Consider the following 56,701-nt stretch of genomic DNA (forward strand, 5'->3'; position numbering starts at 1 on the left):
CCGTTTTAGCGCCCCTCTGGCGCTAAAACATCTTGCGAGGGATCGCTGCCCCCGCCAAGGACGGTCATATCATCTGGTTCTTCGCCGGATCAGACCGCGGTGCAGATCGTGCGGCCTTCATGGCCGCACTGATTATGACAACAAAGCTCAACGACATCGATCCGCAGGTATGGCTGGCCGACGTTCTCGCCCGCATCGCTGAACCTTTGCCGACTTTCATTCGGAATATTCGAATGGCGTTGCCGGCAAGGGCGCAAGCGCGTCTTGCTCGATCTCCTCGAAGAGCTGCCGGCGGGATTTGCCAACCCGGCGCATCGGCCGGCTATTGAGACCGTCGAGAAGCTGGCTGATCCGCACGTTGAGATCGACAAGGCTGAAGAAACGGTCGTTTCTCAGCCGCGCCAGGATCCAGCGCTCGACGATGAGAACGCTGCCTTCGACCTTGGCCTTGTCCTTCGGCCGTTTCGGACGGGTCGGCAGGATCGTCGTGTCGTAATGCTCGGCGAATGCCGCAAAAGTGGCGTTGATGGTCGGCTCGAACCACAAGGGCTTGGCAACGCCGGCCTTGAGGTTGTCGCAGACGATGGCTTTCGTCACGCCACCGAAGAAACCCAGCGCCAGCTGCTGACCCTCGATCCAGTCCGGCAACCGTTGAGTGAAGCTTGCATAGGCGAAGGTGTACAAGGAGGCTGGCAGAACCGCGACGAAAATCTGCGCCAGCCGGATTTCGCCCGTCACCGGATCGATCACCGGGACGGTTTGGCCGGCGTAGTCGGTCTGCATCGCCGCGCCGGCAGTGTGGCGATTGCGGAAGGTGGCGCTGGCGCGCTGCTCGAAAGCGGCAAACCGCTCGCAGAACCACGTGTATCCGTAACCGTTGGGTGCCGTTCGCGATATTCCTGCCACAACAGCGTCAGTGTCACGCCCTTCCGCTTCAATTCACTGGCGATCTTGCCCCAGTCGGGTTCGTGCATGTCCTGGGGCGGACGGCCGCGACGATGGAACAGGCGGCGCTGCAGAATGCCATCATCGTCCAGCCCAGGCGGTAACGGCCAGCCCGTCAGCCCGGCCTCACGCGCCCGCGGCAGGTAGGTCGAAATGGTCGTTTTGCTGATCTTCAGCCGTTCCGATATCGCACGAACCGAAAGCCCCTGTTCGTGCGTCAGTCGCAATATCGATCGAATGTCCTTCACGTCAGTAAGTCTCACCTGCTTCCGTCTCGCCATTCATCAGCCCCTCGTTCAAATCGAGGTCCAGAATGGCAAAACGGCGCGTGCGAAAGTCGATCTTTTTGCCGAAAGACTGTCCGGGATTTACCGGACTCGCTGTCCGGGAATTAGCGGAAATGCTGTCCCGGATTTAGTGAAATCGCTGGAGTGCACCCCCAGGGTGAGACAAGGAAAATCGCGGACAGTTTCCCCACACCGAGAGGAAACCGTGCATGGCCCTACGACAAAACAACATTGATGAAGACCAAAAGCTCGCGCTTCTTAAGCGCATGGAAGCCGGCGAGAATGTCAGCAAGCTGGCGAACGAGGCCAGCGTTAGCCGCCAACGGCTCTACGAGTGGCGAGATCATCTCAGGCTCTACGGCGATCTGAGTTCACGACGGCGAGGTCGACCCCCGAGCGTGGTGTCAATTGTTGACGGTGCTTCGCCATTGCAGACCGCTATGATCGCGCCTTCCCCTCAAGAACAATCGCTGACCAAGGCTAGACGCAGGGTTAGGGAATTGGAGCAGAAAATCGGCCAGCAGCAATTGGACATCGATTTTTTTCGCGAAGCCTTGCGGCACTTCGAGGAAGCTCGTCGTCGGAGCAGCGCTCCTGGCGGAACGGCGTCTTCCAAGTCATCGAAAAAATGATGGCTGATCTGCCGCAGGGCAAACTTAACATCGATAGAATGTGCTGGCTCGCCGGCGTCAGCCGCGCGAGTTATTATCGCCATTGGCTCGATTCCGCCCCTCGTAGGGCCGAGACCGGATTGCGCGATCTCATTCAAAAGCTGGTTCTGGGCAATGCTCATTATGGATATCGGCGGATCGCTGCGTTGCTGCGGCGGGAGGGATGGCAAGTCAATCACAAATGCGTTTTGCGGATCATGCGCGAGGATAATCTGCTGTGTTTGCGCTCTCGTCCATTCGTTCCGAGAACCACCCATTCGAAACATGGGTGGAGGGTTGTGCCGAACCTTGCCAAGGGAATGATCCTGAATGGCGTCGACCAGCTCTGGGTTGCCGACATCACTTTCCTGCATCTGGCTGAGGAATTTGCTTTCCTTGCTGTTGTGCTAGACGCATTCAGCCGGAAAGTGGTCGGGTGGTCACTGGACACGCATCTGAGGGCAAGCCTCGCCATCGAGGCGCTCGAGATGGCAATTACTGATCGTCAACCCGAGTTGGGCAGCTTGGTTCACCATTCCGACCGGGGAGTCCAATACGCTTGTGGGGCTTACTCGGAGCTTTTGCATCGTCACGGCATCCAGCCGAGCATGAGCCGCGTCGGAAACCCCTATGATAACGCAAAAGCGGAGAGCTTCATGAAGACCCTTAAGCAAGAGGAGGTGCAAGGTCTCGCCTATAGGGACGTAGATGATGCACGCAAGCGGATCGGCGTCTTCATCGACACTGTTTACAACACCCAGCGCCTACATTCGGCGCTCGACTATCTTACTCCCGAGGAATACGAACTGAAGCATTCTTGTCGCGCCAACATTGGAAATGCGGCATAGAAGAGGGGAAACTGTCCGCGATTTTCCTTGTCTCACCCTGGGGGTGCACTCCATCGCTGTCCGGGATTTAATGGAATCCCTGTCCGCGAATTACCGAAACCCGCAGTCATAACGTCTATTAGAGCATATTTTGCTACGGTTTTCCTGTCCTTTCAGGCGGTTGATTCACTTTGCCGCAGGCATTTACCCAACAATCTCCGGCGGCTTCACCGCCACCGAACGCACCCGTTTTCAGTCCATGCCGTCAACGAGCGCCATGAGCTGGGCATGGTTGAGCTGGACTCGGTTGTGGCCTATCCGCGGCCAGCAAAACTGCGCCTTCTCCAGCCGCTTGGCGTAAAGGCAAATCCCGGATCCATCCCACCAGACGATCTTGATCCGGTCGGCCCGTTTGGCTCGGAAGACATAAAGCGAGCCGTTGAACGGATCACTGCCAGCGTCCCGCACCAGCGACAGCAGGCTGTCCGGCCCTTTGCGGAAGTCGATGGGATGGCTGGCCGGGAAGACCTTTACACCTGCGGGGATCATGCTGAGCGAACCGCTCGGATGACACGCTGCAGATGCGCTTCTTCAACATGCCCGCCGACCCGCACGACGATACCGTCAATGTCGATTTCGACGACGGGGTCGGGGTCAGGTGCGACGCTCTGCGGATCAACTGGTGCTGCTAGTCCAGACTCATCACTGCCCAACAGTTCTCTACGCCAGCGGTAGAGTTGAGACGGCAAGATACCGATCTGCCGCGCCACTGCCGACATGTTCACATCGGGCTGACAGGCCTGCTCAACCGCTGTGACCTTGAATTCGTCGGACCAGAACCGCCGCAACTGTCGCGGCGACCCGTCGAGGCGATCGGGCACCGCCTCGATCATTCGCATCAATCCAAGGCTAGCCGCAGGTCTAGACATAGATCATCACATTCAAAGAACTCGTATGCCCGAAATACCTTACTCAGCATCAGACCCGCCAGATGGAGTACCCTTGCCGCTTACCCTCCAGCTTCTTCACTTCCGAATTGCCGACAACCGGCTCGTCAGAATCCACGGCTGCAGCACCTCCCTCGCTCAAGAGCCTGCGCCACCGATAAAGCAAATTGGGCGCGACGCCATGACGGCGAGCGGTCGAAGATACCGTCTCGCTGGGTTCGAAACTCTGCTCAATAATTGTCAGCTTTTGCGCGGTTGTCCACCGCCTGCGGCGAACATCACCCGTCAGCAGTTCAACGTGTCGATAATCGTTAGACATAAGCCTATACCCAAGCCTGTGCTTGAGCCTTTTTGCTTATGCCGCTGTACGGTCGAAATGGGGGCAGTTCACTCCCCCTCGGCAGTTCATCAGGCTAAACCAATCTGGCCGAGATGTCAGGCGAAACGGGGCACTCCACAACCTACGCTGATGCCCCGACGGTCTCGAGTTCACTTGCTGCATTGGAGAAGTCGTCTGACCTTCATTATCGATACCTCCGACCGCGAGCTTATTTTTCGGACGGCAGACGCTCGAAAATGGGGCCCGTGAGAGTTCATCAGGTCAAAATTAGTAGCCTTCTCGTCGGGCAATACGAGGTGCGCTCGACATCCTACGTCACTTTTGACTCACTTGGTGGAAAACGTAAAGTACTTATGCAGAACGTAACTCGTCGCGACCGGGCTTAGCACACCAATCACATGCGCCACCGCCTCTGGATGAAAACTGAACCCAGCGAGTGGGAACAGCCATTTGGCCAATCCAACGCTCACGAGCCAGACTTGGGCCAACGCAACGATATTCACTAAACCAAAGCGCAGATACTCCGCCTCAGGTCGACGACCTGACTCCTCGAAAACGAATAATTTCATGAGGCCATAGGCCGTTGTCATGCCGATGAGGTAGGCTATCACGATTGCAGCAGAATAGCTGGTGATTGTGGATAGCGCTGCGCGCGAAAGAACATTAACGCCAGCGGCTATACCGCCTGACAATACGAAGCGAACGAAAGGTGATGAGATCATTCCGGAAATCGATCTCATTTCGGCACGGCTTCAGCCATTGCTCTGCCAAGCCTCACGCTTTCCGCAATGCCCCGATCCTCGGGATAATAATAGGAAGTGTCGGCAATCTGAAGCCCCGAAATGGGAGTCTGAACAGGCGGCAATTTATCGTAGAAATTTGGCTCGCAAACTGGCTGCGCATAGGCGAGCCGGCCAACTTTGGCTTCGATAAGATCGTTGTCACTTACATCGGGATTTACTTTTTTAATGTATGCCAAAGCCTCATCAATAAACTGCTGGTCGCTCCAACTCCATTTGCGATTCGTCTTCGGCATGTAATACGGCACATAAACGACAGTGTCGCGCACAGGGCGAAGATTGGAAAACTCAATCAGCCCGGGTATCTCGATGGTATCATCAACGATATTGATCCAGAAATGGCGGCTGATGGACTTCTTCAGTTTGAAGAGAAGGCAAACCACGCCGATATTGCGAATATCATCGTATTTCTTTTTCGACGCTTCGGGGAGATCAGGCACTAAGCGGGAGACCAATGGCGTCGGCAGGGTGGAAATGACAGCATCGGCGGGAAAGAACCGCTCCTTCGTCCGTACGCCTGCCACCTTGCCATCCGCGCATTCTATTCGTTCGGCGGCAGCGCCGAGATGCAGGCGTCCCCCTTTTTCCGTATAGGCTTCGACAAGCGCATCGACCAAGACTTGGCTTCCACCGTCAATATATCCAAGTTCTTCCTGAAATATCGAGCGCCGGGAGTTGCCTATACGACGCACGCGCGTTGCGATCCAGGAGGCGGAAATATCGTCGGCAAGCTCGTAGAACTTCAATTCCATCAAACGCTTCCAAAGTGTGGCATACACTTCTTTGCCGGAACCCTGTTCAAGCCACTGCCGCGCAGTCGTGTGTTCAATCTTGGAGAAGTCGCGCGCTTTCGTCGTCAGGAACATTTGAAGCCCCGTCCGGAATTTTGCGATCAAGCTGAGATGCGGGAACCGTAACAGGGAGATAGGATCGCCCCAGGGATGAATTTTCCCTTTCATGAAGTAACCCATTGACGTTCCACGCCACTTCATCCGGTTGGCGATGCCGAGTTCCCGCATCAGCGCAAAGGTCGGCTCGTCGGATTTACAGACAAAATGATAAAAACGTTCGATCGACAATCCGCCAAAATCAAAATGGGCGGCCATTCCACCGGTTACCGCGTCGCTCTCGATCAAATCGACCTCGTGCCCCAAATTTACGGCGCGATGTGCTGCGGCAAGCCCCATGGCCCCCGCCCCGATCACCACAATGCGGCTCATTGGTACTGTCTCCTAAAAATCCAACACAATCTTGCTGTATGTCGGGTGCAGATAGGTCTCGGTGATTGCGTTACGCAATGGAGTGGCCTCCACCCCAAAGACCGTCGGCCAATCAATGACTGGAAATGTTTCGGGTATCGCGAGTGCCTCAAGTTGGCTCGTTGTGAAAGGTGGCTTGGAACTCAACTTTCCGTACACGAAAAGAAGCCACCAAAACAACGTGTAAGGGATATGAATGATCCGGGCCTTCGGCTTCACCGTCGTATGGATCAGATTAATCAGATCGCCATAATACACCTGCTCCAGCCCAGAAATATCGTAGGTACCTGTGGGCATTTTCTCCATGGAAGAGATGATGATCGCCGCAAAATCCCCGACATATAAAGGCTGCCTGATGAACTTGCCGTCACCAGGAATCGGGAAGACCGGCACGCGATCCATGAAGCGGCGAAGCCAACCTAGGTGCTTACGGTCAAACCAGCCGAACATCAGTGTAGGCCGCAAAATCACGTGCGGAATGTCCGTCACTGTATCGATGAACTGTTCCTGCGCCGTCTTTGATCGCGTGTAGAAATCATCGGCTTTTGAGTTCACAACCGAAGATGAGATATGCACGAAATAAGGCGTTTTGTGCTTCCGCATCGCCGCTACGATGTTTTCCGTCGCGGTAACGTTGTTCTCTATGAACTCGCGTTCGTCCAAACCACCGATCTGCGCTTGATTGAGCAGAACGACGTCGACACCCCGGAACGCCTCTTGCCATTCCCCAGGCTCGGCCAGATCAGCTTGTATGACTTCAATTTCAGGGTTCAACTGGCGCAGCAAAGCTGTGTTGCTGGGATGTTTGTCAATGCCGACGATCTTAAGCCCTTCGACACCCTTAAGGCGCGCAATTATATTTTGGCCGACCAGACCCGCAGCGCCCGTTACAAGAATCTTTCTCATTAGATCTCCATCCGATTGAAGATGCGGCTGGGGATATTGCGGATAATCAGCATGATGTAGCGCCAAAATCCGGGCGCATAAGCGATTGCCCCCCCGCGAAGCGCGCTGGCATGAACCACCGCCGCAATCTGCTCCGGTCGCGCCCAAAGAAGGCCGTTCCTGTTCATGCCCTCTGTCATTGGCGTTATCGTCGGACCAGGTTTCACCAAGACAGCACGCGGCCCTTTGTTGGCGAAACGGTGTGCAATCCCTTGCACAAGCACGGCCAGTCCAGACTTTGCTGCGCCATAAACATAGTTGGCGCGCCGCCCGCGATCTCCCGCAACCGATCCAATAACTACCAACGTGCCCCTCGCCTGACGCTCGAGCAAATCTGCAGACGCCAGGCACCAGGCGGCAGCGGAATTGAAATTTACCCTTAATATCTCTTCCGCAATTCCTGCGTCGCGCTCAGCGTCATATTGATCACCCAGAATGCCATAGGCCAGGACAATGTGATCGACTCCGCCGATCTGGTCAGCGAAAGCCCGCAGTTGACCAGCAGCGTCATGCGGTGTTGCGAGATCACAGGTAGCAATCTCGATCCGCCCTGCACCTCGGCTACTCAAGTCGGCCGACGTTTGTTCCAGACGGCCCCTATCGCGACCGACAAGCACAATGGATGCGCCTTCGGCGGCATAAATACGCGCTGTCGCCATAGCGATCGAGGAAGTGGCTCCCAAGAAAATAATTCGCAATTTCTTTCCTTTAATCCTGACTCACGCGCGTCCAAAAACCTGAACGAAAAACCGGATCGATATGTTTTGAGAAGAGACGCCAGTTCGGATAGCCTGCCTGGAATACCCTGGCCGGCATTCTTCCGTCCTTGGCAGGATAAAGCCGTCCTTCAGCTTCCATTACAATAGCATCCAGCCGATCCATCAACTTCAGCGTCGTCTCTCCCCGATTCGGAAAATCCAACGCCAGAGTTGTCCCCTCGCGCGGGAACGAAAGAAGTCCGGGCGACTGGATTGAACCGAATGTCTTAAGGACAGCAAGAAACGAGCCCTGTCCACTCGCGGCAATCGTTTTCAACATCTCATTCGTCGCGTCTTCCTGCACAGATGGGGGGACGACGGACTGGTATTGATACATGCCCCTCCTACCGTACATGCGGTTCCAGCGGCCGATCGAGTCCAGCGGATAAAAGAAAGGATAAATACCAGCCCTGCTTTTCCCGCTTTTATTGCTGCCCCGATAGAAGTAAGCGGCATTGAAGGCACGAATAGAATAGCTATTCATCGCCACAGCCGGCAAACTAACGGGCATGGTGAAGGCTGTATTGCCGCTGTCCAGCAGACGGGAACCAAGTTTTGCGTGATTTCCACGCGTAAATATTCCTCGCCCCAGCCTGTCTCCGCCAGAAAGGCAGTCAATCCAGGAGACGCTATATTCGAAATCTGCCTCGCTTTCCTCGGCAAGGTGAAAAAACTCCTTTGTATTGCCAAATGGAATGTTTTCAACGTCGATGATAGCGCTCTGGATGGGTATCACTTCCAACTCGACCCATGTTATCAGCCCTGTCAGCCCCAATCCGCCGACGGTAGCGGCGAACAGCCCGGTCGAGTCGTCCGGAGCCAACTCGATTTCTTCTCCATCGGATCGCAACAAGCCGAGGCGCCTTACCCAACGGCCTATTGTGCCGGTTCTGTGATGGTTTTTACCATGCACGTCGTTTGCGATAGCGCCGGCTATCGTTACAAAACGGGTGCCGGGGGTGACAGGTATAAAATACCCCCGATGAACAATGATCCTGAGGATGGTGTCGATGGACAAACCTGCCTCTGCACGCAGGAGCCTTGTTTCGGGATCGAAGTGAACCACCCTGTCAAGGGAAGTCATGTCGATCAACCCTCCGTTCGGGTTTAGTCCGCTATCGCCATAGGAACGACGCAGACCACACGCTAACAAGGGAATATCCAGCTTAAGAGCCTCATTCATCAATGACGGCAATTCGTCTCGCCAGGTCGGCCGCGACAGCATATGCCGGGCCCTGAGCACGCCGCCCCACGAACTAACTCCAAAAGCGGACGCAAAACGGCTCATAACGCCACCAGAAAAACAATCGCAATGGCCGCGCCGAGACCGATACTTACATTGTCCCTGATGGCGAAACTGACGGGATCGTCGTTCATCCTCCCCCTGTGAGCCAATATCCAAATACGGCCTAGCCATATCGACAACAGGACAGGAATGGCGGATAGAAATTCTGGACGCGCATAGTCATTGCCCGCCAGCATTTCCATCAGCATAAAAATAACCAGAACGACAAGCGACGCCATCGCCGCACTCACGCCGAGTGAAAGTGTGAGCGGCGCATCCCCTACCTCATAACCTCTGCTCTTAAGGCTCGCGGCGCCGCTGGTGGACGCACGAATAATCTCGGTATGGCGTTTCGCAACGGCGAGGGAAAAGAAAAAGAAAACAGCAAATGTCAGAAGCCAAGCCGGACGCGAATGCTCTAACAGAACAGCGCCCATCACCACACGTGATGTAAAGAGGAGGCCGATTATCAGCGTATCGAGCAGAGGAATACGCTTAAGCCCAAGTGAATAGGCGCCTGTGACAACAAAGTAACCCAAAAGCACTGAAGCGAATTGCAACGAAAGCAGACCTGCTGCAAGAAAGCCCGCGAAAATAAGTGCTACTGCAAGCGCGAAGCCAGATCTGAGCGACAAGCGGCCGCTGGCCATAGCTCGGCTGCGTTTCGACCAATGCTGTCGATCTGCATGCAGATCGGCAATATCGTTCAAGAGATACGTACCAGAGGTCACCGCCAGCAGACAGACAAATGCGAGAAGCGTTTCGACAATCAAAGATGCGTTTGACCATTGGTGAGCGAGAATTAGCGGAACAAAGATCAAAACGTTTTTTGTCCAGTGATGGACACGAATGGCCTTCAAAAACTCTTTTACACCGAGGGGCGCGGTGGAAAACTCGGCAATCACGGGCTTGTTCAGCTTCCTGGCCTTTGCAGCAACGACGCTACTCGCCCCAGCCAACACTATCGCATCCGCCGCATCCCAAACCGACAAATCCGCATTGCTATCGCCGACATAGATGAACCCTTCTGGAAAACGGGAGGCCAGATAGCTCGCTTTAGCAGGGCCTTTCAGGTTGCTCTGGCTGGATCCAACTGCGGATTCAAATATTCCAACCTTTGCGGCAACAACATCAACGATCGACTGGTCCGCAGCAGAACACAAATGCAGAGCGTGCCCCTCACCTGCTTTCTGGCGCAGCCAATTCACCAGATCTTCCCTGAAGGGCAAAACAAGCGAAGTGAGATCCAAGTGTTTAGCAATGGAGGCTTTAAGGACATGGCGGCCACGTGAAAGGGTTGGCAGCGCCGACAGCAGTGCGAAAGGCTTTCGGAACAATGAGAGTGCCGCAGCCTCATAAAGCGTATCCGATAAAAGAAGCGTTCCATCCAAATCAACGACGATGGGTAAAGCGGACCGGGCCTCGTCAGCTGTCGAACTCTGTCTTTCTGGTGAAAGGTTTAAACTCATAATGCCCTTGCTCTCTCGCGTCGCGTCGCTACAGCCTATACGAAAATAACCATCCGATTGCTATCCGCTCATTTGCAGAATTGGAAATGCGCCAGCAGGCCCTTTCCAAGTAACGCTGCGGGCGTGGATATGACATCGCCAACCCATAACCGACCGGTATGCAACCAGCTTGACAATTTTCGGCCCAAACGGGATAGCTCAGCGAGTTTGAAGCAGAGGCAGAAGTTTTATAATGAAAATCATCGATCAACGTCTGGTGCTAATAGCACTTGCGACACTGTGTATATCTGCCTTTTTTCGCTTTATTACTTAACTCAACAGCCGCTCGATATGTATGCGTTTTGAATAGCCCCAAGATTTGTAGACGCCTTCTTTCCTAATTTTGAGGCAAGAAGAGCATCATGAGTAAATCGAATTTCAGCGAAGAGTTTAAGCGCGACGCGGTGCGTCAGATCACGGCACGGGTCTATCCGCTTGCGGAAGTTTCGCAGCGGTTGGGTGTCAGCCAGCACTCGCTCTACGAATGGAAGAAGAAGTTTTCCTCTTCGTCTGGCAATCAGGCCAGCGACCAATCCGAAGAGATCAGGCAACTCAAAAAGGAACTGGCGCGGGTCACCGAGGAGCGCGACGTATTAAAAAAAGCGACCGCGTATTTCGCCAGGGATGCAAAGTGAAGTACGCGTTCGTTGCCCAGCATCAACAGCGCTTTTTGGGTGCGAATGATGTGCCGCCTGTTGCGCATCCATCCCAGCGGGTTTTATGCCTGGCTTCGGATGCCGTTGAGCAAGCGTGCCTGCGAGGACAAGCGACAAATCGATCTGCTCCAGACGGCTTGGGAAGAGAGCGGCAAGGTCTACGGGTATCGCAAGCTTCATGACGATCTGCTCGATCAGGGCGAGACATGCTGCCCTAACCGGGTTGCGCGTCTGACGCGAATTGCCGGGATAAAGGCTCAGATCGGCTACAAGCGCCGTCCCGGAGTTTACGGCGGCAGGCCTTCCATTCTCATCGATAACACGCTCGACAGGCAGTTCGACGTGGCGGCTCCAGACAAGGCTTGGGTCACCGACATCACCTACATCCGAACCTGCGAGGGTTTCGCCTATCTCGCGGTGGTGATCGATCTCTATTCCCGCCGCGTCATTGGCTGGTCGATGCAGAGCCGTCAGACAACGGATGTTGTGCTGCAGGCGTTGCTGATGGCTGTCTGGAGGCGAAAGTCAAAGGAAAAGGTTCTGGTGCATTCGGATCAGGGATCGCAATTCACCAGTATGGACTGGGCATCGTTCCTGAAGCATCACAATCTGGTTCATTCGATGAGCCGACGGGGCAACTGCCACGACAATGCCGTGGCTGAGAGTTTCTTCAATCTGTTGAAGCGGGAGCGGATACGCCGAAAGGTCTATCGTTCAAGAGACGAAGCCAGGCAAGACGTGTTCGACTACATCGAGATGTTCTACAACCCGAAGCGCAAACATGTCAGAAACGACATGCTGTCGCCCGTCGAGTTCGAAAAGCAGCAGAAAACCTAACCTGAGGGTGTCTACAAAACGCGGGGCGATTCAGATCGGCGTCTCCTGAGCGGGATCATATTCGTGAACTGCAACGGTCTCAGGTGGCGCGATGCGCCGAAGGAATACGGCCCCTCCAAGACGCTTTATACCCGGTGGAAACGCTGGGGTGATAAGGGCATCTTTCTCAAGATGATGGAAGGCTTGGCTGTGCCTGAAGCACCGGAGCGAAAGACTATTATGATCGACGCGACCTATCTCAAGACTCACCGTACGGTTTCCAGCCTGAGTGTAAAAAAGGGGCGCGGGCCGCCTGATTGGACGCACCAAAGGCGGCATGAACACCAAGCTTCATGCCGTAACGGATGCGATCGGTCGCCGGATCAGTTGTTTCATAACGGCAGGCCAGGTCAGCGATTATACCGGTGCTGCCGCCTTGCTTGACGAACTTCCCAAAGCCAAATGGCTACTGGCCGACCGTGGATACGATGCCAACTGGGTTCGTGACGCTTTACAGGCGAACGGATCGCGCCCTGCATTCCGGGTAGGAAGTCCCTGAACAAGACGGTCAAATACGACAAGCGCTGCTACACACAGCGCAACCCGATGAAGATCATGTTCGGGCGTCTCAAAGACTGGCGGCGTTTAGCTACGCGCAACGACAGGTGCCAATGGCCTTCTCCTTGGCCATCGCTCTCGCTGCAACCGCTATCTTTAGGCTCTGATCACCGAGGCCTGACCGTAACCTAACCAAACACGGAAGGATGATCGCGCACGGGGCCAAAGCGCTGATATTGACAGACAGAATGAGGAAGACTATTTCCTACGCACCAATGGGGGCCGCGCGTAGCTTGGAAGGGACTTTGGTCCCCCTGTATGCATGTCGTTGCCGAACTATCTTGATCCGAGTTCCGTAAATCTCCGTGCAGCGCGGATGGATGATGCAACAAGGTGAATACGAGTGACATGCTGACTAGGTGACACTACAATTACCTTTGCCATGGGGTGGTGAGCAGGTCTTGCTTCGGAACGATATTTATCTTGAATTCGCAAGGATATTGCAGTGATCGGATCATTTTTGTCGCCAGACGACAAAAAGCTGTTAACGCGGCTATTTAAGGAAAACTTCAAAAAACACGTCGGCTGGTATTCTGCGGCGATCGCGGCGATGCTCGTTGTCGCTGGCATGACATCTCTTAGCGCGTGGATAATGCGTGATATTGTCAACAGCGTCTACCTGAAACAAGGTTTCGATGTCGTCCTCGAGATTGCATTTGCAGTTGCAGCCATCTTCATAGTCAAGGGTCTTGCTACCTTTGTTCAGAGCTACTACCTCAGCAAGGCGGGAAATAGCATCGTCGCCGAGCAGCAGCGCAAAATCTACGATAGGCTCCTCAAGCAAGGCGTATCTTTTTTCCAAAATTTGCCATCTTCGGAACTTCTGGTCCGCGTGACCTACAACGCCCAAGCTGCCCGCAGCGTCATCGACACAATCGTCACGTCGTTCGTTCGCGACCTCTTCTCCCTCCTCGGCTTGATCATCGTGATGTTCGCCCAGAATTTCCTTCTGAGCGCGATTTCCATGATTATCGGTCCTTTGGCAATCTTCAGCGTTCGTCTCGTGCTGCGGCGCGTCCGAAAGATCATGGAGGCGGAACTTGCTTCATTGGGCGAAATCGTCAATGTCGTCCAGGAAACCAGCATCGGCGTGAGAGTCATCAAGGCTTTTTCCTTAGAGAAGCTGATGGCGCAACGCATGAACAAAGCGGTTTCCGATGTCGAACATCGAGCCAATGGCATAGCCAGACTGGAGGCCGCGACCAGCCCGATCATGGAAACCCTGTCTGGCCTCGCCATTGCAGTGGTAATTGCTGTCTCCGGCTACACTGTGCTCGAAAAAGGCGGTTCCCCCGGCGATCTGATGGCCTTTATCACGGCTCTTCTCCTTGCTTACGAGCCTGCCAAACGGCTTGCTCGGATGCGCGTGCAGATCGAGGGCGGGATGATAGGCGTGCGCATGATGTTTCAGGTGCTGGACGCGCCTCTAACGCTGACCGAAAAGAAGGACGCAGTCCCGCTTCCCAAAGCAAGCGGCAATGTCGAGCTTAAGAACGTCAGCTTCGAGTATGTGCCGGGCCAGCCTGTTCTTAACGACGTCAGCGTCCTATTCGAAGGCGGCAAGATGACGGCGCTGGTCGGCCCCTCTGGCAGCGGCAAGTCGACGATCATCAACCTCATGATGCGTCTTTACGATCCGCAGAACGGCTCCGTTGAAATCAACGGCATGGATCTGCGCGATGTTTCCTTTGCCAGCCTGCGCGAACACGTTTCTTATGTCGGTCAGGAAACATTCCTGTTCTCCGGAACGATCAAGCACAACATTTCCGTCGGCCGCGACAATGCGACAGAGGAAGAGATCATAGCGGCAGCAAAGGCTGCGAATGCGCATGATTTCATCATGAAGATGCAGAACGGATACAACACCAGGCTGGGCGAAAACGGCTCCGGCCTGTCTGGCGGCCAGCGACAGCGTGTGGCGATTGCTCGCGCGATGCTCCGAGACGCGGATATCCTGATTCTCGATGAAGCGACAAGTGCACTGGACTCCGAGTCCGAGGCTCTCGTGCGTGATGCCCTAGAGCGGCTAACGCTCAACAAGACATCCATCGTCATCGCCCACCGGCTTTCCACCATCAACCGGGCCGACAAGATTGTCGTCATGGATAATGGTGAAGTGGCCGAACAGGGCAGCCGGCGTGAATTGTTGGCGAACGATGGTCTTTACAAGCGGCTCCACAGCATCCAGTTCGACGCCGACGTTGCTTGAGACCAAAATAAAATCGGGCGGCTCTGCCGCCCGAATTTGCTTTTCGGCTATCTTAAGCTTGGGTCCAAAGAGCCGAATTAGCTACCAGGCGATTTCCATGTCACTCGCAGCCCTTGCCAGAAGCGGCAATATCTCCGCCACACGCTCATCCGTAAGACGAGTCAGCGGCGCCGCCACGCTCATGGTTCCCACGACTTCTTTCCCCTGGCGAATGGCGACAGCAATTGCCCCCACTCCCTCTTCGGCTTCGCCAACTGCTCGGCCGTAACCAAGACCTGCAACGGCATCGAGTTCCTGGTTCAGCGCTTCGATGGTATTGATGGCGTTGGCAGCCTGCTGGCCGGGTTGGCCGAGCCCGGCTTCAAGGGCGATCCTCAGCGCCCTCTCCCGCTCCAGGCTCGCCAGCCATATTTTACCGTTCGCCGTCGCATAGGGTACGATGCCTGCGCTCATATCGGGTTCAAACACCAGCCCTGAGCGGCGACCGCGAGCGGAGCCGACCCAGACAAGCGTATTATTCTGCACAGCCGTCAAACGAACGAGTTCGCGGGTCCGTTCGGCGAGCGCATTCAGGATCGGCTGACGTAAATCCGAGACCTGCAGCCGCGCCAGTTGTTTCTGGCCCACCAGCGCCATACGCATGGTCAGCGCGTAGCAATCGCTCTCGGGGCTCTGCCAAGCCCAGCCATTCTCGATCAGGGACGTGAGGATGCGATGACATGCGCTCTTCGGAATATCGAGTTGATGAGCGACATCGGATAGTTTGAGCGGTTCCTCGGCCAAGGCGAGGAGCTCCAGCATGGCGATCGTTCGCTCGACGCCGCCGCTTGGTACATTGATCGTCCTGTCCATTTCATTCTCCGGTCGCATATGCGTCGCGATTTTCAATCAAAAGACAACGCTTCATCAGGAAGATGCATGCCTTTCGCGTCTTCCTCTTTGGATACGTGAAAGGTCCGTTCGTTTCAGGCATGGCGTTGCAAAATGCCGCGCGAAAGGAAAATATCGGTAATCTCCTCGGATTTCTCGATGAATTCCGGCTCCCGCCGCGCCGCCAGCCCACGCGGCCGAGGCATGTCGATATCCAATATCCTCTCTATTCTCCCAGGTCTCGGGGTCATGACGATGACGCGATCCGCAAGAAGAACCGCTTCATCGATGGAGTGTGTGATGAAGACGACCGTCATTCGATTCTTAAGCCAGAGCGCTTCCAAATCGATACGCATCTGTTCGCGTGTCAGCGCATCCAATGCCCCGAAGGGCTCATCCATCAACAACAGACGCGGTTGCAGGAGCAAAGCGCGGGCGATCGATGCGCGCTGCTTCATTCCGCCGGAAAGTTCATGCGGATACCTATCGGCGAAATCCTTCAAACCGACGGATTCGAGAAGCGCAAGTGCATGCGGCCGCAATTCTTCGCGGTTCCGCCCGGTCATTTCGGCTGGGAACAGCACATTGTCGATTATCGTTCGCCAAGCGAGAAGTACGTGATTCTGAAAAACGATGCTCATACCGGGCGGCGGTTCCTTGGAAACGTCGCCGAAAACGGAGATCTCCCCCGTGCTGGCGTGCGAAAGCCGGGAGATCAGCCGCATCATCGTCGATTTGCCGCAGCCGGATGGGCCGACAATCGCGACAAACTCCCCGTCACCAATCGTCAGGTCGAGTTTTTCCAATGCCACGACAGGCGCGTCTGCATGCCCGAAATATTTGCTGACGCCCTTTAGCAAGACGCCGGGTTCATAACCGGTCCTTTCGTTTTTCTTCTGCAACATACGTTCCTCCCGCTGCGTTTCATTCTTTCACTACCTCCGAAATAGCACTTGACGAAACATCAGTCCATATGGAACATTGTTCCAATAATATAAAATTGTCCGACAACGAGCGGGCAATTCGGGAGGAAGCATGTTTTCGAAAGTCATTGGTGCCGTCAAAGGACAGGCCCACACCGTAGGCAGCCTCGTGGGCGCAGGCATTGTCTGGGAAATCGCGGTGCGTCTCTTGAATGTTCCGGAATATATCCTGCCGGCGCCCAGCAAGGTCTTTGCGGACCTCTATAACAATGTGCCTATTGTCTTCACCGCATCGCTCTACACGCTGCAGCCCATGGTGCTCGGCTTCCTCGTGGCCGTCGTTATGGGAACGTTGCTTGCCCTGCTGGTCGTTTATTCACGTGCATTCGAGGCGATCTTTTATCCGCTGCTGGTGATCCTGCAGATCATCCCCAAGATCGCCATCGCACCGCTTTTCATCATCTGGGTCGGCTTCGGCCTGCCGTCGAAAATCCTGCTGGTCTTCCTGCTTTCCTTTTTTCCGATTGTGGTCAATTCCATCGTCGCGTTTAAGTCCATCGAACCTGACGTCTACGATCTCGCCAAGAGCTATCGCGCCGGACGACTGAAGATTTTCTGGAAGGTGGAACTGCCAGGCGCCCTGCCCTCGCTTTTTGCCGGCTTCAAGGTGGCCGCGGCACTGTCTGCGACGGCGGCCGTGGTGGCGGAATTCGTTGCCTCCGACAACGGGCTTGGATACCTGCTGCTGAACTATAACGGCAACATGAATACCAGCATGACCTTCGCCGTCATCATCGTGCTCAGCCTTCTCGGCCTTCTTCTCTACGGCATCGTGGAAATGATCGAACGCTTCGCGATCCCCTGGCACGTTTCGCAGCGCCGTGACGACTTCACTGTCGGGAAAAGCGCGACCTGAATTCGGACTTCAATTAAAAACGGGAGGATAAAATGTTCAATATTATGAAAAAAACGCTTGCGGGCGGCGCGATTGCGCTTGCCGTTGGTCTGGCAGGAATTCAGTCAGCTGCGGCTGAAGACAAGGTCACACTCCGCCTCAATTTCCTTTTGAGCGGTGTCCACACCATCTTTTATTACGGTGCAGAAAAGGGTTTCTACAAGGAGGCGGGCATCGATCTTCAGATCGGCGAAGGCCAGGGCTCGGCGCGCACGGTCCAGTCGGTCGCAACTGGTGGCGATATGTTCGGCATCGCCGATGGCGGCAGCGTCATTGCCGGCGCTTCGAAAGGCGCACCGGTCAAATCCGTGCTCGGTCTGCTTAACACCTCACCCTACGCCATGACGTTTCGCGCGGATTCCGGCGTAAAATCCATCAAGGATGTGGAGGGCAAGACGGTCGCGGCCAGCGCCGGCGAAGCTTCACTCGCCCTCCTGCCCGCTATCTGGAAAAAGAACGGCGTTGATGCGTCGAAGGTCAATATTCTGAATGTGGATGGACCCGGCAAGATCATCGCCATCATGCAGGACCGCGCCGCGGGCATTCTCGGCGGGCTTGAAAACCAGGTCGTGGTTCTCAATTCAAAGGGTCTGGAGCAGAAGGTATTTTCTTTTGCGGAGCTGGGCGTGAACACGCAGGGCCTGACGATTGTTACCAACACCAAGTTGATCGACAGCAATCAGGACCTGGTCAAGCGCTTCGTGGCGGCGTCGCTGAAATCCATAGAGGCAGCGAAAGCAGATCCTGACGCGGCAGTTGCTGCAGCCGTCAACGAAAAGCCGACCGGCGATCACAAGCTTCTGAAAGAGCAGCTGGAAGTCTCGCTCAAACTTCTGCCGTCGCCCTCTGCCCCATCTGCGCCGCTCGGCGAAATGGCCGCCGCAGACTGGCAGCAGACACTCGATCTGATGAAGGAATATCAGGACATCAAGACCGATATGTCGGCAGATGCCTTCTTCACCAACAGCCTGATAGCAAAATAACTGCAGACGCCGAGAGCCCGGCAGATCTGCCGGGCTTGATGCGGAACAATGGTTTCAAACATGTCCAAACACTATGATCTTGAAGGCCGGGTGGCGGTCGTTACAGGTGCTGCCGGCGGCTTCGGTGCCGCGATCAGCCGGAGGTTACAGGACTGCGGCGTCACAGTGGTTCACTGGGATCTGCCGACAGCTGTGAAAAGCGGTTACGTTGCCAACCTGCCGCATGCCGGCGTCGATATCACAGATGCACAAAGCATCGAAACCGCCACCAATGATCTGCAACAACGGTTCGGCAAGCTTGACATTCTCGTCAACAATGCCGGCATTGTCGGCAATGTCGCGCCCTTGTGGGAAATTCCGGTCGAGGAGTTTCGCAGGATCATCGACGTCAATCTGTTCGGGTCGTTTCTTGTCTGCCGCGCGTTGGTGCCGCTGATGATCGAAACGGCGAAAGAAAGCCATTTCGGCCGCATCGTCAACGTCGCCTCCATCCAGGCCAAGGAAGGCATGCATCAGGCAGCCGCCTACAGCGCCGCCAAGGCGGGGCTGGTGGCGATGACCAAAAGCCTCGGCAAGGAACTGGCGACAGCGGGTATTCTCGTTAACGCCATTACGCCTGCAGCCTCCATGACGGCAATGAGTGTTGATGCCCCGAGGGAACGACTGGACGATATTCTCTCCCGCATTCCCATGCGGCGTTTTCTCGACCCCGCCGAAGTCGCCAATATGGTGGCCTGGCTCTCTTCTTCCGAATGCAGCTTCTCGACCGGCGCGGTTTTCGACCTGTCCGGCGGTCGCGCAACATATTGAGGTAACCAATGTCTCTCTTGGGAAAGGCCGTCGTCGCCATCTGGAACGATATCTTGCCGGAAGGCCGCGATAATTTCATCGAATGGCACAATCGCGAACACATTCCCGAACGGGTATCGATACCAGGTTTCCTGCGCGGACGCCGTTATATCGCCGAGCAGGGAGTACCTGAGTATTTCACGCTCTATGAGGCGGCGGATGCGCAGGTGCTGGTCGGCCAGCCCTATCTTGATCGGCTGAACAATCCCACCCCCTGGACAAAGCGTTCCACCGCAGACTTTCGCAACACGACACGCGGTGTCTGCAACACCGACTATTCCCATGGGTGCGGCGACGGCGGCTTCATCGCCACTTTTCGTTTTGACGTCGCCGACAACGACAGGGCGACAATCCGATCCATGCTGACTGACGCTCTCTGCAAAACAGGCAAGCTGAACGGCATCAGCGGCGCCCATCTGTGCATTGCAGACAGTGGCGCAAGCAGCCTCGAAACCGCCGAACGCAAGGGCCGTCAAGTTGGCGTGCCCAACTGGATCATCATGACCGAAGGCGGCTCGGCCTCCTCCGTGTCCGATGCCGCAGACGACCTGGCACGAAAACTCTCAAGCGCCGACCTTGTCGGACCCGTGGAGGTCGGACTTTATCGCCTTGAATTTGCGCTTGGCGAAAATGCTCTTCAGCAATCAGCCGCATAGGAAAACAGAATGAAACTTCTTCGTTACGGTCCCATCGGCCTAGAAAAGCCGGCAGCGCTCGACGCCGAGGGCATTATCCGCGATCTTTCTTCGATCGTCACCGACATAGCCGGGACAACCCTCTCGCGCAATTCCCTTGCAAAACTGACAAAAATCGATCTTTCTTCGCTCCCGGCCGTACCATCTGATGTGCGGATCGGTCCCTGCGTCGGTTCTGTCGGCAATTTTGTGGCGGTTGGCCTCAATTACATCGACCATGCGCTGGAAACGAATACGCCGACCCCTGAAGAGCCTGTGCTTTTCAACAAACACACGTCATGCATTTCCGGCCCGAATGATCCGATCTGTCTTCTGAAGGATTCGGAAAAAACCGATTGGGAAGTCGAGATCGCCTTCGTTATCGGTGAGCCGGCCTATCATGTGCGGGAAGAGGATGCACTCTCCGTAATTGCGGGTTTCTGCGTCTGCCATGATGTCTCCGAACGCGCCTTCCAGATCGAACGCGGCGGCCAATGGACGAAAGGCAAAAGCGGACCGACATTCGGTCCTCTCGGACCATGGCTGGTGACGCCGGATGAAATCGGCGACGTGCAAAATCTCGACCTATGGCTGGACGTTAACGGCCAGCGCATGCAGACAGGCTCGACGTCCAAGATGATTTTCCCGATCGCAACGCTGGTTTCCTATATCAGCCGCTTCATGCGTCTGATGCCAGGCGATGTGATCACCACCGGCACGCCGCCCGGTGTGGGCCTCGGAATGAAACCGCCCGTCTTCCTTAAAGCCGGCGACGTGGTCGAACTCGGCATTGATGGCCTTGGCAGACAGCGCCAAATCGTGACAGCGTTCGGCGCGCGAGATTATCAGGAGACATGAGCGGAATGACGGCGATCGAAAAACTGGCGGAGCGTTTCGCAAAGGCAAGCCGGGAGGGTGATAGAATTGCTTTAGCTGAGCTGGAGGCGGAGGGCCTCGTTCCGGGCACGCTTGCAGAGGCGATGGCGGTTCAGCGAGACTTTGCAGGATATTTGGGAAAACCTATCGGCGGCTGGAAGCTGGCGATCCGCCCGGATGGCGAGGCGGTCGCGGCTCCCATGTTCGATTGCTGCCGGGTGAACGATGCCAATCTCGCTTCCTTCCCGTTAGATGGAACGGACGGAATTGAAGTCGAGATATGCTTTACGCTCGCTGCCGATATTCCCGCCGCCGCTGAAAGGCAGCTCACCAAGGCGGATATGATGCAGTATATCGACAAGGTGCATCTTGGTGTCGAGCTTCTCCGATACAGGCTGGTAGAGAAAAATCAGGTTCCGTTTCCGCTCTTTCTGGCAGATCGCCTCGCCAACCACGGTTTCGCCCTCGGGCCGGAAGTGGACAAGCGCATCGTGGATGTTTTTGCGGCTAATAGCGATGACCTGCCGCTGCTCATCGTCACCGAAGGTCCAGTGCAGATCTTCAATGCCAAGGTAAACCACCCGAATATTGATCCGTTGGCGCCGCTTCTCGCCTTCGCCAACGCCGCACTCAACACAGGACATATGCTGAGAGCAGGCCAAGTGGTGACGACGGGCAGCCTCTGCGGTGCGTTGACGAGTGCACTTTCTGGCGAGACCGGCATTATTCTGGAGTCAGTTGGTGCTTTCACATTGTCAGGTCCGAAAGATTAAGCCGCCAGCCTAACGGATACAATCACACGCGCCCGATCCGCAGCCATGAGAAGCCAACGGGCGCCGTATCCAACCGTTATCTGTTTGCGTCGTTTTATTTCACCCGCCCGTATTCACCCAGAAAATCGAGCAGCGCCCGGATGCGTGAGGGAAGCGGCGCGCGTTGGCCGACATAGACGGCATGAAACATCTCCGTTTCGCCCGTATCGAGATGATCGAGCACCGGGACCAGCTGGCCGGCGGCGATATCGTCTATCACGGTGAAAGAGGCAAGACGCACTAGCCCGACACCGGCAAGAGCAAGACGGCGAAGACCCTCGCCATCGCTTACCTGCACGCGTCCCGTTGCCGGGATCACGACGGTCTTGCCGTCGTCCCGCAACGGCCATCCGTCGACTGACCGGGCATAACCAAACCCTAGACGATTGTGATCTTCCAGATCGGTGATTGTTTGCGGCACACCGCAGCGCTCCAGATAGTCAGGGGCGGCGGCGATGATCATCCTTGTCTCGCCGAGTTTGCGGGCAACGAGGCTGGAGCTTTTCAGCGGCCCCGCCCTGACCGCGACATCCATACGCTCCGCAAGAAGATCGACCACGAGATCCGTCTGGACGATATCGAGCGTGATATTGGGATAAAGCGCGAGAAAGCGTGGCAGGATAGGCGCGAGAACATGCGTTGCATAGGATGCGCTGGTGTTGATCCGAACGCGGCCGACAGGCTGCTCGCCCAAGCTGGCGGCGCGTTCGGCCTCCTCGAGATCGGCGAGGATGCGAGTGGCCCTTTCATAGAAAGCGCAGCCCTCCGGCGTTATCTGAAGCTGCCGGGTGGACCGGATGAGCAGACGCGCGCCCAGCCGACTTTCCAACCGAGCGATGAGCTTGCTCACCGCCGAAGGCGTCATGTTCGCAGCCGCAGCCGCGCGGGAAAAGCCGCCGAGTTCAACAACCCGTACGAAGATTTCCATCTCCCCTGCCCGGTTAATCTCCAGTCGCGCCATGATGACTTCACCTCACAAGTGATAGTATTTTCGGCATTCTATTTCATTGAAGAGTAAGCGTCTATCTTCGGGGGCGTCGCAACCCACCACGGAATGGATAAGCTCAACGCGGCAACATGCCTCGCTCGCCACCATCCCGAAGCAAGAAAGCAATACCCCAATGGAATATCGCTATCTCGGCAAATCCGGACTGAAAGTGCCTGTCCTGAGTTTCGGCACCGGAACCTTTGGCGGCTCCGGCCCGCTCTTCAGCAACTGGGGCACCTCTGATGCCACGGAGGCCCGTCGCCTTGTCGATATCTGCCTCGAGGCGGGCGTCAACCTGTTCGATACGGCTGATGTCTATTCCAATGGGGCATCGGAAGAGGTACTCGGCGAGGCTCTCAAAGGTAGGCGCGATGGCGCGCTGATTTCAACCAAGACCAGCCTGCCGATGGATGGTGGGCCAAACGAGGCCGGCTCCTCCCGCTTCAGGCTGCTGCGCGCGGTGGATGATGCCTTGCGCCGTCTCCAGACCGACTATATCGATATCCTTCAACTCCACGCCTTCGACGCCTTTACGCCGATCGAGGAAGTGCTGTCGACGCTCGATACGCTCGTCCGGTCCGGCAAGGTCCGCTATACCGGCGTGTCGAATTTTTCAGGTTGGCAGATCATGAAATCGCTTGCCATCGCGGATCGATATGGCTGGCCGCGTTATGTGGTTAATCAGATCTATTATTCCCTGATCGGCCGGGATTACGAGTGGGATCTGATGCCGCTCGGCGCGGATCAGGGTCTTGGCGCAATGGTCTGGAGCCCGCTTGGCTGGGGGCGGTTGACGGGAAAAATCCGTCGCGCCGCGCCGCTGCCCGAAGGCAGCCGCCTGCATGAGACAGCCAGCTTTGGCCCGCCGGTGGATGTTGAACGTCTCTACCGCGTGATCGATGCGCTCGACGCTGTCGCGGAAGAAACCGGCAGGACGGTGCCACAGGTCGCCCTCAACTGGCTGCTCAGACGCCCGACTGTTTCCACGGTCATTGTCGGCGCGCGCAATGAGGAACAGCTTCGCCAGAACCTCGACGCCGCGGGATGGGAGCTGACATCGGCGCAGGTAGCGACGCTGGATGAAGCCAGCGAGACGACAGCGCCTTATCCGCATTTCCCGTATCAACGCCAGGAGGGCTTTGCCCGGCTTAATCCACCTGCCGTGGCACGTCAGACTATGCCGTTCTAAGGCTGGGTCAGGCCGCCTGAACGACGGGCGGCTGACAAATGCGAAGCTTTAGACGGCTTTGTTGGTGGAGCCTGCGTCCACCCGGCCCGAAAACCAGTTCGCCAGGATTGCGCCGGATATATTGTGCCAGACGCTGAAAATGGCACTCGGAACGGCAGCGAGAGGCGAGAAATAGGCCGTGGCAAGTGCCGCACCAAGCCCGGAATTCTGCATGCCCACCTCAATCGCAATGGCCTTGCGCTTGGCAAGCGACAGGCCCGTTGCCTTTGCCGCGAGGTAGCCGAGGAGATAGCCAAGGCCGTTGTGCAGCAAGACGACGGCAAAAATCATCAGGCCGGACTGCGCGATGGACGCCTTCGATCCTCCCACCACCGCCGCGACGATGAGGACGATGCCAATGACGCTGACGAGTGGCAACGCCGGTACGGCGGTTTTGACAAGGCCGGGCAGCAGCTTTTGCAGGGCGGCACCCAGCGCCAGCGGAACCAGAACGACCTTGACGATGCTGAGGAACATGGCCCAACCGTCGACGGGCAGGAACTGGCTTGCGAACAGCCAGACGAGGAATGGTGTCACCAGCGGCGCCGCGAGCGTGGTGACCGAAGTGCAGGCAACGGACAGCGCGACATCGCCCTTGGAGAGGTAAGTCATGACGTTGGAAGACGTGCCGCCCGGGCAGCAGCCGACCAGAATGACGCCAGCCGCGACTTCCGGCGGCATGGGAATGATAAGCGTCAGCAGGACGGCCAGAAGCGGCATGATGAGAAACTGGCCGAGTACGCCGATCGTCACATCGAATGGCCTTTTTACGACCTCCCTGAAATCATCGACCGAAAGTGTGAGCCCCATTCCGAACATGATGATAGACAGAAGCGTGACGATCCAGGGCGCGATTTGCTTGAAAGTGTCAGGAAAGAAAAAGCCGAGTACGGCAAATAGGATTACCCAGATGGCAAAAGTCTTCCCCACGAAAGCCGAAACGGCTGCCAGCGTCTTCATTTTCATACTCCCAAGATGATCATGAAACCCCTCTAGACTCCTGTGGTGCCCTGTCAAGGTCATTACCGCGTTGCTAGACCTCGCGGTCGAAAACGATCCCCCCGCCGCGATACCACCGTCGCCACAGGACTGCAATTTGGACGAAGGCTCATCTATCCGCTTCCCGTTGCGCCGAAGAGAGCCCAAGGGCCGCGTACACAAGGTCTCAAATGCTGGACTGCCTTTTCGTCGTGCATCCGTTAGACTGCGTCAAACATCTCCCTGAACTCCGGATCAACAAAATAGACAAGCTTCTCAGCGAAACTTGGTCGTTGCCCGGCCAGGAACAGCAATTGTCCGTGCCCCGGCAGATTGCGAACCTCATCAGGGGTGAGTAGCGGCCGGCCGGTATGCTGTTGGCTATAGGAAATCCCGGTCTTATCGGAATCGAGCGCTCTCGCCATCGTCTGGAACACGACCGTTTCCTATCCGAGCAAATCAGAGATGAGGCGGGCGCTGTGATGATCATTGACGCCAAAAACCTGCAGCACGCCGGCGTTCGACAGGAAGGTTCCGGCGCGGTGACCATATGCGGCCCGCAGCTGATGCAGCTCGCGACGCAGCCAGTCACCGAGTTGCCTGCTGAACTCTTGATCATCCGAGGTCTCCAGGTGATGCATAACGAGCGAGCCGATCAGGACCTTGCGGCGCATATCGTTGTTGCGCTCGGTTTTCGAGAGACGGGCCTTGAGGGCAGACCGTTGCGCATCCAGTTCAGCCAGGCACTGTTTTATGGTTTTCCTTGCCACGATTGTTCCTTTCGATTGCGGTCGCACCGGAACTGCCGCTGTTGACCACGGCTTCGCTCCTGGAATGCAGACCAGTTTCTACGGGGAGATCGACATAGCGATTGTAAGAGGAGGTTTGACCATAGGGTTCATAACGCTGCGGTGGCTGCTACCTGAGATCAGGATTGGTCTGCCACCGGTGAAGCTCAGTCGCTGGAATTTGCGGCTTGTCCCGCGGCCTGTTTAAGCTTTTCAATGTGCTCACGGCAGACCGTGTTGACGAGCTCGTAGAGGACTGACGTTCTTGCAGTCAGCCAGGTCAGAGCCTCCTCGGTGATTTCGTAATGGTCGGAGTAGCGGGCCTTCACATAGGCTTCGTTCAGCGTGTTGAACCACGACTGAAACCGATGGTGGTCCCGCGGCCAGGCCTCGGCGAGACGGATATCCTGCCCTTCAGCCAGGCCTCGCAAAAACTTCAGATTATGGCTCGCAGGGCTGTAGTTGGTGAGGGTCAAAAGCAGAGTGGAATAGGCCTGCTCTATGGATTGATGCAGCATGAAAGCTGCGCTCTTTGCATTGTGCTTCTGCAGGGCAAAAAGCGTGTGATCTATGAAACTGTCAACGATACCGAGGCGGCTGGCATAATGTCTTTTTGCCAGGTCATAAGCCTGTTGCCCCGTAAGGGTTTTGGGCTCGGCGAGTTCTCTGTCATCAAGTTCGTAAAGCGCAATGCCATCCCGTCGGATGTCGCTGAAGAAATATTGCCCTTCCTGCAGGAAATTGCTGATTTCGCGAGCACCATGGACAATGAGGCTCACGGGCGTCTCGATCTCCTTGTCCCACATCAGCCGGTCTGTTGTCTTGTCCCAGTATTTGGGATCGGCAAGTTCCTTGTTGCTGACGATGACGAGGATATCGAAATCCGAGCGATAGCCTTTCGACGTATGCGGTTCATCCACCCAGGTGCCACGCGCGTAAGAACCGAACAGAATGATTTTGAAAATCCGTCCATCCTTCTTGGCGTCAGACTTGGAGCGCTCGACCAGATCAGCAAACTCTTCCTGGATAATCCCGACGACGCGCGCGAGCTCGCGTTGCTTTCGTTCCGGCAAATGTTCAAGGCTGGTCTTCATGTCTGCTCCGTTTCTGACGGTATCCTGTATGGTCCATTGTAAACTTCTTTGAAACTCCGATTTTTGGCAGCCGCCAATCGATTGCCTGCGCCTGCTTCTTTTTGTCGAGCCGCGCCTGCAATATCTCCTTCCACCCGTTCGGCTCCCTTTGGCGCCTATCCCTCCTCCGGCGTGCGATTGGCCTGCACCTATCGCCCTACCCGCATTGACGCGATTGTGTCCCTATTCAAACACGAGCAATTGCCGCTTGGCGACTACTACTTTTAGTAGTCGAAATGCCTGTTCGATGTTGCTAACCTCGCCACCGGTAAACAGACAAGGGCGCACTTACGACTTGCCATGCAGTTGAGCGCTGAATTTCCCCGTTTGCGGATCGGAGATTTCGGTTGGCGATTTATCATCTCAGCACCAAACCTGTCTCGCGCTCATCCGGCCGCAGTGCTGTGGCTTCTGCCGCCTACCGGTGCGCGGTTCTCCTCACCAATCAGCGCGATGGGCTCGTGCATGATTTTACTCGGAAAGAGGGCGTGGAGCATAAAGAGATTGTGCTGCCTGAAGGTCTTTCTGCCGAGTGGGCCTTGGATCGTTCGGCTTTGTGGAATGCTGCCGAGTTCGCAGAAAAGCGAAAAGATGCCCGCGTCGCCCGCGAATTCGAAATCGCGCTTCCGCATGAGCTGTCGCCAGAGGGGCGGCTGAAGGCTGCACGCGCCTTTGCCCAGGATCTTGCAAACCGCTATGGCGCGGCCGTGGATTTTGCCATCCATTCGCCCAGTGAGCATGGTGATACCAGGAACTACCATGCGCATGTGCTGATGACGACGCGACAGGTAGGCAGAACCCGTCTTGGCGAGAAAACGTATCTCGAGCACAAGAACGCAAGGCTGCTGGCAAATGGCATGGCGACAACCGACATGCAGCTTCGCGATATCCGGCAGGCATGGGAAGGCATCGCCAACCGTCAGCTTCAGCACGAAGGTCTTGATGTTCGCATCGATCATCGATCGCATGTGGAGCGCGGTCTTGAACTGTCGCCAACCGGGCATATGGGCGTGCATGCCTCGCAGATGCAGCAGCAGGGAATGGCCGTCGAGCGCGGGAGGCTGGATGACGAGGCGGCACGGCAAAATGCCGAACTGATCCGGCAAAAACCGGAACAGGTTTTGACACTGATCAGCAACGAGAAGAGCGTGTTTGATCGGCACGATATTGCCAAAACCCTGCATCGCTATATCAACGATGACGCCCACACGTTCCGGAACGCCTTTGCCGCTGTTTTGGCGTCGCCAGCGCTCGTGAAACTCCAGGCTGAGCGCATCGATCCTGAGACAGGCGACGTTTCCAGCGCGCGCTATTCGACGCGAGAGATGATCGATCTGGAGTTTGCCATGGCGCATCGCCGTGCCGATGTGCGCGCCCTCAATGCCGCCATCCGTTCCGAACTTCAGAACAGACAAAGGCTGGAGCGCAGCCACGGGCGGAGCGCTGGCGCGAACCGTGGGGATGGTGAGGACCGTGGGAAAAGTGAGGACGGTGGAGAACTCACGTTCCAGACCAATAACGGCAAGCGCGCCTTTGCCGCCGGTGACCGGATCATCTTCCTCGAAAACAACCGCGACCTCGCTGTGAAAAACGGCATGCTTGGCACGGTCGAGCATGTCGAGCCGAATAAGATCATCGCCCGGCTCGATGGCCGAAGTGGCGACAGTGTGAGCATTCTGACGGACAGCTATCAGGCGATCGACCATGGTTATGCGACGACGATCCATAAAAACCAGGGAGCGACGGTCGATCGCGCCTTTGTGCTGGCGTCCGGGACGATGGATCGGCATCTGACCTATGTCGCCATGACCCGGCATCGCGACAGCGTGCAGCTTTACGCTGACATTAAGGAGTTCACCAAGGCGGGCCAGCTGGTTGATCAGGGCGTTGCGCCCTACGAGCATAATCCAAAATCACGCGAGAGCTATTTTGTGACACTGGAGAATGACAAGGGTGAGCGCCGCACGGTGTGGGGCGTCGATCTCAAGCGGGCCATGCGAGATGCATCGCCAGAGATCGGAGACAGGATCGAACTGCAGCATGAAGGCGCGACGCCCATCACCCTTCCGGACGGCACGCAGGCCGAGCGCAATGCATGGCGTGTCGTCAACGGCGATGAACTCGCCTACCAGAAGCTGGCAACCCGCCTGTCGCGTTCCGGCGCCAAGGAAACCACGCTGGATTACATCAGCGACTTTGCCGAGCGGCGGGGCATCGCGGAGCAGCTTGGGGTCAAAAGCGAGATTGAACTTGCTTCCGCCCGGGGTGAGCGCCAAGAAGTCGTGTCCCGCCCGGCCCATCCGGTGCGGGAGCAACAGGACCGGCCAGCAGAACGTCAGCAGGTTGAAAAGGCACGTGCCGGCGATATGGCCGGCCCTGTTCGCCGCGAAAATCCTCGCAATCCGGTCGCCGGAGATATCGATGACGGACGGCGCGACGACCGGACAGAGGACAATAAAGGTTATCGCCGCATCCGGTGTTCCGACCTCATGTCGAAAGAAAGCATCCTCCCTGCCCCCACAGAAGCTGTCGGCCAGCAATTGGCTCCGGAGACTGGCAAGCTCACTCCGTTGGTGCCAGCCATCACCCGATACCAACGCAGCATCGAAGAGGTGGCGCAGCAAAGGGCGTTGTCGGTTATCGATCAAAAATTCGATACGGTGGAATCTCTCGTGCGGCGCGTGTTCCGTGATCCGGCCGAGGTCTCAGCGAGACTGCGCACCGCGATGACCGAGAAGGAAGGCAATGGCAAGATCATGGCGAAGGCCATGGCCGAGCAGCCAGAGCGGTTCGGGGAGCTACGCGGCAAGTCAGGTCTGTTCGGAAACAGCAGGGAGCGGAAGGAGGCACTACAATATGCCGGGTCTCTCTCTCCCCATATTGGCTATGTCTTAGAAGCATGGGAGCGCCGGCTTGGCGAAGAACGTCAAAGCGAACGATGGCAGCGTGAAAAGCGTGACGTGATCGAGGTCCCCGGCCTCACCCCGCGCAGCGCCGAAATTATCAGCCAGGTGGAGAAGATGCCGGTCGAGAGGAGAAGCAAGTTCATCAAAGAGCTGCGATCGTCGCCTGAGGGGCAAGCCGCGCTCGATGAAGCCAAGCTGGTGGCCAATGCGCTCACGCGGCGGTTCGGTAGCTCTGATCCTCGCAGGTTCGCCGAGGAGCTGGAGGCACGTGCGGAGCTCGCAAAGCAGGCCGAGCAGATTCAGATGACCGCCCGTATCGTGAACCGGACGCATATGGCCGAGCTTAGTCATGACCATACGCTGAAACAGCAACTCAACCGGTCTCGCGGGCTCGGATTGAGCCGTTAGCTAGCGCTGACTGCTACATAGCATTAACTAGCTGTTGCACCGGTAGCCTCCGTCTTCTGGGCCGTGGACCCATTATGGCGGAGACTGAGACAAACAATGACTAGAACCGGTAAGTTAGGCCCATCACAGGCCCGCTCAATCGGGACTCAAAAACATAACCATCGTCTGAATAATCGACATCGAGCACCTTATAGCCTGCCGAGACGGACAATGTGTCGGTGAAGATGTAGTTGACCGTAGCCAAGGCGGACCAGGTGAGATCGGATCCCGCGCCAAAGCCGCCGATATCCACCTGCGCCTGAACGGAGAGCTTATCCGTCAAGCTGAAAAAAGCGCGCGCGCCGATGACGGGATCTATCCAGCCAAAGCTTTCCTTATGGGTGGCGGACACGCTGGCGATCAAGGGATGGGTGGCGGTCACCGCCACCTCATTGGAAATATGCCAGAAGCGAGCCCCGGCCAGCGCGTCCAGCGAAAATCCTTCTGCGTCAACGATGCGGTACCCGGCCTGCAGCGTCGCCATGAATTCCTGCGTGTCGACATCTGCATCAATTGCAGCGCCGGCCGGCAAGGTTGGTAAACCGGGAATCTGCAGTGCCGGCAGCGGCCCGGCCGCCTTGCTGTCCGTGGTATCGACATACATGATGTCGCCGGAAAGGACGAAGCGGTCATAACGGCCCCAGACGTTAAGAAACCCGCCGAAGTTGAGATCGTCCATCACGTCGGAGAAGGATTTTTCGACATGAAGCGTCGGCGCCCGCCGGAACGGCGAGATATTGCCGTTCAAACCAGTGGCCCATAGATAACCCGTGGCCTGAAACGCCCAATCGGCTCCATCAACCGTTGCGGGCGCGGCACGAACCTCATCCGCGCCTGAGGCCGCAGTTGCGGAAAAGGCCATAAAGACCGCAAAAATCGATAATTTTAGCAATGCCTTCTCCCCAACTAATTGCCCGTAGCTAAACCTATTTGACTCCCGCCAACAAGTCCGATCTTCTATCATGCGCTGTATCTTGCACCGAAAGCACCGGAGACGTTTAAATGCGCCCGAAGACCCTGCCGCTTTTCTCTGCCTTCACCGCCGCCATGTTTTCCATCACCACGCTCACCACGTCAGTTGCGGAAGCCTGCACGCGTTTCGTTTATTTGGGCGAAAATAATCAGGTAATGACGGCCCGTTCGATGGACTGGAAAACGGATGTCGGGACAAATATCTGGGTTTTCCCCCGCGGCATGGACCGTTCCGGTGAGGCCGGGCCTAACTCCATAAAATGGACCTCGAAATATGGCAGCGTCATTGCATCGGGTTACGACATTTCCACGACGGACGGCGTGAACGAGGCAGGTCTGGCGGCCAACGTTCTCTGGCTCGTTGAGTCGAGTTATCCCGTCTATGACGGGAAATCTCCGGGCTTGTCCATCGCAGCATGGGCGCAATATGTGCTCGACAATTTCGCGACCGTGGAGGAAGCGGTGCGTGCGCTCGAGAAAAACCCGTTCACTATCGTGACTGATAATGTCCCAGGCGAAGAGCGTCTGGCGACACTGCATCTATCGCTCTCCGATGGGAGCGGCGACAGTGCGATCGTTGAATATATCGATGGCAAGCAGGTCATCCATCACGGCCGCCAGTATCAGGTGATGACCAATTCGCCGACTTTCGACCATCAGTTGGCATTGAACGAATACTGGAAGCAGATTGGCGGCACCGTCATGCTGCCGGGCACGAACCGCGCGTCCGACCGTTTTGCCCGCGCATCCTTTTACGCAAACGCAATACCCAAAAGCGAAAACCCGGTCGAAGCCATCGCAAGCGTGTTCAGTGTAATCCGTAACGTCTCCGTTCCTTACGGCATCACGACACCGGACCAGCCGAACATATCCTCCACCCGCTGGCGCACGGTGATCGATCACAAGCGCAAGCTGTATTTCTTCGAATCCGCGCTGACACCGAACATTTTCTGGATCGACCTGACGAAGCTCGATCTTTCCAAAGAGACGGGTGGAGTGAAGAAACTCGACCTCGGCGCCAATCAGATCCATATCTATTCCGGCATGGCGAATGACAGCCTGAAGGAGGCTCAACCTTTCAAATTTCTGGGGCTTTGAGTTTCATCCTGGCCGCTGCGGTTCCATGGTCGCCGGAGCGTCATGAAAAGCGGTAATGCAATCTCACACAGCCCTTGTCGATTGCTGTTGCACTTATCAGAGTCGGGCTTTCCCGATAACCGGTCAGAGGAAAGAGAGGCTGGCCGGAGCCGAGCATTTCCGGGATCACATATATTTCGATCTCATCCAGCGCGCCGCGCTCCATGAAGGCCATCTGCAGCCGCCCCCCGCCGAGCATCCAGACATCGCCGTCATCGAGAGCACGCAGTTCCTCGATCAGCGAATCCAGGTTGGCGCGCACTTCCAGCGCGCCTTTCGGCTGCTCGATCGGCCGCGACGTGACGACGATGACACGGTGGCCGTCATAGGCCCACGGACCTTGCTCCCCGGCGATGAAATCATAGGTCGCCCGCCCCATGACCACGGTCCTTATCCCCTTCAGGAACAGGCGATAGTCATGCTCGCCGAGGTCCATGTCGTCATACTTGTAGAGCCAATCAAGAGACCCGTCTCCCGACACGATCAAGCCGTCGAGACTGGCAGCGATATATCCGCGAATGACCGCCATTTCATCCTCCTTGAATTATAAATGAATATACGTTTATAAATATCCTCATGCCAAGACACAAGCTTGTTTCCGATGAAGAGGTGCTTGACACCCTGCTGCCGCTGATGTTGCAGACAGGGCCTGACGGTCTGACCTTCGCTGCCGCCGCCAAAGCCAGTGGCCTCTCTGCCGCTACGCTGGTACAACGCTACGGCAACCGCGAAGACCTTGTTGAGTCTGTGCTGATGCGCGCATGGGACAACCTGCTGGCGCGGACGCGGACAGCGGACGAGGAGGAGCCGTTGACGCCGCAGGGCGCGATATCCCTGCTGATGCGGCTTATGCCGGGTGACGCTGCAGAAAGGAACGCCTGTGACGGACTCCTGCTGCTTAGAGAAGATATCCGCAATCCGAAACTCAGGGCGAAAGGTGCCCTCTGGGGCAAGATTCTCGCACAATCGCTGGGGCGTCGGGTCTCGAAAGATGAAAAAGCCGCAGCGAGCCTCGGCTGGCAGATGGCGGCCGTCTGGCAGGGCGCGCACACGTGGTGGGCGTTCACCCGCGGTGAAGACGCGGATTCGGCAATTCGAAGAGCGCTTCAGGATTGGGTGGACATGGTGGAACGGGCTGGGCGGTGAAATTCAGGGGTAATGTCGGTGTCTCAAGTCTTGACGGATCTGGCGCATTTGGCTCCCTCACGACGGGTGTTTCCATGGAGACGGCAGAAAACTGGTCGCTTGATGCAGCACTCCTTTTCAACATAGAGGGCGATCGGGAAACATCAGCAGGCGCGAAACTCGGCGTCAGCAAGAAATTCTAGGCGCAAAAGCGAGCAAACCGAAGCGCAGTCCCGTTGGCTGGCCTGCCCTCACCAGCACGGCGGCACGCCGTTGGCATGGCGTCAAAAAACCGCTTGACCTCAACAGCGATTGAGGAACTAGAAGTACGGTCACCTTGTTTTCGCAAGGCTCTTTCATGCTCTTGAGCGAACAGTTGACAAAGGAATACCCCATGGCTTTCCAGCTTCCCGACCTGCCCTATGCTCATGATGCGCTCGCCCCCGCGGGGATGTCCGAGGAGACGCTGAAGTTCCATCATGATCTTCATCACAAAGCTTATGTCGACAATCTCAACAAGGCGATATCAGGGACCGAGTGGGAAAACAGGAACCTCGAAGAGATCGTCCGAGGCACCTATGAGAAGGGTGCGGTGGCACAATCCGGCATATTTAACAACGCCTCCCAGCACTGGAACCACACTCTCTTCTGGGAAATCATGGGGCCTGAGCATCATGCGATGCCCAAGGTGCTGGAGGAGGCGCTGACACAGTCCTTCGGCTCGGTAGCATTGTTCAAACAGAATTTCGCCCTTGCCGGCGCTTCCCAGTTCGGCTCCGGCTGGGCTTGGCTGGTAGTGGATACCGATGGTTCACTGAAAATCACCCGCACTGAAAACGGGGTCAATCCACTATGTTTCGGACAGAAGGCGCTTCTTGGCTGCGATGTGTGGGAACACAGCTACTACATCGATTTCCGCAATAAGCGCCCGGCCTATATCGAGAACTTCCTCGATAAACTGGTGAACTGGCAGGCGGTTGCCGGCCGTCTCTGACCTGATTGAACCAATCTGGCCGGCGCCGCTACCTCGTGCGGCCCGTCGGCTCAGGCACAGCCGGACAGCTGCCGTCCGGCTGCCATTCCGTTCGAGCGCCCAGATGCCCTATGTCGTCACCGAAAACTGCATCGCCTGCAAATATATGGACTGTGTGGACGTCTGCCCGGTCGAATGTTTTTATGAAGGCGAGAACATGCTCGTCATCCATCCCGATCAATGTATCGACTGTGGCATTTGCGAGAGAGAGTGCCCCGCCGCAGCGATCAGGCCAGATACGCAGCCGGGACTGAACGCCTGGCTCGACCTTAACCGCCACTATTCCGGCATCTGGCCGCGCGTGCATCAAAAGAGAGCGCCGCCAGACAATGCCGATATCATGAATGGCGCGGCGGCCAAGTTTTCCATTTTTTCGAAAAATCCGGGAGCGGGCGGTTAGCCCGGCGTCGCATGTCTCATAATCTCAAGCTCATCGATGGCGGTGCGGTCAATCACGCGCATCTTCCGCTGAAAGCCTCCGCTACGCCGGCAGTCTCACCACGTGAGTTCAAGGACGCGATGAGCGCCCTCGCCTTCACCGTCGCGGTGGCCTCATCCGCCCATGGGGGTGAGCGGATCGGACGCACGATCACCTCCTTCATGCCGCTCAGCGCTGAGCCGCCGCTTCTGATGATCTCCATTGACGCCAGCAGCCGTATGGTCGACCTCATAGCCGCAAGCCGGCGGTTTTCTGTCGCCGCGCTGTCCAGGGGCCAGGAAGAGATCGCCGACGTCTTCGCGGGGAGGTAAGACCTGCCGGATCGGTTTGCGATGGGCCAGTGGGATTCCTGGCCTTCAGGAAGCCCTCGACTCGCGGGGGCGTTACTCTTCCTTTGATTGCGAGCTGGTCGACTCCGTTGATGCCGCCGACCACATCCTGTTCATTGGCGCCATCACCGAACTGATCCCGGATCTCTCACGCAAAGCGCTGCTCTGGAGCGATCGCTCCTACGCCGCCACAGAGATGAGGAGCTAACTCTATCAAGGGTTTTCCCGCGACGACCTCAGATACACAGCGACTTTCAGAAGGCTTTAACACCCCACAAAGTGGCGAGAGCCCGGCAGTCAATCATGGGATTTGCAACCTGGTGGAAGAAAGCCAGTGACGAAATACCTGACGCCGCAGATTTATGACCGAGCCTTCAGGCATATTACCGTCCGGTCGTCGCTGAACTCGTTGGACGTCGATCCCTTCACCGACGGGAATTCGTCGAGCTTGTGAAAATCCACTGCCTCGACGCGGGCAAATTCCGCCTCCCAATCGGCAACGTCCACACCGGTCGGCAATGACAGGTAACCATCGGAGAAGATTTCGAGGCTTGTGATCGTGTCCTTGGCGAGGGTGAGATCGACCAAGCCCTCCCCTATCACCTGCCCACCGTTAATCGACGCGTAACCGAGAACATGGCCCTGCCTGTTTGCATAATGTGGCTGGGCGCGAATGCCACCCATCAGGAACTCTTCGACCGCGTCCATGTCGTTTTGGAGGCCGCTTGCGACGGCGGCTGCGGCGACGACGTTTTCGGCCTCCGGCATCGTCATGATACCAGCTTTAACGGCAGCGCGAAGGCCGGAAAATATGGTAGCGCGGGTTTTTGCCTCGGCTGCATCGCCCTCCCCAAGCAACGCGAACAGCTGTTTGAAAACATGAATACGGGCTGACGTGCTAACCTTATCGATGAGTTTAGAGTGCTGCAGCACCTTGGTGCCATTGAGACGCACCCCGGAATCACCGGCCAGAAGCAGACGAAAACTGTCACCCAAATCTGCGACGATCGCGAGCGTCGTGGAGGGCGGATGGCTGGCATTGATGCGCTTTGCCTCGCACTTCAGCATGTCGCTGATGGTCTGAAACAGGGTGGCCGCCTCGTAACTTTGCAAGCTGCCTTTCACGCACATCTCGGCTACCGCGTTTGCTGCGGCAAGTGCGGCGATACGGCCGGAACTCAGCCCGTCATAATTGGCCCCGGTCGGATCGGTGGCGCCGTCGAAAACGGCCATTACCCGTCCTGGAAGAATGATTGCCACATCGTCCCCCGGCGTTGCGGCGTTCTTGTATTTCGACTGCGAAAAGCTCGCGATATTCATCTTATTAGTTTCCTTGCAGAGGGGAGCGGGCGGCGACACGTCGGTCGCCGCAGCTATTTTCTTTTCTGGAGGGTAAGAGGTCAGACGAAGGATGCTTCCTTGTCTTCCGAAAGGCGGAAGACGACGAAGACGCAGATCCCGGTACTGACCAAAAGCACGGTCGAAAGCGCGGCCGCAGTCCCAAATTCGCCGTCGATCACCTGGATGTAGATCAGGACCGGCATGGTTATCGTGCGCGCCGTATAAAGGATCAGGGTCGAAGAGAGTTCGTTGATGGCGGTGATGAAGCTCATCAGCGAACCGATGATGAGACCGGGCAGCATCAATGGCACCGTCACCGACAGAAAGGTCTTTGCAGGTGAAGCTCCAAGATTAACCGCCGCCTCCTCGATCGACGGTTTGATCTGCCTCAGGATCGATGTCGTGGATCGCACGCCGTAAGGCAGCCGGCGTATGAACACCAGAAGGATGATGATGAGCGCCGTCCCGGTGATATCGAAGGGCGGATAACGGAACGTCGTGACGTAACCGATCGCCATTACGACACCCGGAATGAGATAGGGCACCATCAACAACAGATCGAGCGAGCCGGAAACGGCGTTGTCGCGCCTAACGACGATAAAGGAGAGGAGGCCTGAGACGATCGCGATGAGCACCACTGCGGCCAGCGCGAAGGTAAAGCTATTGGCGATGGCCTGCGGGGAATCCCTCAAGATGCGAGCATAGCTGTCCAACCCGAAGCCACCGGTAAAGACGGGGCCGTTTGTCGCCAGGAAAGACGTATAGATGACCGTGAGAGAAGGCAGCATGGCAATGAACACCACCAGATAGCAGAAGCCGTGCACGATGAATGACTTCAGCGGGCGCATCGACTGTTTGACGGGTCGGTTGGTCAGGGAACTGGCGTAGCGGCGCTTGGCGAGAATGTGCCGTTGCAGAAGAAGCGCTGCCATGGAAATCCCGATCATCACCATTGAAATCGTGACGGCCATGGTCGGCGTGCCCGCCATTTCGGAGGTATATTGCGCATAGGCAATGGTCGATAGCGTTCTGATGCCCTTGCCGAGGATTGCCGGCGTTCCAAAGTCAGCGATCGAAAGCACGAAGCAGATGATCGCCCCGGTGCTGACGGCGGGAAAAACCAGGGGCAAGGTTATTTTGCGGAAGCGCTCGAAGGCTGTGCAGCCAAGGTTTTCCGCCGCATCCTCATAAGACTTGTTGATGGTGTTCAGAGCATTTTCCGTCATCAGATAGATGTACGGGAAGAACTTGAGGCTGAAGACCATGACGATGCCGGGAATTCCATAGATCGTTGGCAATGAGATGCCGGCAAAAGACAAAAGGTTGGTGACCGCACCGTTGGCGCCGAACAGCATGATCCAGGCATAAGCGCCGATAAAGGGCGGCGCGCAGAGGACCAGAACCGCAAAGGTCGCGATGAACGTGCGTCCCTTGATGCGATAACGCGACGTGCAAAATGCAAGCGGAATACCGAGCAGACACGCGCCAAGCATGCCCAGAACGCCGATCAGCAAGGTGTTCCAGAGCGCAACGGTATAAAAACGCCGTGTGAACACCTCTGCATAGTTGCTGAGACCGAAGGCCCCCGTTTTGGCGTCAAAAAAGCTGATGAAGAATACACTGAAGATCGGCAGGATCAGAAAAATTGCCAGCAGGATAACGGCGAGCGCCGTGACACTTGTCCAGAAACCCGGCAGCCGCAGGCGGAAACTACCGGGCGTTGAAGCGGCGGTCATATCTGTCATGACAAGCGCTCCCCGGTCACACCTTCACCGAACAGCTGTGTGTCGGCTGCCCGCCAGGAAAAGGTTGTCTTCTGGTTCGGCTCCAGGGCGATGATCGCTGGTGACGGCTTGGTTATTGCCTCGATCTCCTCGCCCGAAGAGAGTACGGCCGCCACATTCATTTCACGTCCGGTGAAACTGACCTGACGGATGATCACGGGCAGTTCGATGCGGTCATGATCAGAGCTTGCAGCCGGGCCGACCGAGATCGCTTCCGGACGGATCGCTGCGACGATCTTCCTTTGTGGCGAAACCGCATCCGCCTGCGGCAATGCCACGTCATTGCCGGAGATAGACGTCTTTGGGCCCGCGCGGTCGAGCGTCAGAAAATTGTTCGCGCCGACGAAAGAGGCGACGAAACGATTGGTGGGATTGTTGTAGACTTCCCATGGGGGGGCAGCCTGCTGAATGACACCGCCATACATGACGCAGACCAGATCGGACATGGCAAGCGCCTCTTCCTGATCATGGGTGACATAAACCGTGGTAATGTTCATCGCCTGCTGGATTTCACGCAGTTCTCGTCGCAAGTCCACGCGGAGTTTTGCGTCAAGGTTGGATAGCGGCTCGTCCATCAACAGAACTTTGGGGTTGATGACGAGTGCCCGCGCAAGCCCGACGCGCTGCTGCTGGCCGCCGGAGAGTTCGTGTGGCATGCGCTTGGCATAGGGAGCAAGCTGGACAATATCGAGGATCTTGCCGACGCGTTCGCGGATTTCGGTGGAGGATGCTTTTCTCTGTTTGAGACCAAAAGCGACATTGTCGAACACGGAGATGTGTGGAAAGACCGCATAGTCCTGAAAGACCATGCCGACATCGCGCTTATGGGCAGGCACATGTTCGATTGCCTGTCTTTCGATACTGATGCTTCCACTGTCCTGCCGATGGAAACCGGCGATCGTCCGCAACAGGGTCGTCTTTCCACAACCGCTTGGACCAAGAAGTGTAAAGAACGATCCTGATGGAATGGAGATATTGATGTCGGAAAGAGCAACGACATCGCGATAGCTTTTTTTGATATTGGTAATTTCAACGGCGGCCATGTGCTGCTCCATGACATGTCCAGCGCGGCACACGACCACGGCGGACAAGACAAAAATGCTGAAGTGTACGAGATAAGCACGAGGCGGCGCGCTGACGCACCGCCTCCTTACTGTTGACTTACTGGACGTCGAGAAGGATCTCGTTCCATTTCTCCATCAGCCGCGCGCGGTTGTCAGCAGCCCACTTGAAGTCATACTTTGCGTCAGGAACATCCGATAGCGGAACCAGAGCCGCATTCGCGGGAACGTCAGTACGGACCGAGCGACGGCCGGCTTTCACGACGACTTCCTGCGCTTCCTTGGAGACGATGAAGTCGATGAAGGCCTTGCCGTTTTCAGCGTTCGGCGCACCTTTGACGAGCGCCATACCGTCAGGGGCAATCGCGGTGCCTTCTTTCGGATAGACGATCTCGACAGGAGCGTTGCCTAGCTTGTACCGCAGGGCAGCATCCTCAAGGGTGATGCCGACGGCCTGCTCACCATCATTGACGAAACGCGGAACAGCGCCGGACGAGGTCGACAGGACGGAATTGCCGAGAATGCCGGTATAAATTTCCCAGCCCTTCTCTTCACTGTCGAAATCCTGCAACACCGTTGCCAGCTGGATGTAGGCGGAACCGGACTGGTCGGCTCGCGCCGACGAGATCAGGCCCTTGTATTCAGGCTTGGCAAGATCGGCCCAGGATGTCGGAACCGGCGCGCCTTTAAGCGCTTCCTTGTTGACGATAAATGCAGTCACGACAGCGGTGAAAGGAACCCAGTTTGCACTGGGGGAGAATGAGGGGTTGATCGAGGCAGCTTCAACAGGCTTGTAAGGTTCGAACAGATCGGCAGAAAAGTCGATGACGGTGCCGTCAACGCTCCAGATCACATCGCCGGCGGCCTTGCCGCTTTCCGCCTTGATACGGTTCATCAGCTCGCCCGATCCGGCTTTGACAAGCTCGACCTTGGTGCCGGTCTTTTTCTCAAACAAGGGCAGCAACTCATCCATGAGCTGCTGTGGGGCGGCCGAGTAGACCACGACAGTACCTTCCGCATGAGCAAGAGCGGCACTGGCAATGAATGCTGCGCCGGCAAAAAGGCGCGCGAAGAAAGTGCATGATTGACGCATAAGGGGCTCCGTTTTTTTGTTCCCTGACACTCGAGGCCCTGCGATATTTTCTTGCTCTTCTTGGCATCGCCGCCCGTCGTCTGCTATTTATTTTCTTTACGTAAATTAATAAGTCAAGGCGCATTTGCCGTAGATCGTCGGGAATATTTTAAAATGCTGATAAATAAAGATATTTGTGGGTACAGCGCCGTGCCTGGGCGGGCCATCTCGCTCTTAAGGAGGTGCAAAATCGCTGTACAATCGTTCAGTTTGCGCTATTCATCCGTTATTTCGTCTCGCAGGAGAATGGTGTGATCGACCTCGGCTACAATGAGCGGCGTCTGCTAGAAATCCTGCGCGGCAAGGGAGGCATGTCGCGCATCGAACTTGCGCGCGAGATGGATGTCTCCGCACCAACCCTCACCCGCCTGACGGCCAACCTGCTCGACTCTGGCCTCATCCGTGAAGCGGAGGAAGCGCGCAGTGAGGGAAAGCGGGGCAAGCCGTCCACCGCCATAGAAATCAACCCCGACGGGCTTTTCACCCTGGGAGTGTATTTCAATCCGGACGACCTAAGGGTTTGCGTCGCCGATCTCAACGGGACGATAAGGCAGGAATTCAGATCTGATCTGGAGGACTTCGGCTTCGAACACATTATGCAGATGGCAGAAAACGCTGCTCGGCACGTGCTGGAAAAGGCAAAGGTCAAAAAGAAAGACGTGCTTGGCTGCGGCATAAGCTTTCCGGGCCATTTTACGCGCGACCGCGGTCATGTCTTCCGTATCAAGCAATTCGAGAGCTGGCACGACATTGACGTCGACAAAGACTTCCAACCCTATTTCGATGTCCCCGTGTTTCACGAGAATGACGGCAATACCGTCATTCTATCGGAGCTCTATTATGGCGCGGGCCGGAGCATCCGTAACTTCGCGATGATCTGGCTGACCTATGGCATCGGCGGTGCCGTGGTGGTCCAGCGTCATCTTTATCGCGGCACGAACGGCAATGCTGGCGAATTTGGCGGCCTGTTTCCAAAATCACATCCGCGCCCCTCAGGACAGGACCTTTGCGACACGCTGGCCGCCCACGGCATGGATATCAGGCGTTTGAAGGATATTGATGAGAGCTACCGGGATCATCCCGCCTTGATCGAGTGGCTTGAACGGGCAACAGACCAGCTTCGCTTGCTGGCGCTGACCGTGGCGCGAACGATGGATCCTGGTGCCATCGTTTTTGGAGGATCGCTGCCTGACTGGATCCTCGACCATATCGTGCAGAGGATCGGATCCCTTGAGATGCTGGGCGAGGACTTTTTTGTCGAGCCACCGGAAATACGCAAATCCCTGATGAGCGACCTTCCTCACCTTGGTGCCGCCAGCATTCCCATCTACCGCGCCACAACGCCAAGCTACTACTCAGGGCGAGCGCTGAAGGGCTGGGCCTGATCAGACAACGGTTGAGCATTTTTGGATAGGTTTCCGCCCTTATATTGGTAGTTGCCGGCATCTACCTTTGTCTGAAAACCAAGAGCACCGAGCGTCAACTCAGATCGACGCTGAAATGTAATCCATGCTGCGCTTCACGGCATCAGCAACATTTCTTAGGTCGTGCACTTCCTTAGCGAACGGCTCAAAGCTGTAGGCGCCATCGTAACCTGCCTCCTCAAGCGCCTTGATCTGGGCGATGTTTTCCAACCGGTCTTCCGCGTCAACGAGAACGCGGTGAGCGTCCAGCATGTCTGCAACGGGGACGGCCCGGTCGGCGACCCCGGAAATGTGGACAAGCCCGGTGCGTTCGGGGAAGAACACCGGCTCGCCCGCAAGGTGGTGGTGGAAGGTGTCATGCACCAGCTTGTAAACGTCGCCGCCGCCGGCAGCGTCGATTGCCTTGATAGCTTCAGCCTTGGTGCGCAGCGAGGAAACCGGGAAGCCGAGCGGCTCGACAAAACCGATAAGGCCGCGGTCTTCAAGGATCGGCTTCATAGCCTCCAGCGCCGCGACAAGCTCACCGAACGACACCGCCGTGCCGTCATTGAGCGGACACATGACAAGCGCCTTGGCACCGCTTGCTTGCGCATAATCGGCCATGGCGACAGCCCGTGCAGGCAGGTCGCCCGACCAGACGTTGAAGGGATAAAGCGCGTTGATGGAGATGATCGTCACGCCGGCGTTTTCAGCCGCCGCCTTCACGGCAGCCGGCTGCACCGTGCCGACGATGTCAGGCAGGTCGCCGCGGATTTCGACTTCAGTGAGGCCGAGCGTGCGGGCGGTTGCAAAGAACTGCTCGAGGGAAAGCTTCGGCGCGGTGATGTGGTTGATGGCAAAACGCATGCAGACCTCGTCGGCGAATTGGATTTTCACCAGCGTAAAGCCCATCTTGCGACCAGTCTAGCGTCCACACATGCAAACGCCCGCGCCAACAGCGCGAGCGTATAACGACCGGCATGATCGCCCAGACTGAACGAGGATCAGACCCGTTCCAGCGCCACGGCAATACCCTGCCCGACGCCGATGCACATGGTGGCGAGCGCAAGACGTTTGCCGGTCAGCGAAAGTTCAAACGCCGCCGTGCCGGCAATGCGCGCACCGGACATGCCGAGCGGATGGCCGAGCGCGATGGCGCCGCCATTGGCATTCACCCGCGCGTCGTCATCCGCAATGCCGAGCTGCCTCAGCGTCGCAAGGCCCTGGCTGGCGAAAGCCTCGTTCAACTCGATCACATCGAGCTGCTCCTGCTTCAGCCCGAGCCGTGCCAAAAGCCTAGCGGAGGCCGGGGCCGGGCCGATGCCCATCACGCGTGGCGGCACGCCGGCGGTGGCACCGCCGAGGATACGGGCGATGGGGGTGAGACCATATTTCTTCGCTGCTTCTGCTGAAGCGACGATAAGCGAGGCCGCGCCATCATTGACGCCAGACGCATTGCCCGCCGTTACCGTCGCGCCATCGCGCTTGTTCACCGGCATCAGCTTCGCCAGCGCTTCGAGGCTTGTGGCCCGCGGATGTTCGTCCTTCGATACCACCACCGCATCGCCCTTGCGCTGCGGGATCGTGACCGAGACGATCTCCCTGTCGAGACGGCCATTGGCCTGGGCATCGGCCGCCTTCTGCTGACTGCGCACGGCAAAGGCGTCCTGATCTTCGCGCGAAACCTGATAATCGACGGCGACATTGTCGCCGGTTTCCGGCATGGAATCGACGCCATATTGCGCCTTCATCAGCGGATTGACGAAACGCCAGCCAATAGTGGTGTCGTAGATTTCGGCGTTACGGGAAAAGGCGCTTTCCGCCTTGGGCATAACGAAGGGCGCGCGGCTCATGCTTTCGACGCCGCCGGCGATCATCAGTTCAGCCTCGCCCGATTTGACGGCGCGGGCGGCTGCAATAACCGCATCCATGCCTGAGCCGCACAGCCGGTTGATCGTCGTTCCCGTCACGGAAACCGGCAGGCCGGCAAGCAGCAGCGACATGCGCGCGACGTTACGATTATCCTCGCCTGCCTGATTGGCGCAGCCGAAGATCACATCCTCGACGGCTTCCCAGTCGATGGAAGGATTGCGTTCCATCAGCGCCTTCAGCGGCACCGCGCCGAGATCGTCGGCACGGACGGAGGAAAGCGCACCGCCGAAACGGCCGATGGGCGTGCGGATATAATCGCAGATATAGGCTTCGGTCATCGGTGTTTCCTCAAAGTTCCGGTGCAACGAGATCGGCAACCGAGCCATCCACATGAAGCGGCGCGCCGGTCATGGCCTGCAATTCTTCGAAGGTCATCGCGGCCAGCTTTTCACGCAGCACGAAACGGCCATCGACCACGTCAATCACTGCATGGCTGGTATAGATGCGGGTGATGCAGCCGACGCCGGTCAGCGGGAAGGCGCATTTCTCCACCAGTTTCGGCTCACCATTCTTGGTCACATGTTCGGTGATAACGAAGACCTGCTTGGCGCCATGCACCAGATCCATGGCCCCACCGACGGCCGGCACACCCTTGGAACCGACGCGCCAATTGGCTAGATCGCCATTCTGGGCCACCTGATAGGCCCCGAGGATCGCCACATCCAGATGTCCGCCGCGCACCATGGCGAAGCTGTCCGCATGATGGAAGAAGGCCGCACCCGGCTTCAGCGTCACGGCTTTCTTGCCGGCATTGATGAGGTTCCAGTCCTCTTCGCCTTCCGGCGGCGCTTCGCCGAAATTCAGGATACCGTTTTCGGTATGGAAGATCGCCTGACGGCCGGGAGGCTGGTAGCGCGCCACCATTTCCGGAAAGCCGATACCGAGGTTGACGTAAGCGCCATCCTCGATGTCCTGCGCCGCGCGCCAGGCGATCTGGGCGTTGGAAAGCTTGATGTCTTCGCGGGTGTCGAGGGTCTGGGTCATGCGTAGGCTACTCCCGCGCGAATGAGGACTTCTTCCTGTTGCGGGTCGGGAATTTCCACGACGCCGTTCACGAAAATACCCGGCGTCACGACATGCTCCGGATCGATCTCCCCGGCGGCCACGATCTTCGAGACCTGCGCGATGGTGGTTTTCGCGGCCATGCACATCAGCGGGTTAAAATTGCGGCCTGCCTTGTTGTAGGTGAGGTTGCCATAGGTATCGCCAAGCTCGGCCTTGACGATGGCGAAATCGGCTTTCAGCCAGCGTTCCTGCACATAGGAGCGGCCGTCGAATTCCGCGATGACCTTGCCTTCAGCCAGTTCCGTGCCGAAGCCGGTGGGGGTGTAGAAGGCCGGAATGCCGGCACCGCCGGCGCGGATGCGCTCGGCAAGCGTGCCCTGCGGCACCAATTCCAGCTCGATTTCGCCGGCCAAATATCTGTCTGTAAAGGCGCGCGGATCGGAAGAGCGCGGGAAGGAGCAGATCATCTTTTTGACCATGCCGGCGTCGATCATTGCGGCGATGCCGATGCGGCCGTTGCCGGCATTGTTGTTGATGACCGTCAGGTTCTTCGGGCCCTTGTCGATCAGCGCATGGATCAGTTCGATCGGCGCGCCGGAGCCGCCGAAACCGCCGATCATGATCGTCGCACCGTCACCGATGCCGGAAAGCGCCTCTTCCGCGCTTTTGATTGTCTTGTCCATTAAAACCTCCATCCAGCCGGACGGATTGAACCCGCAAGGCTGCTTGGCCATGAGGTAAAGCCGAAATTGCCTCGACGGCAAGGATTTTGTGCGTTATATGATTTTTGTTCGTATATCGCACAAATGGAGCCTCGACATGGCCGTCAGCGAAAGAGACATGATGGGCGGTCTCGCCAAGGGATTGCGGGTGATCGAGGCTTTCAGCGCCGAGCGGCCGCGCCTGTCTATCTCCGATGCCGCCGAGATCGCCGGGCTGGACCGCGCCACCACACGCCGCTGTCTGCTCACGCTTTCGGAGCTTGGCTATGCCGCCTATGACGGCAAGTTTTTCACCGTGACGCCGAAGGTACTGCGGCTCGGCACCGGCTGCCTCGCCACGATGCCGCTGCCGAAGATCGTCCAGCCGCTCATCGACCGCCTCTCGGAGGAGATCGGCCAAAGCACGTCCGTTTCTATCCTGGACGAGACCGAAATTGTTTATGTCGCCCGCGCCGCCCAGCAGCGGGTCATGTCAATTGCATTGATGCCGGGGTCGCGCCTGCCTGCCTATTGCACCTCGATGGGCCGCGTTCTTCTCTCGGCGCAAACGCCAGAGCGGCGGCGCGACATTCTTGAAGCCTCCCGGCTGGTCGCCCGCACGGAAAAAACGATCATCGACACGGACGCTTTGCTCGGCGAAATCGAGGTGACCGGTCATCGCGGTTACGCGCTGATCGATCAGGAAGTCGAAATCGGCCTTCGCTCCATCGCCGTGCCGCTGAAAAGCGTGCGCGGCCAGACGGTCGCTGCGCTGAATGTCGGGCTCGCTGCCTCGGTCGCATCCATGGAGGATCTGGTGGAGCGTTATCTTCCCGCACTTCTTTCGGTTCAGCGGGAACTGGCGAGAATGCTAGTCTGAAACTCTTTCTTTCGCGCGGCGGTATCGCCCATTCTGTGCTGTTCGGCAAGTCGCCAGGCGCGCGGGGTCATGCCTGTCTCCCGCTTGAAGAACCGGTTGAAATAGGCGGGATCGGCAAAACCGAGACCCTGCGCGATCATCTGCACGCTCGCGACGGTGAAGATCAGTTCCTGCTGGGCGATTTCGAGCTGCCGTCTGGCGATCAATCGTTGCAGGCTGAGCCCGGATACCGTTCGCACGAGCCTATTGAGATGGGTTTCTGAAACTCCGAGTGTCTTTGCATAAAACTCCGCTTTTCGTGGTTCGCGAACATGACGGGCGATCAGCGCCAGCAATCGCTCGAAACGTTGCTCCGCAAGGCCTTCGCCGCCAGCCTCCAGCAGCGGTCGCGCCGCTCGCGCCAGCAGCGCAACAACCGTTGTAAGCTGCCCCTCGATCAGCGCATCGCGACCGATCTCGCGGCTCTCATATTCGCTGGCAATCCGCTCGAAACCAAGGCGAAGATCTTCTCCGTCAGCAAATTCGTGAAGAAGCAGAAGCATCGGCTGCTGGAAATTACGCAACAGAAGCGCCTGCGCCGATACCGGCAAGGCGCCCGGAAGCATGGTGACGATTACACCGCCGATATCGCGGGAAAAGCGAAACCCATGCTCGAAGCCCGGTGGAACGATGATCGCGACGGGCGGGCGAATAGGTTCGGTGCGACCGTCGAGGAGCGCATCCCCCTCACCGCCCCAAATGTACAAGATTTGCTGAAAGGAGGAATGCCGGTGCAGGCTGATCTCGAAGCGGTGCAGACTGCTTCTGGAAAATAGCGTCTCGCAATGAAACCTGAAATCTGGGCGTTGTTTTGCATCCTCACCATATAGCCCGTCATTCGGAGCCATCTGCATCGCTTTCCACCCCCTCCAGCATGATGGTCGGATTATGCAATTTGGCGATGGGAAAGTCCATTGAGCTTTCCGCGCCGATTGGTCAGCTTCTTGACAGGAGACAAATTCGGGAGGAATTCATGCGCACACAGGTGGTTATCATCGGGTCCGGCCCGTCAGGGCTGCTGCTTGGCCAGCTTCTGGCCCGAGCGGGCATCGAGACCGTCATTCTCGACCGCGTCAGCAAAGACTATATTCTCGGTCGCGTCCGCGCGGGTGTTCTCGAGCAGGGCACGGTTCATCTGATGGAAAAGGTGGGGGCGGATCAACGTCTGCGCCGTGAGGGGCTCCCACATGACGGTTTCTCCCTGACTTTCGATGGCCGCGATCATCGCATTGATCTTTTTGATCTTACTGGCGGCAGCCAGGTGATGGTTTACGGGCAGACGGAAGTCACCCACGATCTGATGGACGTGCGTGAAGATGCCGGTCTTCGCACAATCTATGATGCCGCCATTGTCGAACCGCATGATTTCGATGGTGGAAACCCCTATGTCACCTATCAAAAAGACGGCGTAAACCACCGGATCGATTGCGATTTCATCGCCGGCTGCGACGGTTTCCACGGTGTGAGCCGCAAATCGGTGCCTGAAGGTGCCATCAAGGAATTCGAGAAGGTCTACCCCTTCGGCTGGCTCGGCATTCTGGCCGAAGTGCCGCCAGTCAACCACGAACTCATCTATGCCAACCATCCGCGCGGTTTTGCGCTCTGCTCCATGCGCTCGCACACGCGCAGCCGGTATTACATTCAATGTTCGCTGGAGGACCGGCCGGAACACTGGAGTGACGAGCGCTACTGGGATGAAATCCGCCGTCGCCTGCCGGAAAACCATGCAGATGTCATGGTGACCGGCCCATCTTTCGAAAAATCGATCGCGCCGCTCCGATCCTTCGTCAGCGAGCCGATGCGGTTTGGACGGCTGTTTCTTGCTGGCGACGCGGCCCATATCGTACCGCCGACGGGCGCCAAGGGGCTGAACCTGGCCGCCAGCGACGTGCATTATCTGAGCGAAGCGCTGATTGAGTTCTACCGTGAGAAATCAGAAGCAGGCATCGATAACTATTCGCAAAAGGCATTGTCCCGCGTCTGGAAGGCCGTACGCTTCTCGTGGTGGATGACGACGATGATGCATCGCTTCCCCGAGACGGGGGATTTCGGCCAGCGCATCCAGGAGGCGGAACTGGATTATCTTGTCCAATCGCGCGCGGCATCGACGGCACTTGCGGAGAATTATGTGGGGCTTCCCTATTAAGGACCGCGCCACTTGCGTCGACCTCGTCCTCGAACCTGTTGTAAAGGCCGAAGATGACGTCGCGCGTGTGTTCACCCTTCAGTCCTCCCATCACGCAACTCGCCCGCCGCCTCGCGAATGGCCTGCATCAGAAGCGAGAGCGGCAGCGAGGGCTGCGTATCGGCCCTCACAGTCAGCCCCACCGGGCCGCTGGTATCGCCGGTTTCAACCGGCAGAATTTCGAGGATGCCATCCGCCACATCCGCCGCCACCACGCCCTCCGAGATGATCCAGATCGCGTCGCTGGCGCGCAGAAAGGCGCGGCCGAAGGCGTCCGACACGGTCTCGATGCGGATCGGCAGTGCCGGAACGCCGTTGGCGATCAGGAACTGCTCGACGACGGGGCCGATGACGGACTGCCGCGTCGGCATCAGCACCGGATATTTATGCAGGTGATCGAACACCGAAACACCGGGCGACAGCAGCGGGTGGCCGGCCCGCACCACGAAGCGCACCTTTTCCGAATAGAGGTGTTCAAAGGAAAAGCCCGCCATCTTCTGCGGTGCGGCCAGACGGCCGACGACGAGATCGAGATCGCCGACGCGAAGCTGCTCCAGCAAAACGGCGTTTTCGCCCGTCACGATCTTCACCGGGCTGCCGGTCTTTTCCGCCAGGAACCCCGCCATTGCCTTTGGCATGATGCGGACCGAAACCGTCGGCAGAGCACCCACCCGTACCGGAGGACCGGCGCGCGCCGCCTCCTGCGAAACCGAATCGACCGCCTGGCGCAGAGCCGTCATCGTCGCCCCGGCATGACGCAGGAAAACCTCGCCATAGCGGCTGATGCGAATGCCGCGCCCTTCCCGGTCGAACAGCGAAACGCCGAGAATCTCTTCGAGCTCGCGAATGGTCTTCGTCACCGCCGGCTGGCTGACATGCAGGATTTCTGCGGCGCGGATGACGCTTTTTTGTCGCGCAACCTCCACGAAAGTCTGCAGGTGCCGGAACTTGATACGCTGATCGACCATCGATCGTATAATCCCTAGGTTATGATTTTCATCGATAATGTCATTTTACTTAACCGGAACGGGCTTGCAATATCCTTCGCAGGAGGAGCATGCCATGCATTTTCTGCGCTGCGGCGAGACTGTGATCCATTATCGCGTCAAGGGATTGGACAGCGGCAAACCAGTCATCGCCTTCATCAACTCGCTCGGGACGGATTTCCGCATCTGGGATGCGGTCATCGAGGTGCTGGGTGACGACTATGCTTACGTCCTGCACGACAAGCGCGGCCACGGGCTTTCCGACGTCGGTCGTGCTCCCTATTCCATCGACGATCATACACGCGACCTGATTGCGCTTCTCGATCATCTTGGCGCCAAAAACGCGGTCATCTGGGGTCTGTCTGTCGGAGGGCTGATTGCGCAGGGCCTTTATGCGCGCCGGCCCGATCTCGTACGCGCATTGGTGCTCAGCAATACCGCGCATAAGATCGGCACAGCCGAAATGTGGAATGCCCGTATCGACAAGATTGCCGCCGATGGCCTTGCCTCGCTGGTGGATCCCGTCATGGAGCGCTGGTTCACGCCCGCCTTCCGCCGTAAGGACAATGCCGCCTATGCCGGTGCCCGCAACATGCTTTCCCAGCAGCCCGAGGCCGGTTACAGCGGCACCTGTGCCGCCATTCGTGACGCGGATTTCACCGAAGAGGTAGGCCGCATCGCCGTGCCGACGCTTTGTGTTGCAGGCGATCAGGACGGCTCGACCCCGCCGGAACTGGTGCAATCGCTGGCGGCGCTCATCCCCGCGAGCCGCTTCCACACCGTTGCCGGCTGCGGCCACATCCCCTGCCTTGAACAGCCGCTCGCCTACACGCAGGCAGTTAGCATTTTTCTGAAGACCTTGCCGGAGCACTGACCGATGGCGGACCATATCAACAAGAACGAACGTTTCGAACAGGGCATGAAAACCCGCCGCTCGGTGCTGGGTGACGCCCATGTCGACCGCGCGCAGACCTTGACGACGGCTTTCGACCAGCCGTTCCAGCAGCTCATCACCGAAGGGGCATGGGGCACGGTCTGGTCCGGCACCCATTTCACGAAGCGTGAGCGCTCGATCGTCACCATCGCCCTGCTGGCGGCACTGGGGCAGGATGAGGAACTTGCCATGCATGTGCGCGCCACCGTCAATACCGGCGCCACGGAAGCGGATATTCGCGAGGCGCTGATGCATGTGGCGATCTATGCCGGCGTACCCGCTGCCAACCATGCTTTCAAGATTGCCAAGCTTGCTCTGGCGGGTATGAAAGCTGATAGTTCCCCTGAGAATTACCGCGATGAGGAGGAGACGAAATGAGCAACCATCCGCCCGAAACGGGACCGTTCTTCGCACGCAACCGCGAGATTCACCCGCTGGCCTATGCGCCCGGCTACAAGACCTCGATCCTGCGCTCGCCGCAGCGGGCACTGATTTCGCTTGAGGGCACCAAAAGCGAGATCACCGGACCGGTCTTCGGCCATGGCATGCTGAACCCGCTGGATAACGACCTCATCCTCAACTATGCCCGCCCCGGCGAGATGCCGGTCGGTCCGCGTATTCTCGTGCACGGCCGGGTGCTGGACGAGCGTGGCCGCGGTGTCGATGGCGCGCTGGTGGAATTCTGGCAGGCCAATGCCGGCGGCCGTTACCGCCACAAAAAGGAAAGCTATCTCGCCGCCATCGATCCGAATTTCGGCGGCGTCGGCCGCACCATCACGGATGAGAACGGTTATTACTGGTTCAAGACCATCCAGCCGGGCGCATATCCCTGGCCAAACGGCGTCAATGACTGGCGGCCGGCCCACATCCATTTCTCGGTCTTCGGCCATGGTTTCGCCCAGCGGCTGATTACCCAGATGTATTTTGAAGGCGATCCGCTGATCTGGAAATGTCCGATCGTCAAGACCATCCCGGATAAAGATGCCATCAAGCGGCTGATCGCGCCGCTGGACATGAATGCGACGCTGCCGATGGACATGTTGGCTTACAAGTTCGATATCGTGCTGCGCGGCCGCCGCTCCACCCTGTTCGAAAACCGCATGGAGGGCAACTAACCATGGTTCAGCCGCTCAACTATTTCCAGGAAACCGCCTCGCAGACGGCGGGCCCCTATGTGCATATCGGCTGCACACCCAATTTCGTCGGCATCGAAGGCGTGTTCGAAAAGGATCTCGGTTCCGGTCCGCTTTATACCGACAAAGCCCGGGGCGAACGCATCAGTGTGCGCGGGACGGTTTATGATGGCGCCGGAATGGCATTGAAGGATGCGCTGATCGAAATCTGGCAGGCTGATACCGACGGTTATTACAACAGCCCTAGCGAAACGCGCGGCAAGGCCGACCCGAATTTCATCGGTTGGGGCCGCTCGCCCGGAGACATGGATACCGGCGAATTCGTGTTCGAGACCATCAAACCCGGCTCCGTGCCGTTTCGCGATGGCCGGCCGATGGCGCCGCACATCACCTTCTGGATCGTTGCACGCGGCATCAATATCGGCCTGCAGACCCGCATGTATTTCCCGGAAGAACAGGAGGCGAATGCCGCCGATCCCGTTCTCGCCCGCATCGAGCAGAAAAGCCGCGTCGCCACGCTTGTCGCCAAAAAAGAGGAAGGCAACGTCTATCGTTTCGATATCCGCCTTCAGGGCGAAGGCGAAACCGTGTTTTTCGATATCTGACGCATATCGCGCACAAGTGTGCAGCGGTTTTGCGACAACGATATGCGCAAAAGGAAGCGAGCCGGACGATGAGCCTTTCCCCCTTCGAGCATCCGTTCCTGTCAGGCCTTTTCGGCGATAGCGAAATCGTCGAACTGTTCTCGGCAAGGGCTGATATCGACGCCATGGTCCGTTTCGAGACGGCTCTGTCGCAGGCGCAAGCGGATACTGCCATCATCTCCGAGGATGTGGCGGAGGCTATCGTCTCGGGGCTTTCGGACTTCGCCGCCGATATGACCGCCCTTCGTCATGGCGTCGCGAAAGACGGCGTGGTGGTGCCTGAACTTGTGCGGCAGATGCGGGCAGCCGTCGCCGGCAAGGCGGCGGACAAGGTGCATTTCGGCGCAACCAGCCAGGATGTCATCGACACCAGCCTGATGCTCCGGCTGAAGGCTGCGGTCGAAATCATCGCCGCCCGACTTGGCCACCACATTGACACCCTGGGCGACCTGGCCTCCCGCGATGGCCACAACCCCTTGACGGGTTATACCCGCATGCAGGCCGCCATCGGCATCACGGTGGCCGAGCGCGCGGCAAGCTGGATCGCGCCGCTTGAGCGCCACCTGCTCAGGCTCGAAACCTTCGCGCAGAGCGGTTTTGCCCTGCAATTCGGCGGCGCCGCCGGCACGCTCGAAAAGCTCGGCGACAATGCCGCAGCGGTGCGCGCCGATCTTGCAAAACGACTGGGCCTTGCCGACAGACAACAATGGCAGAGCCAGCGCGACGGCATCGCCGAATTCGGCAATATTCTTTCGCTCGTGACAGGCTCACTCGGCAAGTTCGGGCAGGATATCGCGCTGATGGCCGAACTCGGCACAGAGATCCGTCTCTCCGGCGGCGGCGGTTCTTCCGCCATGCCGCACAAGCAAAACCCCGTCAACGCCGAAACGCTTGTGGCGCTCGCCCGCTTCAACGCCGTGCAAATCTCCGCACTGCACCAGTCGCTCGTGCATGAACAGGAACGCTCCGGCGCCGGCTGGATGCTGGAATGGCTATCGCTTCCGCAGATGGTGACGGCAACCGGCGCTTCGCTGTTGATAGCCGATCGTCTGGCGGCGCAGATAGACCGGCTGGGGACGAGCAAAGGCTCGCCGTAACTGCTTAAGCGTACGCTTTGAGGTGAAGTTTGGACGGTGGAGTGCTGCTCTATCGCAGGCCGGACTCGCGGTAGCGACCAAGTGCAAATGCGCCACTTTAGTTATTGATAATAAACGACTTATTTGCCGATCAACAATATTTGAAAAACAGTTTCAGGACTGCTCTTTTCATCGCAACTACGACTTGACACCAAAATGAACTAACTGGTACAAACATTATTAACAAGCCCATACCCGGACGAGGAATGAGAGTTCCGGGATGAGCAGAACCGGGTGGAGGCCTTCGACGCGAAAACGTCGTCGAAGCAGTACGGACAGGAAAATGACCTGTCCGAGCCCGGATGGGTTGGAGGAAGAATGTCTTACAGTCTCGATTTTTCGGCGGTCATCGAGCGTCTGCCCGAGCTGCTTTTGGCCTGTCTCGCGACAATCGGCCTGGCGATTGCCGGCATGTCGCTTGCTACCGTCATTGGCGTTCTGGGCGTCGTCGCCCGCCGTTCTCGCTTTAAGCTGCTGCGCGGGCTCGTCATCGGTTTTGTCGAAGTCATCCGCAACACGCCGTTTCTGGTGCAGATTTTCTTCATCTTCTTCGCCCTGCCGCAGATCGGTGTCAAACTTAACCCGACCGCCACGGCGATTATTGCGCTTGCTCTGAACGGCGGTGCCTATGCGATTGAAATCATTCGAGGGGGCGTCGATTCCATTCCAAAGGGTCAGGTGGAGGCAGGCCTTGCGCTGGGTCTTCATCGCGCGCAGATCTTCCGCCATATCATCCTGAAACCGGCTCTCCGGGCCGTGTATCCCTCGCTCACAAGCCAGTTCATCATGCTGACGCTGACCACGTCGGTCTGCACCTCGATTGCTGCCTATGAACTGACCTCGGTCGCTCAGAAAATCGAGGCCGATACGTTCCGTTCCTTTGAAGTCTATTTCTCGATCACACTGCTTTATCTGATCATTTCCTCGCTGATGATGGGCATTTTCGCGCTCATCTCGCGCACGTCCTTCAGCTATCCGGTCAAGTGAGGAGAAGACCATGGCATCCATCGGCCCCAACGAACTCTTCTTCCTCATGCAGGGTCTGAAATGGACCCTCGCACTGACCATCATCGGCTTCATCGGCGGCGGCATCTTCGGTCTTTGCGTGGCGCTTGCCCGTGTGGCCGACAGGCCGGCAGTCCAGCGGGCGAGTGCCGCATTCATTGCCGTGTTCCAGGGCACGCCGCTCCTGATGCAGCTTTTCGTCGTCTATTACGGCGTGGCGCTTGCCGGCCTCAATGTGGATGCGTGGATCGCGGTCGCCATCGCCTTCACCCTTCATGCAAGCGCGTTTCTGGGTGAAATCTGGCGCGGCGGCATCCAGGCGGTTCCAAAGGGTCAAACGGAGGCGGCCAACGCGCTCGGCCTACATTATGTGTCTCGAATGAAAGACGTGGTGCTGCCGCAGGCCTTTAAGATTTCACTGCCGGCCACCATTGGTTTCCTGGTGCAGCTCATCAAGGGCACTTCGCTTGCCGCGATTGTCGGCTTCGTCGAGCTCTCGCGCGCGGGCCAGATCGTCTCCAACCAGACGTTCCGCCCCCTCACCGTCTTTGCCATCGTCGGCATCATCTATTTCCTGATCTGCTGGCCGCTTTCCCTGTGGGGCGCTGGCGTTGAAAAGCGGCTGCAGGCCGCGTCCCGCTAATCATCAAAAATCATCTCATCAGCTTTGTAAGGAGGAGCAAAAGATGAAAACCACCACTATGAAATTCTCACGTCGTGCGATGCTCGCACTCGCCGCGGCAACGGTCGCCCTGCCCTTTGTAGCGCCGGTCGATGCCTTTGCCGGCACCGTGGAAGAGGCCAAGGCCAAAGGCAAGGTCGTCATCGGCATTCAGGGCGACAATTCGCCGTGGGGCTTCGTCAATTCCAGCGGCGTTCAGGACGGTCTCGATGCTGATATCGGCAAGGCTTTCGCCGACTATCTTGGCGTGAAGGTTGAGTTCGTACCGCTCGCTGTCGCCAACCGCATTCCGGCACTACTGACCGGCAAGGTCGATGTCCTCTTCGCAACCATGGGCATGACCGCAGAACGCGCCAAGACCATCCAGTATTCCAAGCCCTATGCCGGTAACGTACTCTCCGTTTATGGTCCCAAAGACAAGAAGATTGCTGGTTACGACGATCTGACCGGCGTTGCCGTCGGCGTTCCGAAGTCGAGCGCCATGGACACGGCTATCACCGCCGGTGCAGGCTCCAAGGCCAACATTCTGCGTTTTGACGACGACGCCGCAAACATCCAGGCGCTGATTTCCGGCCAGGTTGAAGTCGTCGGCGGCAACCAGTTCTACGGTGACCGCCTGAACAAGGCTGCTGATGGAAAATACGAATCGAAGTTCGACCTGACGACGCTTTACAATGGCGCCGGCACCCGCCCGGGTGAAAAGGACTGGAATGAAACCATCAACGCCTTCCTCGACAAGATCAAGTCGGATGGCCAGCTCGCCAAGATCTACGACAAGTGGATGAAGCGCGAAGTGCCTGCATTCCCCGAAAGCCTGCCGGATATCCCGTTTACCGTGAAGTGACGCTTCACCGCGGCTGAAAGATCGAAAAATCGGGAAACCGATGCGAATCTTCAGACACAAGACGGCATCGGTCACGGCACTTGCCGTCGGATTGGCAGCCCTCCTGCCAATCCTGCCGCCTTCGGGCGAAAGTCCTTGATCACTGAAGAAGACGCCCCCTGTGCCGTCAATTGAAACTCCTGGTTAGCATGAAGGAAAGCTCCATGTCGCAATCTGCCGAACAGGCTCCGCTGATCGCCCTCGAAGGGGTTGGAAAGTGGTATGGAGCCTTCCACGCGCTGAAAAACGTCAACATGACAGTTCGCAAAGGCGAGAAGATCGTTCTCTGCGGACCGTCCGGCTCGGGAAAATCAACGCTCATCCGCTGCATCAATCACCTGGAAGAAATCCAGGAAGGCAAGATCACGGTGGAGGGCACAACGCTCTCGGATTCGAGCCGTGCCATCGATGCGGTGCGTCGCGAGGTGGGGATGGTCTTCCAGAGCTTTAATCTTTTCCCGCACAAGACCATCATGGAAAACTGTACGCTTGCCCCGATGCGGGTGAAGGGCGTCTCGAAAGCCGACGCAGAGGCGACGG

General features: G+C 57.4%; 54 protein-coding genes and 6 pseudogenes (1 of these 60 cut by a window edge). 31 read left to right on the top strand and 29 right to left on the bottom strand.

Annotation, left to right across the window (positions count from 1 at the left end; genetic code table 11):
• Positions 1–32 precede the first annotated feature (32 nt).
• Positions 33–329, top strand: a pseudogene (locus FS804_RS25135) (transposase domain-containing protein); the annotation flags it as partial.
• Here the strand turns inward: FS804_RS25135 and istA are convergent.
• A pseudogene (istA, locus tag FS804_RS09450) lies at positions 220–1,226 on the bottom strand (IS21 family transposase); the annotation flags it as partial. The pseudogenes FS804_RS25135 and istA overlap by 110 nt on opposite strands.
• A gap of 215 nt (positions 1,227–1,441) precedes the next feature.
• Here istA and FS804_RS09455 point away from each other — a divergent pair.
• Both FS804_RS09455 and FS804_RS09460 read left to right on the top strand, forming a co-directional pair.
• On the top strand, positions 1,442–1,864 hold the full coding sequence (locus FS804_RS09455) for a transposase (protein ID WP_144576388.1): 423 nt from the start codon (positions 1,442–1,444) through the stop codon (positions 1,862–1,864).
• The gene (locus FS804_RS09460) at positions 1,861–2,730 is read left to right on the top strand and encodes an IS3 family transposase (protein WP_144576389.1); all 870 of its coding nucleotides are present in this window, start codon (positions 1,861–1,863) and stop codon (positions 2,728–2,730) included. Before FS804_RS09455 ends, FS804_RS09460 begins: the two co-directional genes overlap by 4 nt.
• A gap of 231 nt (positions 2,731–2,961) precedes the next feature.
• Here FS804_RS09460 and tnpB read toward each other — a convergent pair whose 3' ends face one another.
• The 9 genes and pseudogenes from tnpB to FS804_RS09505 form a co-directional block, all read right to left on the bottom strand.
• Complete coding sequence (tnpB, locus tag FS804_RS09465; RefSeq protein WP_144576390.1) at positions 2,962–3,258, bottom strand: IS66 family insertion sequence element accessory protein TnpB; 297 nt, start codon at positions 3,256–3,258, stop codon at positions 2,962–2,964.
• Positions 3,255–3,602 (bottom strand): transposase, encoded by a 348-nt coding sequence (locus FS804_RS09470; RefSeq protein WP_186376748.1) that lies wholly within the window; start codon positions 3,600–3,602, stop codon positions 3,255–3,257. Before FS804_RS09470 ends, tnpB begins: the two co-directional genes overlap by 4 nt.
• 115 nt (positions 3,603–3,717) lie before the next feature.
• Positions 3,718–3,975, bottom strand: a pseudogene (locus FS804_RS09475) (transposase); the annotation flags it as partial.
• 347 nt (positions 3,976–4,322) lie between these two features.
• Positions 4,323–4,736: a GtrA family protein gene (locus FS804_RS09480; protein WP_144576392.1), complete on the bottom strand. Its 414-nt coding sequence runs from the start codon at positions 4,734–4,736 to the stop codon at positions 4,323–4,325.
• Positions 4,733–6,016 carry an NAD(P)/FAD-dependent oxidoreductase gene (locus FS804_RS09485; protein ID WP_144576393.1) on the bottom strand — a complete coding sequence of 428 codons (1,284 nt, stop codon included), beginning with the start codon at positions 6,014–6,016 and terminating at the stop codon, positions 4,733–4,735. Before FS804_RS09485 ends, FS804_RS09480 begins: the two co-directional genes overlap by 4 nt.
• A 12-nt stretch (positions 6,017–6,028) precedes the next feature.
• Positions 6,029–6,961, bottom strand: a complete 933-nt coding sequence (locus FS804_RS09490) for an NAD(P)-dependent oxidoreductase (protein ID WP_144576394.1) — start codon at positions 6,959–6,961, stop codon at positions 6,029–6,031.
• Positions 6,961–7,698, bottom strand: coding sequence for an SDR family NAD(P)-dependent oxidoreductase (locus FS804_RS09495; RefSeq protein WP_246665864.1), 738 nt, complete (start codon positions 7,696–7,698; stop codon positions 6,961–6,963). The genes FS804_RS09490 and FS804_RS09495 overlap by 1 nt, the downstream gene beginning before the upstream one ends.
• 10 nt (positions 7,699–7,708) lie before the next feature.
• On the bottom strand, positions 7,709–9,046 hold the full coding sequence (locus FS804_RS09500) for an FAD-binding oxidoreductase (RefSeq protein ID WP_246665865.1): 1,338 nt from the start codon (positions 9,044–9,046) through the stop codon (positions 7,709–7,711).
• The gene (locus tag FS804_RS09505; protein ID WP_144576396.1) at positions 9,043–10,512 is read right to left on the bottom strand and encodes a UbiA family prenyltransferase; all 1,470 of its coding nucleotides are present in this window, start codon (positions 10,510–10,512) and stop codon (positions 9,043–9,045) included. The genes FS804_RS09500 and FS804_RS09505 overlap by 4 nt, the downstream gene beginning before the upstream one ends.
• A 401-nt stretch (positions 10,513–10,913) precedes the next feature.
• On the opposite strand from FS804_RS09505, the pseudogene FS804_RS09510 reads away from it, so the two are divergent.
• From FS804_RS09510 to FS804_RS09520, 3 genes and pseudogenes are all read left to right on the top strand, one after another.
• Positions 10,914–12,044: pseudogene (locus tag FS804_RS09510) on the top strand (IS3 family transposase).
• Positions 12,045–12,059: 15 nt separating this feature from the next.
• Positions 12,060–12,748 (top strand): annotated as a pseudogene (locus FS804_RS09515) (IS5 family transposase); the annotation flags it as partial.
• A 338-nt stretch (positions 12,749–13,086) separates the two neighbouring features.
• On the top strand, positions 13,087–14,850 hold the full coding sequence (locus tag FS804_RS09520) for an ABC transporter ATP-binding protein (protein ID WP_144576397.1): 1,764 nt from the start codon (positions 13,087–13,089) through the stop codon (positions 14,848–14,850).
• 81 nt (positions 14,851–14,931) lie between these two features.
• Here the strand turns inward: FS804_RS09520 and FS804_RS09525 are convergent, their stop codons facing one another.
• The gene (locus tag FS804_RS09525; protein WP_144576398.1) at positions 14,932–15,702 is read right to left on the bottom strand and encodes an IclR family transcriptional regulator; all 771 of its coding nucleotides are present in this window, start codon (positions 15,700–15,702) and stop codon (positions 14,932–14,934) included.
• 113 nt (positions 15,703–15,815) lie between these two features.
• The gene (locus tag FS804_RS09530; protein ID WP_144576399.1) at positions 15,816–16,625 is read right to left on the bottom strand and encodes an ABC transporter ATP-binding protein; all 810 of its coding nucleotides are present in this window, start codon (positions 16,623–16,625) and stop codon (positions 15,816–15,818) included.
• 130 nt (positions 16,626–16,755) lie between these two features.
• Here FS804_RS09530 and FS804_RS09535 point away from each other — a divergent pair, with 130 nt between their 5' ends.
• The 6 genes from FS804_RS09535 to FS804_RS09560 are packed head-to-tail and all read left to right on the top strand — an operon-like array spanning position 16,756 to position 21,753.
• Entirely contained in the window at positions 16,756–17,559 is an 804-nt protein-coding gene (locus FS804_RS09535; RefSeq protein ID WP_142170326.1) for an ABC transporter permease, read from the top strand.
• Positions 17,560–17,591: 32 nt separating this feature from the next.
• Positions 17,592–18,581: an ABC transporter substrate-binding protein gene (locus FS804_RS09540; protein ID WP_144576400.1), complete on the top strand. Its 990-nt coding sequence runs from the start codon at positions 17,592–17,594 to the stop codon at positions 18,579–18,581.
• 60 nt (positions 18,582–18,641) lie between these two features.
• Positions 18,642–19,391, top strand: coding sequence for an SDR family NAD(P)-dependent oxidoreductase (locus FS804_RS09545; protein ID WP_144576401.1), 750 nt, complete (start codon positions 18,642–18,644; stop codon positions 19,389–19,391).
• Positions 19,392–19,399: 8 nt separating this feature from the next.
• On the top strand, positions 19,400–20,086 hold the full coding sequence (locus FS804_RS09550) for a DUF4286 family protein (protein WP_144576402.1): 687 nt from the start codon (positions 19,400–19,402) through the stop codon (positions 20,084–20,086).
• Between the two features lie 9 nt (positions 20,087–20,095).
• A complete protein-coding gene (locus FS804_RS09555) occupies positions 20,096–20,962 on the top strand; it encodes a fumarylacetoacetate hydrolase family protein (protein WP_144576403.1) in 867 nt (288 codons plus the stop codon).
• Between the two features lie 5 nt (positions 20,963–20,967).
• Positions 20,968–21,753: a 2-keto-4-pentenoate hydratase gene (locus FS804_RS09560; protein ID WP_186376749.1), complete on the top strand. Its 786-nt coding sequence runs from the start codon at positions 20,968–20,970 to the stop codon at positions 21,751–21,753.
• Between the two features lie 94 nt (positions 21,754–21,847).
• On the opposite strand, the gene FS804_RS09565 is transcribed toward FS804_RS09560, so the two are convergent.
• Positions 21,848–22,753: a LysR family transcriptional regulator gene (locus tag FS804_RS09565; protein WP_144576405.1), complete on the bottom strand. Its 906-nt coding sequence runs from the start codon at positions 22,751–22,753 to the stop codon at positions 21,848–21,850.
• A gap of 160 nt (positions 22,754–22,913) precedes the next feature.
• Between FS804_RS09565 and FS804_RS09570 the strand changes: the two genes are divergently transcribed.
• On the top strand, positions 22,914–23,969 hold the full coding sequence (locus FS804_RS09570) for an aldo/keto reductase (RefSeq protein WP_144576406.1): 1,056 nt from the start codon (positions 22,914–22,916) through the stop codon (positions 23,967–23,969).
• A 48-nt stretch (positions 23,970–24,017) separates the two neighbouring features.
• On the opposite strand, the gene FS804_RS09575 is transcribed toward FS804_RS09570, so the two are convergent.
• From FS804_RS09575 to FS804_RS09590, 4 genes are all read right to left on the bottom strand, one after another.
• Positions 24,018–24,968 (bottom strand): bile acid:sodium symporter family protein, encoded by a 951-nt coding sequence (locus tag FS804_RS09575; RefSeq protein ID WP_144576407.1) that lies wholly within the window; start codon positions 24,966–24,968, stop codon positions 24,018–24,020.
• A 239-nt stretch (positions 24,969–25,207) separates the two neighbouring features.
• The gene (locus FS804_RS25140; RefSeq protein ID WP_144576408.1) at positions 25,208–25,423 is read right to left on the bottom strand and encodes a type IV secretory system conjugative DNA transfer family protein; all 216 of its coding nucleotides are present in this window, start codon (positions 25,421–25,423) and stop codon (positions 25,208–25,210) included.
• Between the two features lie 9 nt (positions 25,424–25,432).
• Entirely contained in the window at positions 25,433–25,756 is a 324-nt protein-coding gene (locus tag FS804_RS25145; protein WP_144576409.1) for a TraM recognition domain-containing protein, read from the bottom strand.
• A 185-nt stretch (positions 25,757–25,941) separates the two neighbouring features.
• A complete protein-coding gene (locus FS804_RS09590; protein WP_144576410.1) occupies positions 25,942–26,868 on the bottom strand; it encodes a nucleotidyltransferase and HEPN domain-containing protein in 927 nt (308 codons plus the stop codon).
• 386 nt (positions 26,869–27,254) lie between these two features.
• Between FS804_RS09590 and mobQ the strand changes: the two genes are divergently transcribed.
• On the top strand, positions 27,255–30,221 hold the full coding sequence (gene mobQ, locus FS804_RS09595) for a MobQ family relaxase (RefSeq protein ID WP_144576411.1): 2,967 nt from the start codon (positions 27,255–27,257) through the stop codon (positions 30,219–30,221).
• Positions 30,222–30,321: 100 nt separating this feature from the next.
• Here mobQ and FS804_RS09600 read toward each other — a convergent pair whose 3' ends face one another.
• On the bottom strand, positions 30,322–31,122 hold the full coding sequence (locus tag FS804_RS09600; protein WP_144576916.1) for a hypothetical protein: 801 nt from the start codon (positions 31,120–31,122) through the stop codon (positions 30,322–30,324).
• A 140-nt stretch (positions 31,123–31,262) separates the two neighbouring features.
• Here FS804_RS09600 and FS804_RS09605 point away from each other — a divergent pair, with 140 nt between their 5' ends.
• Complete coding sequence (locus FS804_RS09605) at positions 31,263–32,330, top strand: linear amide C-N hydrolase (RefSeq protein WP_144576412.1); 1,068 nt, start codon at positions 31,263–31,265, stop codon at positions 32,328–32,330.
• A gap of 40 nt (positions 32,331–32,370) precedes the next feature.
• Here FS804_RS09605 and FS804_RS09610 read toward each other — a convergent pair whose 3' ends face one another.
• Positions 32,371–32,898, bottom strand: coding sequence for a dihydrofolate reductase family protein (locus FS804_RS09610; RefSeq protein ID WP_144576413.1), 528 nt, complete (start codon positions 32,896–32,898; stop codon positions 32,371–32,373).
• A 47-nt stretch (positions 32,899–32,945) separates the two neighbouring features.
• Between FS804_RS09610 and FS804_RS09615 the strand changes: the two genes are divergently transcribed.
• The 4 genes and pseudogenes from FS804_RS09615 to FS804_RS09630 all read left to right on the top strand — a co-directional run bounded on the left by FS804_RS09615 (position 32,946) and on the right by FS804_RS09630 (position 35,503).
• Positions 32,946–33,515 (top strand): TetR/AcrR family transcriptional regulator, encoded by a 570-nt coding sequence (locus FS804_RS09615; protein ID WP_144576414.1) that lies wholly within the window; start codon positions 32,946–32,948, stop codon positions 33,513–33,515.
• A gap of 373 nt (positions 33,516–33,888) precedes the next feature.
• Complete coding sequence (locus tag FS804_RS09620) at positions 33,889–34,488, top strand: superoxide dismutase (RefSeq protein ID WP_144576415.1); 600 nt, start codon at positions 33,889–33,891, stop codon at positions 34,486–34,488.
• Positions 34,489–34,591: 103 nt separating this feature from the next.
• On the top strand, positions 34,592–34,927 hold the full coding sequence (gene fdxA / locus FS804_RS09625) for a ferredoxin FdxA (protein ID WP_144576416.1): 336 nt from the start codon (positions 34,592–34,594) through the stop codon (positions 34,925–34,927).
• Between the two features lie 11 nt (positions 34,928–34,938).
• Positions 34,939–35,503 (top strand): annotated as a pseudogene (locus FS804_RS09630) (flavin reductase family protein).
• 152 nt (positions 35,504–35,655) lie between these two features.
• Here FS804_RS09630 and FS804_RS09635 read toward each other — a convergent pair.
• The 4 genes from FS804_RS09635 to FS804_RS09650 all read right to left on the bottom strand — a co-directional run bounded on the left by FS804_RS09635 (position 35,656) and on the right by FS804_RS09650 (position 40,574).
• Positions 35,656–36,615: a hypothetical protein gene (locus FS804_RS09635; protein WP_144576417.1), complete on the bottom strand. Its 960-nt coding sequence runs from the start codon at positions 36,613–36,615 to the stop codon at positions 35,656–35,658.
• 80 nt (positions 36,616–36,695) lie between these two features.
• Positions 36,696–38,381, bottom strand: coding sequence for an iron ABC transporter permease (locus tag FS804_RS09640; protein WP_063947003.1), 1,686 nt, complete (start codon positions 38,379–38,381; stop codon positions 36,696–36,698).
• Positions 38,378–39,463, bottom strand: coding sequence for an ABC transporter ATP-binding protein (locus FS804_RS09645; RefSeq protein WP_144576418.1), 1,086 nt, complete (start codon positions 39,461–39,463; stop codon positions 38,378–38,380). The genes FS804_RS09640 and FS804_RS09645 overlap by 4 nt, the downstream gene beginning before the upstream one ends.
• A 118-nt stretch (positions 39,464–39,581) precedes the next feature.
• Entirely contained in the window at positions 39,582–40,574 is a 993-nt protein-coding gene (locus FS804_RS09650; RefSeq protein ID WP_063947001.1) for an ABC transporter substrate-binding protein, read from the bottom strand.
• Positions 40,575–40,864: 290 nt separating this feature from the next.
• On the opposite strand from FS804_RS09650, the gene FS804_RS09655 reads away from it, so the two are divergent.
• Positions 40,865–41,998: an ROK family transcriptional regulator gene (locus FS804_RS09655; protein WP_144576419.1), complete on the top strand. Its 1,134-nt coding sequence runs from the start codon at positions 40,865–40,867 to the stop codon at positions 41,996–41,998.
• Between the two features lie 99 nt (positions 41,999–42,097).
• Here FS804_RS09655 and FS804_RS09660 read toward each other — a convergent pair whose 3' ends face one another.
• From FS804_RS09660 to FS804_RS09675, 4 genes are all read right to left on the bottom strand, one after another.
• Positions 42,098–42,883: a TIM barrel protein gene (locus FS804_RS09660; protein ID WP_144576420.1), complete on the bottom strand. Its 786-nt coding sequence runs from the start codon at positions 42,881–42,883 to the stop codon at positions 42,098–42,100.
• A 137-nt stretch (positions 42,884–43,020) separates the two neighbouring features.
• Complete coding sequence (pcaF, locus tag FS804_RS09665) at positions 43,021–44,226, bottom strand: 3-oxoadipyl-CoA thiolase (RefSeq protein ID WP_144576421.1); 1,206 nt, start codon at positions 44,224–44,226, stop codon at positions 43,021–43,023.
• Between the two features lie 10 nt (positions 44,227–44,236).
• The gene (locus tag FS804_RS09670; protein WP_144576422.1) at positions 44,237–44,932 is read right to left on the bottom strand and encodes a CoA transferase subunit B; all 696 of its coding nucleotides are present in this window, start codon (positions 44,930–44,932) and stop codon (positions 44,237–44,239) included.
• On the bottom strand, positions 44,929–45,636 hold the full coding sequence (locus FS804_RS09675; protein WP_144576423.1) for a 3-oxoacid CoA-transferase subunit A: 708 nt from the start codon (positions 45,634–45,636) through the stop codon (positions 44,929–44,931). The genes FS804_RS09670 and FS804_RS09675 overlap by 4 nt, the downstream gene beginning before the upstream one ends.
• Positions 45,637–45,772: 136 nt before the next feature.
• On the opposite strand from FS804_RS09675, the gene FS804_RS09680 reads away from it, so the two are divergent.
• Positions 45,773–46,534, top strand: a complete 762-nt coding sequence (locus FS804_RS09680) for an IclR family transcriptional regulator (RefSeq protein WP_144576424.1) — start codon at positions 45,773–45,775, stop codon at positions 46,532–46,534.
• Here FS804_RS09680 and FS804_RS09685 read toward each other — a convergent pair.
• Positions 46,504–47,427, bottom strand: coding sequence for a helix-turn-helix domain-containing protein (locus FS804_RS09685; RefSeq protein WP_144576425.1), 924 nt, complete (start codon positions 47,425–47,427; stop codon positions 46,504–46,506). The two genes, FS804_RS09680 and FS804_RS09685, sit on opposite strands and share 31 nt — an antisense overlap.
• Positions 47,428–47,546: 119 nt before the next feature.
• On the opposite strand from FS804_RS09685, the gene pobA reads away from it, so the two are divergent.
• Positions 47,547–48,719, top strand: coding sequence for a 4-hydroxybenzoate 3-monooxygenase (gene pobA, locus FS804_RS09690; RefSeq protein ID WP_144576426.1), 1,173 nt, complete (start codon positions 47,547–47,549; stop codon positions 48,717–48,719).
• 71 nt (positions 48,720–48,790) lie between these two features.
• Here pobA and pcaQ read toward each other — a convergent pair whose 3' ends face one another.
• On the bottom strand, positions 48,791–49,726 hold the full coding sequence (pcaQ, locus tag FS804_RS09695; RefSeq protein ID WP_144576427.1) for a pca operon transcription factor PcaQ: 936 nt from the start codon (positions 49,724–49,726) through the stop codon (positions 48,791–48,793).
• Between the two features lie 94 nt (positions 49,727–49,820).
• On the opposite strand from pcaQ, the gene pcaD reads away from it, so the two are divergent.
• The 9 genes from pcaD to FS804_RS09740 form a co-directional block, all read left to right on the top strand.
• Positions 49,821–50,618: a 3-oxoadipate enol-lactonase gene (gene pcaD / locus FS804_RS09700; RefSeq protein ID WP_144576428.1), complete on the top strand. Its 798-nt coding sequence runs from the start codon at positions 49,821–49,823 to the stop codon at positions 50,616–50,618.
• 3 nt (positions 50,619–50,621) lie between these two features.
• Positions 50,622–51,056 (top strand): 4-carboxymuconolactone decarboxylase, encoded by a 435-nt coding sequence (gene pcaC, locus FS804_RS09705; protein WP_063946992.1) that lies wholly within the window; start codon positions 50,622–50,624, stop codon positions 51,054–51,056.
• Complete coding sequence (gene pcaH, locus FS804_RS09710; RefSeq protein WP_144576429.1) at positions 51,053–51,793, top strand: protocatechuate 3,4-dioxygenase subunit beta; 741 nt, start codon at positions 51,053–51,055, stop codon at positions 51,791–51,793. The genes pcaC and pcaH overlap by 4 nt, the downstream gene beginning before the upstream one ends.
• Positions 51,794–51,795: 2 nt before the next feature.
• The gene (pcaG, locus tag FS804_RS09715; RefSeq protein WP_144576430.1) at positions 51,796–52,416 is read left to right on the top strand and encodes a protocatechuate 3,4-dioxygenase subunit alpha; all 621 of its coding nucleotides are present in this window, start codon (positions 51,796–51,798) and stop codon (positions 52,414–52,416) included.
• Positions 52,417–52,484: 68 nt separating this feature from the next.
• Positions 52,485–53,552 (top strand): 3-carboxy-cis,cis-muconate cycloisomerase, encoded by a 1,068-nt coding sequence (locus tag FS804_RS09720; RefSeq protein ID WP_144576431.1) that lies wholly within the window; start codon positions 52,485–52,487, stop codon positions 53,550–53,552.
• Between the two features lie 357 nt (positions 53,553–53,909).
• Positions 53,910–54,578 carry an amino acid ABC transporter permease gene (locus FS804_RS09725; protein ID WP_144576432.1) on the top strand — a complete coding sequence of 223 codons (669 nt, stop codon included), beginning with the start codon at positions 53,910–53,912 and terminating at the stop codon, positions 54,576–54,578.
• Positions 54,579–54,588: 10 nt separating this feature from the next.
• The gene (locus FS804_RS09730) at positions 54,589–55,239 is read left to right on the top strand and encodes an amino acid ABC transporter permease (protein ID WP_063946987.1); all 651 of its coding nucleotides are present in this window, start codon (positions 54,589–54,591) and stop codon (positions 55,237–55,239) included.
• Between the two features lie 43 nt (positions 55,240–55,282).
• Positions 55,283–56,122: a transporter substrate-binding domain-containing protein gene (locus FS804_RS09735; protein ID WP_063946986.1), complete on the top strand. Its 840-nt coding sequence runs from the start codon at positions 55,283–55,285 to the stop codon at positions 56,120–56,122.
• A gap of 203 nt (positions 56,123–56,325) precedes the next feature.
• Positions 56,326–56,701, top strand: partial view of an amino acid ABC transporter ATP-binding protein gene (locus FS804_RS09740; RefSeq protein ID WP_063947049.1) — the beginning only. The gene runs 383 nt beyond the window's last position; 376 of the gene's 759 nt are visible here — the first part of the coding sequence; its start codon is at positions 56,326–56,328; its stop codon lies off the right edge, out of view.

The organism is Agrobacterium sp. DE0009 (assembly GCF_007680755.1).
GTDB lineage: Bacteria > Pseudomonadota > Alphaproteobacteria > Rhizobiales > Rhizobiaceae > Agrobacterium > Agrobacterium tumefaciens_B.

Bases quoted from the DNA above. Each gene is read 5' to 3' on its own strand.
- FS804_RS09455 (WP_144576388.1), top strand. From the start codon at position 1,442: ATGGCCCTACGACAAAACAACATTGATGAAGACCAAAAGCTCGCGCTT.
- FS804_RS09460 (WP_144576389.1), top strand. From the start codon at position 1,861: ATGATGGCTGATCTGCCGCAGGGCAAACTTAACATCGATAGAATGTGC.
- tnpB (WP_144576390.1), bottom strand. From the start codon at position 3,258: ATGATCCCCGCAGGTGTAAAGGTCTTCCCGGCCAGCCATCCCATCGAC.
- FS804_RS09470 (WP_186376748.1), bottom strand. From the start codon at position 3,602: ATGATCGAGGCGGTGCCCGATCGCCTCGACGGGTCGCCGCGACAGTTG.
- FS804_RS09480 (WP_144576392.1), bottom strand. From the start codon at position 4,736: ATGAGATCGATTTCCGGAATGATCTCATCACCTTTCGTTCGCTTCGTA.
- FS804_RS09485 (WP_144576393.1), bottom strand. From the start codon at position 6,016: ATGAGCCGCATTGTGGTGATCGGGGCGGGGGCCATGGGGCTTGCCGCA.
- FS804_RS09490 (WP_144576394.1), bottom strand. From the start codon at position 6,961: ATGAGAAAGATTCTTGTAACGGGCGCTGCGGGTCTGGTCGGCCAAAAT.
- FS804_RS09500 (WP_246665865.1), bottom strand. From the start codon at position 9,046: ATGAGCCGTTTTGCGTCCGCTTTTGGAGTTAGTTCGTGGGGCGGCGTG.
- FS804_RS09505 (WP_144576396.1), bottom strand. From the start codon at position 10,512: ATGAGTTTAAACCTTTCACCAGAAAGACAGAGTTCGACAGCTGACGAG.
- FS804_RS09525 (WP_144576398.1), bottom strand. From the start codon at position 15,702: ATGGACAGGACGATCAATGTACCAAGCGGCGGCGTCGAGCGAACGATC.
- FS804_RS09530 (WP_144576399.1), bottom strand. From the start codon at position 16,625: ATGTTGCAGAAGAAAAACGAAAGGACCGGTTATGAACCCGGCGTCTTG.
- FS804_RS09535 (WP_142170326.1), top strand. From the start codon at position 16,756: ATGTTTTCGAAAGTCATTGGTGCCGTCAAAGGACAGGCCCACACCGTA.
- FS804_RS09540 (WP_144576400.1), top strand. From the start codon at position 17,592: ATGTTCAATATTATGAAAAAAACGCTTGCGGGCGGCGCGATTGCGCTT.
- FS804_RS09545 (WP_144576401.1), top strand. From the start codon at position 18,642: ATGTCCAAACACTATGATCTTGAAGGCCGGGTGGCGGTCGTTACAGGT.
- FS804_RS09550 (WP_144576402.1), top strand. From the start codon at position 19,400: ATGTCTCTCTTGGGAAAGGCCGTCGTCGCCATCTGGAACGATATCTTG.
- FS804_RS09555 (WP_144576403.1), top strand. From the start codon at position 20,096: ATGAAACTTCTTCGTTACGGTCCCATCGGCCTAGAAAAGCCGGCAGCG.
- FS804_RS09560 (WP_186376749.1), top strand. From the start codon at position 20,968: ATGACGGCGATCGAAAAACTGGCGGAGCGTTTCGCAAAGGCAAGCCGG.
- FS804_RS09565 (WP_144576405.1), bottom strand. From the start codon at position 22,753: ATGGCGCGACTGGAGATTAACCGGGCAGGGGAGATGGAAATCTTCGTA.
- FS804_RS09570 (WP_144576406.1), top strand. From the start codon at position 22,914: ATGGAATATCGCTATCTCGGCAAATCCGGACTGAAAGTGCCTGTCCTG.
- FS804_RS09575 (WP_144576407.1), bottom strand. From the start codon at position 24,968: ATGAAGACGCTGGCAGCCGTTTCGGCTTTCGTGGGGAAGACTTTTGCC.
- FS804_RS09590 (WP_144576410.1), bottom strand. From the start codon at position 26,868: ATGAAGACCAGCCTTGAACATTTGCCGGAACGAAAGCAACGCGAGCTC.
- FS804_RS09600 (WP_144576916.1), bottom strand. From the start codon at position 31,122: ATGGCCTTTTCCGCAACTGCGGCCTCAGGCGCGGATGAGGTTCGTGCC.
- FS804_RS09605 (WP_144576412.1), top strand. From the start codon at position 31,263: ATGCGCCCGAAGACCCTGCCGCTTTTCTCTGCCTTCACCGCCGCCATG.
- FS804_RS09610 (WP_144576413.1), bottom strand. From the start codon at position 32,898: ATGGCGGTCATTCGCGGATATATCGCTGCCAGTCTCGACGGCTTGATC.
- FS804_RS09615 (WP_144576414.1), top strand. From the start codon at position 32,946: ATGCCAAGACACAAGCTTGTTTCCGATGAAGAGGTGCTTGACACCCTG.
- FS804_RS09620 (WP_144576415.1), top strand. From the start codon at position 33,889: ATGGCTTTCCAGCTTCCCGACCTGCCCTATGCTCATGATGCGCTCGCC.
- fdxA (WP_144576416.1), top strand. From the start codon at position 34,592: ATGCCCTATGTCGTCACCGAAAACTGCATCGCCTGCAAATATATGGAC.
- FS804_RS09635 (WP_144576417.1), bottom strand. From the start codon at position 36,615: ATGAATATCGCGAGCTTTTCGCAGTCGAAATACAAGAACGCCGCAACG.
- FS804_RS09640 (WP_063947003.1), bottom strand. From the start codon at position 38,381: ATGACAGATATGACCGCCGCTTCAACGCCCGGTAGTTTCCGCCTGCGG.
- FS804_RS09645 (WP_144576418.1), bottom strand. From the start codon at position 39,463: ATGGCCGCCGTTGAAATTACCAATATCAAAAAAAGCTATCGCGATGTC.
- FS804_RS09650 (WP_063947001.1), bottom strand. From the start codon at position 40,574: ATGCGTCAATCATGCACTTTCTTCGCGCGCCTTTTTGCCGGCGCAGCA.
- FS804_RS09660 (WP_144576420.1), bottom strand. From the start codon at position 42,883: ATGCGTTTTGCCATCAACCACATCACCGCGCCGAAGCTTTCCCTCGAG.
- pcaF (WP_144576421.1), bottom strand. From the start codon at position 44,226: ATGACCGAAGCCTATATCTGCGATTATATCCGCACGCCCATCGGCCGT.
- FS804_RS09670 (WP_144576422.1), bottom strand. From the start codon at position 44,932: ATGACCCAGACCCTCGACACCCGCGAAGACATCAAGCTTTCCAACGCC.
- FS804_RS09675 (WP_144576423.1), bottom strand. From the start codon at position 45,636: ATGGACAAGACAATCAAAAGCGCGGAAGAGGCGCTTTCCGGCATCGGT.
- FS804_RS09680 (WP_144576424.1), top strand. From the start codon at position 45,773: ATGGCCGTCAGCGAAAGAGACATGATGGGCGGTCTCGCCAAGGGATTG.
- FS804_RS09685 (WP_144576425.1), bottom strand. From the start codon at position 47,427: ATGCAGATGGCTCCGAATGACGGGCTATATGGTGAGGATGCAAAACAA.
- pobA (WP_144576426.1), top strand. From the start codon at position 47,547: ATGCGCACACAGGTGGTTATCATCGGGTCCGGCCCGTCAGGGCTGCTG.
- pcaQ (WP_144576427.1), bottom strand. From the start codon at position 49,726: ATGGTCGATCAGCGTATCAAGTTCCGGCACCTGCAGACTTTCGTGGAG.
- pcaD (WP_144576428.1), top strand. From the start codon at position 49,821: ATGCATTTTCTGCGCTGCGGCGAGACTGTGATCCATTATCGCGTCAAG.
- pcaC (WP_063946992.1), top strand. From the start codon at position 50,622: ATGGCGGACCATATCAACAAGAACGAACGTTTCGAACAGGGCATGAAA.
- pcaH (WP_144576429.1), top strand. From the start codon at position 51,053: ATGAGCAACCATCCGCCCGAAACGGGACCGTTCTTCGCACGCAACCGC.
- pcaG (WP_144576430.1), top strand. From the start codon at position 51,796: ATGGTTCAGCCGCTCAACTATTTCCAGGAAACCGCCTCGCAGACGGCG.
- FS804_RS09720 (WP_144576431.1), top strand. From the start codon at position 52,485: ATGAGCCTTTCCCCCTTCGAGCATCCGTTCCTGTCAGGCCTTTTCGGC.
- FS804_RS09725 (WP_144576432.1), top strand. From the start codon at position 53,910: ATGTCTTACAGTCTCGATTTTTCGGCGGTCATCGAGCGTCTGCCCGAG.
- FS804_RS09730 (WP_063946987.1), top strand. From the start codon at position 54,589: ATGGCATCCATCGGCCCCAACGAACTCTTCTTCCTCATGCAGGGTCTG.
- FS804_RS09735 (WP_063946986.1), top strand. From the start codon at position 55,283: ATGAAAACCACCACTATGAAATTCTCACGTCGTGCGATGCTCGCACTC.